A 57,147-nucleotide genomic window follows, 5' to 3' on the forward strand; every position below is an offset into this window, starting at 1 on the left:
TCAAGATGGCGATGCTGGCGATCCTGTGCCTGCCGCTGGCGATGCTGATCTTCACGGCCATTGCGGTGGTCCTGCCGAGCGCCGTGGCATCGATCGCCAATGGCGGTCCGCACGGCTTCTCCGAGATACTCTACGCCTATACGTCGGCGGCGGCGAACAACGGCTCAGCCTTCGGCGGCCTCACCGGCAACACGCCTTGGTACAACATCACGCTGGGCCTCGGCATGCTCATGGGCCGCTTCCTGGTCATCATCCCGGCGCTCGCCATCGCCGGCTCGCTGGCGGTGAAGAAGACCGTGCCCGCCTCGGCTGGCACGTTCCCGACCGACGGCCCGCTGTTCGTCGGACTGCTGGTCGGCGTCATCGTCATCGTCGGCGGCCTGACCTTCTTCCCGGCACTCGCCGTCGGACCGATCGTCGAGCATCTGGCCGCCATCCACTGGCAGACATTCTGAGACGGAAGTGTCGTGGCTGAAACGGAAATGTCCTGGTTCAATAACAGGCATCGCAACGATCGCCATCCCGCCCACAACGGAAAGGAGGAACGGCCTCCTCCTTTCCCCACCATGTCGACATTCCTCGGCATCGCCGCCGTCATGATCGTTCTGTGGTTGCTGGCCTACGGGCTTCTGCATCTTGTTTCGGCCTCCGACCGTTCGGTGCCGTCCAACAACACCGAAGCTGGAGCTTCAAAATGAGCCAGTCGAAATCAGCGAGCATCATGGATGCCCGCATCCTGTGGCCCGCCATCGGCGGAGCCTTTAGAAAGCTGAACCCACGCACATTGGCCAGGAACCCGGTAATGTTCGTCGTTGCCGTCGTCTCGGCGCTGACATCAGTGCTTTTCGTCAAGGACCTCGTCAGCGGCGGCGGCAATCTCGGCTTCACCATCCAGATCATCATCTGGCTGTGGTTCACCGTGCTGTTCGCCAACTTCGCCGAAGCCGTCGCCGAAGGCCGCGGCAAGGCGCAGGCCGATTCGCTGCGCAAGGCGCGCACCGAGACCCAGGCCAAGCTCCTCGCCGGCGAGGACCGGACGAAATTCAAGCTGGTGCCCGGCACCAGCCTGAAAGTGGGCGACGCGGTGCTGGTCGAGGCCGGCGACATCATCCCCTCCGACGGCGAGGTGATCGAAGGCGTGGCTTCGGTCAACGAGGCGGCGATCACGGGCGAATCGGCGCCTGTCATTCGCGAATCCGGCGGCGACCGCTCCGCGGTCACCGGCGGCACGCAGGTGCTCTCGGACTGGATCCGCGTGCGCATCACCGCCGCCGCCGGCCACACCTTTCTCGACCGCATGATCTCGCTGGTCGAGGGCGCCGAGCGCCAGAAGACGCCGAACGAGATCGCGCTCAACATTCTGCTCGTCGGCATGACGCTGATCTTCGTGCTGGCCACCGCTACCATCCCGAGCTTCGCTTCCTATTCGGGCGGCTATATCCCGGTCACGGTGCTCGTCGCTTTGTTCGTGACCTTGATCCCGACCACTATCGGCGCGCTTTTGTCGGCCATCGGCATCGCCGGCATGGACCGTCTGGTGCGCTTCAATGTGCTCGCCATGTCCGGCCGCGCCGTCGAAGCGGCCGGCGACGTCGACACACTTTTACTCGACAAGACCGGCACGATCACGCTCGGCAACCGCCAGGCGACCGAATTCCGGCCGGTGAAGGGTGTCACCGAGCAGGAACTGGCCGACGCAGCGCAGCTTGCCTCGCTCGCCGACGAAACGCCGGAGGGCCGCTCGATCGTCGTGCTGGCCAAGGAGAAATACGCCCTTCGCGCCCGCGACATGGCGACACTGCACGCCACCTTCGTGCCTTTCACCGCGCAAACCCGCATGAGCGGCGTCGATTTAGACGGCTCCTCGGTACGCAAGGGCGCGGTCGATTCAGTGCTCGCCCATGTCAACCAGTCGACTGTCGCCAGCCACGCGACGCGCCCGAACAGCGATACGATCAGGGATCTCCAGGCGATCGCCGACGAGGTCGCCAAATCGGGCGGCACGCCGCTTACGGTCGAGCGCGACGGACGCCTGCTCGGCATCGTGCACCTCAAGGACATCGTCAAGGGCGGCATCCGCGAGCGCTTCGCCGAGCTGCGCAGCATGGGCATACGCACGGTGATGATCACAGGGGACAATCCGATGACGGCAGCGGCCATCGCGGCCGAAGCCGGCGTCGACGACTTCCTTGCCCAGGCGACGCCGGAGGACAAGCTGAAGCTGATCCGCGACGAGCAGGCCAAGGGCAAGCTGGTCGCCATGTGCGGCGACGGCACCAACGACGCACCGGCCCTAGCCCAGGCCGACGTCGGCGTCGCCATGAACACCGGCACGGTGGCCGCGCGGGAAGCAGGCAACATGGTGGACTTGGACTCCGATCCGACCAAGCTGATCGAGATCGTCGAGATCGGCAAGGCGCTGCTGATGACGCGCGGCTCGCTGACCACCTTCTCCATCGCCAACGATGTCGCCAAGTACTTCGCCATCATCCCGGCCATGTTCGCCGTGTTCTACGTCGCGCCCGGCCAGACCACAGGTCCGCTGCAGGCGCTCAACATCATGCATCTGGCGACGCCGCAGAGCGCCATCCTGTCGGCCATCATCTTCAATGCGCTGATCATCATCGCGCTGATCCCGCTGTCGCTGCGCGGCGTCAAATACCGGGCGATCGGCGCCGGGGCGCTGCTCAGCCGCAACCTGCTCGTCTACGGCCTCGGCGGCATCATCGTGCCGTTCGTCGGCATCAAGATAATCGACATGGCCGTCACGGTCCTCGGCCTTGCATAAGGGATCATTCCGATGCTCAAGCAAATCAGACCCGCGATCGTCATGGTCGTCTTCTTCACCGTGCTGACCGGGCTCATCTATCCCCTCGGCATGACCGGCATCGCCCAGGCGCTGTTCCCGAAGCAGGCCAATGGCAGCCTGATCGAGAGGGATGGCAAGGTGATCGGCTCGGAGCTGATCGGCCAGGCCTTCGCCAGCGACCGCTATTTCCACGGCCGGCCCTCGGCCGCCGGCAACGGCTATGACGCCGGTGCTTCCGGCGGCTCGAATCTCGGCCCGACCAACCCCAAGCTGATCGACCGCATCAAGGGAGACGCTGGGAAGCTGAAAGCCGAAAACCCCAATGCGCCGGTTCCGATAGGCCTCGTCACGACATCGGGCAGCGGGCTCGATCCCGACATCAGCCCCGACGATGGTTATTTCCAGATTCCACGTGTCGCCAAGGCAAGGGGCATCGATGAAGCCAAGGTCAAGGCGCTCGTCGACAGCCATGTCGAGGACCGGGAGCTCAGCGTCCTGGGCGAGCCGGTGGTCAATGTGCTGGCCCTTAACCTCGCATTGGACGACATAGCCAAGCAATGAAGAACAGCCCCGGGGATCGACACCGTCCCCTGCGCCGTTCAAACTGGATGCCGATGCCGGACGACAGAAGCAACGTCGAAAACAGACCTTCCCCCGACGCGCTGCTCGAGCATGCCGAGCGCGAGGGCCGCGGCCGTCTGCGCATCTTCCTGGGCGCGGCACCGGGCGTCGGCAAAACCTACGAAATGCTGATGTCGGGACGCGCCAGGCTGGCCGACGGCATCGACGTGGTGATCGGCGTCGTCGAGACGCACGGCCGCAAGGAAACGCTGGCCCTCGTAGAGGGCTACGAGGTCATTCCCCGCCGTCCGGTCGAATACAAGGGGCGTACCCTCGACGAGATGGACATAGACGCCATCCTGGCACGCCGCCCGGCTCTGGTCCTGGTCGACGAACTCGCCCACACAAACGCGCCCGGCAGCCGCCACCCCAAGCGCTATCTCGACGTGCAGGAAATCCTGGCGCGCGGCATCGACGTCTACACGACGCTCAACATCCAGCATGTCGAAAGCCTGAACGACGTCGTCGCCCAGATCACGCGGGTCAGGGTGCGCGAAACGGTTCCCGATTCCATCATCGACCAGGCCGACGACGTCGAGATCATCGATCTGACGCCCGACGACCTGATCAAACGGCTGGAGGAAGGCAAGGTCTATTTCCCCAATACCGCCCAACGCGCCATCGAGAACTATTTCTCGCCCGGCAATCTTACGGCGCTGCGCGAGCTGGCGCTGCGCCGCACCGCCCAGCGTGTCGATGAACAACTGCTCAACCACATGCAGTCCCATGCCATCCAGGGCCCATGGGCGGCGGGGGAAAGGGTGCTCGTTTGCCTGGACGCGCGTCCGGGCGGGGCGGCGCGCGTGCGCTATGCGCGCAGGCTGGCCGACCGGCTCCGCGCCCCATGGACGGCGCTTCATGTCGACACGCCCCGTTCGGCCGCCATGTCGGAGGAAGAGAAGGACCGGCTGGCGACCCATCTGCGCCTCGCCGAGCAACTCGGCGCCGAGGTGACGACCATTCCGGGCCAGAACGTCGCGCAAGACATCGTGCGCCATGCGACGGCGAACAATTTCACCCATATCGTGGTCGGAAGGCCGACCCGGTCGCGCTGGCGGGAATTGATCGAGGGCTCGCTCACCTATGATTTGATCCGCAATGCCGGCGACATCAGCGTCCATGTCATTTCGGGAACCGAGCGCGATACCGACGCAGCATCGAGAAAGGTCCGGACGGCGGCCGAGCAGCGGCCGTTCCAGATATGGCCATATCTGTTCGCCACGGCCTATGTCGCGGGCTCGCTGGCCGTCGGCACGGTTCTCGATCAGTTCCTCGACGTGCGCAATCTGGCGATCGTGCTCTTGCTGGCGGTGCTGACATCGGCGGTGACGTTCGGACTATGGCCTGCGCTGTACGCCTGTTTTCTGAGCGCCCTTGCCTTCAACTACTTCTTCCTCGAGCCGCGCTACACGCTGACGATCAGGGATCCCGAGAGCATCGTTGCGTTTGCCGTCTTCCTTGTCGTTGCCGTCATCGCCAGCAACCTGACGGCGCGCGTGCAGCGCCAGGCCGCCGCCGCCCGCTCACGGGCGCGGGCGACGGAGGACATCTATCTGTTCTCGAAAAAACTCGCCGGCGCCGGCACGCTCGACGACGTGCTGTGGGCCACCGCCTTCCAGATCGCCTCGATGCTGAAATTGCGCGTCGTGCTGCTTTTGCCCGAAAATGGCGCCATTACCGTCAAGGCCGGCTATCCGCCCGACGACACGCTGGCCGAGGCCGATATCGCCGCGGCGCGCTGGGCCTGGGAACACGACCGTGCCGCGGGCCGTGGCGCCGATACGCTGCCCGGCGCGAAGCGGCTCTATTTGCCGCTGCGCACCGGCCGCACGGCGGTGGGCGTGGTCGGCCTCGACAATGACAAGCAAGGTCCGCTGCTGACGCCGGAGCAGCAGCGCCTGCTCGACGCGCTGGCCGACCAGGCAGCGGTCGCCATCGAGCGCATCCAGCTCGTCGCCGACGTCGATCGTGCCAAGCTCGCGGCCGAAGCCGACAGGCTGCGCTCGGCGCTGCTGACCTCCATCTCCCATGATCTGAAGACGCCGCTCGCCGCCATCATGGGGGCGGCCGGGACGCTCAGGGAATTCGCGCCTGACCTGCCCGAGCAGGACCAGACGGAGCTGTTGTCGACGGTGGTCGACGAAGCCGAGCGGCTGAACCGCTTCATCGCCAATCTGCTCGACATGACCAAGATCGAATCCGGTGCGATGGAGCCGAACTATGCGCTGCATTATGTCGGCGACGTCGTCGGCACCGCGCTCGACCGCGCCCGCAAGATCACCAGCGAGCACAAGATCGAGGTCGACATTCCGCCCGACCTGCCGATGTTGAAGCTCGACCCAGTGCTGTTCGAGCAGGTCCTGTTCAACCTGCTCGACAATGCATCGAAATATTCGCCGCCCGGCTCGACGATCCGCCTGCAGGGCTGGACCGACATCGGCTCCGTCGTGCTTCAGATCATGGATGAGGGATTGGGCATCCCTCCGCAGGATCTTGAGCGCGTGTTCGACACTTTCTACCGGGTGCGCAAGGGCGACCAGGTGCGCGCCGGCACCGGGCTCGGCCTGTCGATCTGCCGCGGCTTCATCGAGGCAATGGGCGGCACGATCTCGGCCGCCAACCGGACCGACCGTTCGGGTGCTGCCTTCACCATCAGGATGCCGGTGGCGGCGGAACTGTCCGGCAATCGTATCGGCTCCAGCGCGGATCAGCCTCGATGACCAATTCGAGCGTCAGGATACTGGTCGTCGATGACGAGCCGCCGATCCGCAAGTTGCTCCGGGTCGGCCTCGCCAGCCAGGGCTACGCGGTCAGCGAGGCACCGAACGCCAAGGCGGCTATCGAGCTGATGGTGCAGGAAAAACCGGATCTCGTGCTGCTCGACCTTGGCCTGCCCGGCATGAGCGGCCATGAACTGCTGCGCAAATGGCGCGACGACGGCTTCGACATGCCGGTGGTCATTCTCTCCAGCCGCACCGACGAGGCCGGCATCGTCGGTGCGCTCGAACTCGGCGCCGACGACTACATCACCAAGCCGTTCGGAATGAACGAGCTGGTGGCGCGAATCCGCGTGGCACTGCGGCACAGATTCCAGCAGCAGGGCGAGAGGCCTGTATTCCAAACCGGTGATCTCAGCGTCGACCTGGTCAAGCGCATCGTCAAGGTCGGGGGCAAGGAGGTGAAGCTGTCGCCCAAGGAATACGACATTCTGCGCATTCTCGTGCAGTATGCGGGCAAGGTTCTCACGCACCAGTTCCTGCTGAAGCAGGTGTGGAACGATTCGACCGACGTGCAGTATCTCAGGGTTTATGTCCGGCAGTTGCGGCAGAAGATCGAGAAGACGCCGGACCAGCCGCGCTACATCACCACCGAGACCGGCGTCGGCTATCGCTTGCGCGAGGTCGAATGAGCGTTGCCTGGACTGATTAATGCATGTCGCCCAAAAGTGAATCTCGGTTTTGGGATAACGACATGCATAAACAAAGGGCTAAAGCGCGTCGCATGAGTTCGTTTCGACGCGACGCGCTTTAGCCGACAGCTTCCGGCAGCCGGTTCGCGGTCGTCGATGTGCGCAGGGCGGCGAGGCAGCCAATAATGCCGAGCGGCACGAAGGCGAGGAACAGCCAGGTCGCCACGTCAGCCGCCGCGTCCTGGTTCAGGCCTTGCGAAAAGCCGCTGGCATTGGCGACGATGCCGGCAAGGGCGGCACCCACCGCATAGCCGATACGCTGCATGGTCGGCACCGCGGCCGAGGCGATGGTCTGCTCATCTTCCGGCGCGGAGGCCACGATGACGCGCGTCAGGAACGGCCAGGCAACGCCGAAGCCGCCACCCTGCAAAAGGGCGCATACCAGGATCAGCGGGATCGAGCCTGCCGGGATGGTGTAGGCGAAACCAGCGAGGCCGGTTGCGATCATCAGGGCGCCGATGACGATGATCGATCTCTCACGCTCCTGTGGCGCGTTGGCGACAAGGATCGACAGGATCGACCAGGCGATGGATTCGGCGGCGATGATGTAGCCGGTGGTCAGGAGCGGAATGTGGTGCAGCGTGGTCAGAAGCAGCGGGCCGTAGATGGCAAAGGAACAGGTCGCCACCGAGAAGGCGGCGACCATGGTCATGCCGCTGCCGACCGGCGTGCGCCACGAGAACAGCTGCGAGGGGAAAAGCCGCGATTTCGGCTTCAGCGCATCGACACGGAAGAACAGCACAAGGCCGACCAGGCCGAGCACCATCAGCAGCGATGAGCGCAGAAGGGCGATGTCGACGCCCGCCGAGGCGATCAGCACGACGGCGACGGCGAGGCAGCCAAGCGCTATGAACGGGAAGGGTGGTGCCTTGCCCGCGCCGGCACTAGGCCTCGTCGCTTCCGGCGTGTCGAGCACGACGAAGCTCGCCAGCGCCATCGCAGCACCGCCGAACACGAAGATGCCGAAGGCCCAGCGCCATGACAGAAGCTCTGTCATGATCGCGCCAAGCATCGGCCCGCTGAAGGCGGCGACGCCCCAGATCGCCGACATGATACCGAAAAGCTGCGGCCAGATGGCCTGCGGGAACAGGCGCTCCACCGAGACGAAAGCCAGCGACACCAGCGCGCCGCCGCCCAGGCCCTCGATCAGGCGCCCGGCCAGGAACAATTGCATCGAGGGCGCGGTGGCGCAGATCAGCGCGCCGGCCGCGTAGAGCAGGGCCGCGACCATCATGTTGGTGCGCAGCGCCACATAGCTGACCAGCCGTCCGGCCGCGGCACCGGCGACGATGGCGCCCAGTTCATAGATCGCCAGCGACCAGCCGACGAGCTGCACGCCCGCCAGTTCGCCGATCATGGCGGGCATGACGGTCGCCACCATCGTCTCGTTGGTGGCGTGCAGCAGGATGCCGAGGCTGATGAAACAGAAGCGCGCGAGGTCGCCGCTCGCCCACAATGCGCGCCAGTCGACCCTGTTTGTGCTGATGTCGGTCACTTCGGTCCCTCGAATTTTCATATCCCGATGCAAACGCATGGCGCCAGGAGCCAGCTCGGGTGTCCGGCAGGACCACGGTCGGATGGGTTTGTAGAACCTCAACCAAGCTTGAGCTCAAGCGATTTTCTTGGACATGTTCGTGATGCCCGCATCCCTGGCCGCCATCGCCGGCCGATCAGTTCTCCGTGCTGCGCAGCTGGAACTGGCTGACACCGATGGCGAAATTGATGCCGGTCTGGGTCTGCAGGCTGAGCGGCTGCAAGTGAAGGACTGCGAGAAGCCGCCAACCAGCAGATTGGCACCGGCGCCGACGGTTGCCGTCACCTCGGCGCTGGCGCCGACATAGTCGCCGGCCAATGCGCCCGGCGCGTAGATGTTCTTCAGCGGCGTCAGCACCAGCCATCGCATCACCGCCTGCTTGGTCGTGCCGATGTCGAGTCCATATTTGTTGACCGCGCCGAAATAGGCTTCCGGCGCGAAAGTCTTGTCGGCAGGGGTGAAGGTGCAGCTCAGATCCTTGCTCGAGCCGAAGATGAAGCCGGTGCCGCCTGATATGGCGCATTCAAGCGTGCCGAGCTCGACGCCCCGGTCCTGCGCCTGAGCCACGGCGGGGCTGGCCATGCCAATGATGGCTGCAAGGATCATTTTGCGCGTCATGGGCCCTCGTACGGTTGCTGCAAGCATCATTGCGGCAAAACAGATGACACTGCTTCTCCGGCGAAGGGAAGATGGTGCCGGCACTGCGTGCCAGGTTAGTGCACGGGGTCCGGCCGGTGATCGTCGGACTTTGGCCGGCAACCGTCTATGGCGGGATGTATCGTCCACTGGTTTTGAGGCTCCTGCTGGGACGCGACGGTCAGTGGCGATCCTGCCGTCTCGACCGCTTCACACCAGCGGGCGGGACTGCCGTCGGGAACCGGGGATTCGTTCCAGCTGCCGTTCCAGGTGCCGATCTTCTGGCAGTGCTTGATCGGATGGATTTCGTTCCAGCCGTCATGTGCCGAATCGTAAACCCACGTTCCCTTGACGAACAGGATGTCCGCGCCGCGGCGCGTCGGATCGTTGACATGAAGATCGCCGAGATTCTCATCGAGGTCCGTCGGATTGGCTGTGTCGAGCAGGCCGACTATGCCGCCGACAATGACGATGGCCGCGGCGATGAGCGACAGGACCGCGCAGGCGATCCAGCCGAAGAAGGGAATGGCGCAAGCAACCGCCGCGGCCGTGGCGACGGGAATTGCGGCAAGGCAGGCTATCATGAGGTCGTAGACGCCGGCCCCTTCGAACTCGCAATGCAGCACCGCGGTCGGGTCATCATTGGCCCATTGCCGCGCTTCCAGCCCTTTCCAGTCGAGGCCCGCGCCCTGGATCGCAGGCGTGTTGGCGATCAGGCGTCCAAACGGCGCGATCTTTTCGGCCGTTGCCTGGTTGGTGAATTCGACCACATTGCCCGGGACCAGATTGAGACTGTAGTCTGTGTCGAAGCGATCCAGTCCCGACTTCTCCTCCGGCGGATCGATCTTGAGCAGCCAGCCGACCGCGCATTCGTCGCCACCGAGACAGATCAGCCGGTCGTAGAGCCACCAGCGGCAATAGGCCAGTATGGCCGCAAGCGCCACGAGCATGACGGCCGGTCCGGGGATGGCGCCCAACAGGATCAGTGGCAAAGCGACCACGGCCGCTGCGATGATCATCTGCCCGTATTGTTTGCCTTGGTGATTTCCGACCGATATGCATTTGGTGTAGTGCCGATAAGCCATGGCGATCCCCTATCGCTCCACATAGAGCGTCACGCCGCCGGCGAGACCGCGCGCCGAGAAAGCATGAACGTTGATTGCCTTGCGGCCGGTGAAAACGGCTGGCGGTTCGATGTCGACCGTCACGGAGATTTCTTCGCCCGGGGCGAGATCCGCTTGCGTTGGCTCGAACGTGACGAGCCAGCCCGCGGGTAGAGGATGCGATTGACGGCTGTGGCCGGCAGGCACCGCCGCGATCGTGCCGGGGAAGGTGCGCAAGGGCCGGCGACGCGGCCTCGGGCGAGGGCGCGGCTCACAGACCGGCAATTCAGGAAGGGAATAGGCGTCGGCCTCAAGGCGAAATCCCATCCGCTCTCGCTCGCCGTTGCGCAGACGAAACTCAAATCTTGCGGGCGAATGGGCGACACCGACGGTGGTGTTATCCTGGCCAAGGTTGTTGTTCGGGTTCACATCGTCGAGCCAGTCGAGCAGGACCTGGATGCAATAGTGACCAGGCACCGCCGGAGTTCGCCATTTGACCGACGCAAAAGCCGGGTGATTGGCTCCGCCCTTGACGCCGAGATCGGTCCTTGTCTCATCGATCCAATGCGACACCGTGCCGATGCCGAAACTCAGATAGGAGAATTTCACCGGCAGATCGACGACCGGGGCTTCGGTCGAGTTGTTCCAGATACGGGCGACGATTTCGTATTCGGTGTCGGGCGCCAGCATATGCGGCGCGACAGGATTGCCGCCGCTTCGGATCTCGATGTCAGGGTTGTCCCAGGTGACGGCGAGGCCCTGGGCCACCAAATAATACTGGGCATAGATCAGGGGATCCGGCCGCTTGTAAGCGGGGTCGCTGATCTTGACGCAGCGTTGCGGCCCGCTTCGGTCCAGCCGATCGGGGAGCTTCATTCTTTCGCAGAGCAGTTTGGCGAGGGCGCAGATCCGGGCAGCGATCTGGCGCAAGTTCGATGGCCAGTCGGTGAAGGCGTCGGCGAATGCGTTCAGGAAATCCAGTATTTTGGGGAGCGGGTTCATGGCCGGTCTGAGGCCACTTCGTCAACGTCGTTGTCGACGCATGAAAAACCAGACAGCGGCAATCAAGAATGGTGCGAGTATCAGAAGAAGTTCGAACGATCCCGACCCGCCATCGGGCGAAAATCCGAATAACTGCTCGATGAAATCCATCACGGCCTCCGGCAGCTGCAACAAAATTGCATTCGACGATGTCTTTACATCTGCCGGAGCTCGCGCGCGTTTTCACGCAGGGCCACCAACATTTCCGGTTGGTAGCACAAAAGGAACAAGTCTTCCATCTTCATAATCGCGAGTTGCTATCTTGGCATGGCGACAACAAATGCAAAGCGCGCGGCGAAAACCAAATCCGCCGCGCGCTACCTGATCACCGCGCGGTTGCTGTCCGCGCCGAGAAGATCGGCGTACCGTCACTTCAACGAGTGGATCAGCTCCAGCGAGGTGACGGCAACCGCCAGGTTCACGCCGGTCTGTGCCTGAACGCTGAGCGGCTCCAGCATGAAGGCACTGTCGAAGCCGCCGACCATCAGGTTGGCGCCGCCGCCGGTCACGACGCTCGCCTCGGCGTTGACGCCGTAGTAGCTGCCGGCAAGGTCGCCCGCGTCGCGGTCACGGGTCGCGGCAAACACGGCCCAGACCAGCTGGCCCTGGTGCGTCTGGCCGAGATCGACGCCGAGCTTGGAGATGACGCCGGTGTAGATCTCGGACGGTCCGTGATGATAGGGCCGGAAGACGCAGGACACGCCCTTGTTGGACGTCACGATATAGGCGGTGCCGCCATCGATGGTGCAGTCGAGCGTGCCGAGCTGCAATCTGCCGGCGCTTGCCGGTGCAACAGCGAACATGGTCGTGGCGAGCGCAGCGGCGCAGACGAGTTTCTTGATCATGGGAGGTCCTTTCGCAAAACGCTTCAAAGTAACGGCTGGGTGGCCAGAGCGTTCCGCTGAAACCTTGGCGCGAACAAGGCAGGCGATCACGGCTTGCAGCGAGGTTAACGCGCGGTTGCCGGATCGATGGCGATCTTCAGGGCCGCGTGTCCTTTCGGCCACGCAAACAACCCGTAATGGTTAGCCGGGTTTGCTGAAGCCGACGTCAGCTGGCGCTGGCGCCGACACGCGACAAGCCATCCTTGGCCGGCTGGTAGGTTGGGTCGAGGCGCACCGCTTCGCGGTAGGATTTCTGCGCCTTGGCCTTGTCGCCGCGCCGCTCGTAGATCAGCGCCTGGTTGGACCAGGCTTCGGCGTTCTTGCCGTCGAGCTTGATGGCCATGTTGAAATCGGAGAAGGCATTGTCCTCGTCATTGGTGGCGAGGTAGGAAAGGCCGCGGCCGTTGTATGGTTCGGCGGCGTCCGGGGCCAGCGAGATGGCGGTCGAGAAATCCTCGATGGCGAATTTGTGCTGGCCTTGGCTCTGATAGATCAGGCCCCGATTGTGATAGGCGCGGGCATCGGTCGTGTCGAGCTGGATCGCCTTCTGGAAATCGTTGAAGGCTTCCTGGGTGCGGCCGGCCTTGCGGTAGAGATTGCCGCGGCCGATATAGGCGGCATCGTAGTTGCCGTTGATCTGGATCGAGCGGTTGTAGTCCGCCAGCGCTGCTTCCTGATTGCCGAGGAAGCGCTGGATGAGCGCGCGGTTCGAATAGGCCTGGTAGAAATTCGGATTGAGCTGGATGGCCTGGTTGAAATCCTTGAGCGCCGCCTGGTACTGGCCGCCCCGGCCATAGGCCGAGCCGCGCACATTGTAGCCTTCAGGATCCTGCGGATTGCGCTGAATCACCGCCGAGAGCGAGGAGATATTCTCGCTCGACCCTTGCGCCTTGTCGATGTTGTTGAACTCGCCGGTCGGGCCTGAGGTCTGGCAGCCGGCAAGCATCAATCCGGAAAGCAGGGCTGTCGCCAGGGCAAAGCCACGAAATGTGGTTTTGCTCTCCACGCTGATTGCGTTCATGTCTGCCCTGTCCTCACTTGCCGCGTCATTCAGGTCCGGATCCCCCCTCCGGGCCGGGTCATATCAAAATAAAAAGGTGGCGGCGATTCCGCATCGCGCCACCTCTGGTATCCTTCGAAAAGGACGAAATATTGGCGCTGGTCAGCGCGGCGGACGCGCTGCACCGGCTGCACCGCCGGCAGCCACCGGACGCGGCGTCATCGGCAGCAGGCCTTCGCGCTGTGCGCGCTTGCGGGCCAGCTTGCGGGCGCGGCGTACGGCTTCGGCCTTTTCACGGGCGCGCTTCTCGGAAGGCTTCTCGTAGTGACCGCGCATCTTCATTTCGCGGAAGATGCCTTCGCGCTGCATCTTCTTCTTGAGAGCGCGAAGCGCCTGATCAACATTGTTGTCGCGGACGAGTACCTGCACGGGCAATCCTGTCTTTCGGGTTTGATATCAATAGGCAAGCGGCCATAGCCACTAGCCTCCGCGGCGATTTACACCACGAATTGTGGCGGCTGATAGCAGAATCACGCCCCGCTGTCCACAGCCGAAATGAAGGGAGGCGGCCAAATCGCCCAGCGGGCGCTCGCAAGACAGGCAGCCAATTACGCGGTGGCCAGATGCAACCGCTCAAAATCCTCGAAGAATTCGCCATAGTCGCAGGTTATCTCTTCGCCCGCCGCTATGTCGCGGGTCGCGGTTGCCCCGCCATATTGCGAAAAGTCTGTGTTCGGCGTCGCCGAATGGTTCATGAAGCGGCCATTGTCGACCTCATAGACCATGAAGCCGGGCCGGTCGGGACTGGGATAGGCGTAGCGGTCGAGCAATTCCCTGAGATGCGAGGGTGCCGCCTGGTATTTTTCCAGCGGGATCAGCCGGTCGAAATCCGGGTCGAGCCGCCAGATCGAGGCGCCTTTCCTAATCGGTTCGGCGGCGAACACGCCGACGCCCTCGATTGTGCTCTGGGCGACATAGGTTTTGATCAGCAACATGGTTCCGGCCCGTTTTCCAAGGAGAGAACGGAATCGTCAATTCGAGCCCAAATGCAAGCCCGGATTGCGACATCGTGGCCTGTTGATCCGGATGCCGGCGCCGAAACCATTCACGTCCGGTTGATCGACACGCCGCCGTCGGCGAACAGTGCGGTTCCGGTGATGAAGCTCGATGCGTCGGAGGCAAGATAAAGCGCCGAGCGGGCGATCTCCTCCGGCTCCGCGACACGCTTCAAGGCATGCAGGCTTTCCACGAAGGCCCGCGATTCCGGTGTCTTGAAGGTTGCCGCCGGTGTGTCGGTGCCGCCCGGCAGCAGCGCGTTGACCCGAACACCTTTCGAGCCGTATTCGGCGGCAAGCACCTGCGTCAGCCCGATCAGGCCCGCCTTGCTTGCGGCATAGCTGGTCATGCCGGGCATGCCGACCGTGTGGCCGACGAAGGTCGAGGTGAAGATCAGCGAGCCGCCGCCGCGCGCGACCATGGCCGGCACCTGGTATTTCGCGCCGAGAAACGCGCTGGTGAGATTGGTGTCGAGCGTCTCACGCCAGCCCTCCAGCGACAGCTCGGAAACCGGCCCCATCTGGCCGACGGCACCGACATTGTTTAAGGCGATGTCGAGGCCGCCGAATTTTTCGGCCGCAAGATCGACGAGGGCTTTTGCATAGGCTTCTTCCCTGACGTCGCCGGCAAGGGCGACTGCCGTGCCGTCGGCGTCCTCGATCTCGGCGACCAGCGCATCGAGCTCGGCTTGCCGGCGGGCGGCAACGACGAGCTTGGCACCCTGTCCCGCGAAGAGCGTCGCGGTGGCGCGGCCGATGCCGGAACTGGCGCCGGTGACGATGGCGATCTTGTTGGTGAGTGCGAACATGTCTTTGCGTCCTTCTTCATGCCGGCCTTGCCGGCGGTCGGATGCGTCGTCGCAAATGAGCATGGCCGCAGCCACCCGAAAGCTGCGAACCCACCGATTTTCCCTAGCCTCGCACGCCGCGGCCGGTTGCGGCGCAAAACGGCAAGAGCCGTCGCAAACAGCGCAAGGGTGGCAGCGCTGTTTCGCTAGTGATACACCTCGCGCGCCGGGGGAAATTGCTAGCCCGGCCGCAAATCCGCGAGACTTTGGCGCGAGGCTGGAACGTGAAGAAATACTCTGTATTCGCCATCGCGCGTGAGGCCATGCGCGGCCACAAGGGCTGGGAGGAGCAATGGTCCTCGCCGGAGCCGAAGAAGGAATACGACGTCGTCATCGTGGGCGCCGGCGGCCATGGCCTGGCCACCGCCTACTATCTCGCCACCGTGCACGGCATCACCAATGTCGCGGTGCTGGAGAAGGGCTGGCTCGGCGGCGGCAATACCGGCCGCAACACCACCATCATCCGCTCCAACTATCTCTATGACGAGAGCGCCGGTATCTACGACCATGCGCTGAAATTGTGGGACGGGCTCAGCCAGGAGCTCAATTACAACGTCATGTATTCGGCACGCGGCGTCATGATGCTGGCGCACAATGTGCACGACATCCAGGTGCTGAAACGCCATGTCCACGCCAACCGGCTGAACGGCATCGACAATGAATGGCTGACGCCGGAGCAGGCGAAGGAATTCTGCCCGCCGCTCAACATTTCCAGGGATGCGCGCTATCCGGTCGTCGGTGCCGCCCTGCAGCGGCGCGGCGGCACGGCGCGCCATGACGCGGTCGCCTGGGGGTATGCGCGCGGCGCCTCGGCGCGGGGCGTGCACATCATCCAGAACTGCGAGGTCACTGGCGTCAAGCGTGCGGCCAACGGCGCGGTGACCGGCGTCGAGACGACGCGCGGCTTCATCGGCGCCAAGAAGGTCGGCGTGGTCGCCGCCGGCCATTCCTCGGTCATCATGAACATGGCCGGCGTGCGCATGCCGCTGGAAAGTTACCCGCTGCAGGCGCTGGTATCGGAGCCGGTCAAGCCGGTGGTGCCCTGCGTGGTGATGTCGAACACGGTGCATGCCTATATCTCGCAGTCAGACAAGGGCGAACTGGTGATCGGCGCCGGCACCGACCAGTACGTCTCCTACTCGCAGACCGGCGGCCTGCACATATTGCAGCATACGCTCGACGCTATCTGCGAGATGTTCCCAATCTTCACGCGCATGAAGATGCTGCGCTCCTGGGGCGGCATCGTCGACGTAACGCCCGACCGCTCGCCGATCCTGGCCAAGACGCCGGTGCCCGGCCTCTACGTCAATTGCGGCTGGGGCACGGGCGGCTTCAAGGCGACACCCGGCTCCGGCCATGTCTTTGCCCACACCATCGCCAGGGACGATCCGCATCCGATCAACGCGCCCTTCACCATCGAGCGTTTCCGCACCGGCCGGCTCATCGACGAGGCGGCGGCGGCGGCGGTGGCGCACTGACGATGACTGAGCTGTAGGAACGAACAAGAATGCTTCTCATCCGCTGCCCCTATTGCGAGGAAGAGCGTCCGGAACTCGAGTTCCGCAACGCCGGCGAGGCGCATATCGCGCGCTCGGCCAACATGTCAGGCGAGAGCGACGACGATTTCGAAAAATTCTTCTTCATCCGCTCGAATCCCAAGGGCATCATCTACGAGCGCTGGCGGCACATGCATGGCTGTGCGCGCTTCTTCAACGCCGTGCGCGACACCGTCACCGACAAGTTCGTCATGACCTACAAGGCCGGCGAGCCGAAGCCTTCCAAGCTGCCCAAAAACTCCAGCGAAGTGGTTGCCAAATGAGCGGCGCGTTCCGCATACCGAGCGCCGGCCGCCTGAGCCAGGCCAAGACCGCCCGCTTCAGCTTCGACGGTCAGTCCTTCATCGGCATCGAAGGCGACACGCTGGCTTCGGCGCTGCTGGCCAACGGCGTGCACCTGGTCGGCCGTTCGTTCAAATATCACCGGCCGCGGGGCGTGCTGTCGGCCGGGGCGGAGGAGCCCAACGCGCTGGTGCAGATCGTGCGAGACGACGCGCGCAAGACGCCGAATGTGCGCGCGACCGTGCAGGAGCTCTATGACGGGCTCGCCGCCAACTCGCAGAACCGCTGGCCGTCGCTGTCCTTCGACGTCAGCGCGGTCAACGATCTGGCGTCGCCGCTGTTTTCGGCCGGCTTCTACTACAAGACCTTCATGTGGCCGAAGGCGGCCTGGAAGAGCCTCTACGAACCCAAGATCCGCGAAGCCGCCGGGCTTGGCGTGTCCCCCGACAGGCCGGACCCCGATCATTATTCGTCGCGTTACGCTCATTGCGACGTGCTGGTGCTGGGCGGCGGCGCGGCCGGCATCGCGGCGGCGCTGGCAGCGGCTGAAACCGGCGTGCGTGTCATTCTGGCCGATGAGCAGGCCGAATTCGGCGGCAGTCTGCGCTTCGAGAGCGGCGCGAAAATCGACGGTCAGGGCGGCTTTGCCTGGGCGCAGGCGGCGATCGCCAGGCTGAAAGGCATGGACAACGTCCGCGTGCTGTCGCGCACGACCGCGTTCGGCTATTACGCACAGAACTTCGTCGGCCTGGCCGAGCGGGTCAGCGACCATCTGCAAAATCCAGGCCACGACCTGCCGCGCGAGCGGCTGTGGCAGGTGCGCGCCAAGCGCGTGGTGCTGGCGTCCGGGGCCATCGAGCGCCACATGGTGTTCGCCAACAACGACCGGCCGGGCATCATGCTGGCCTCGGCCGCGCGCACCTATCTCAATCACTATGGGGTCGCGGTCGGAAAAAACGTCGGCATCTACACCGCCAATGATTCCGCTTACGCTGCGGCGATCGACCTGAAGAAGGCCGGCGTCAACATCGCGGCTATCGTCGATCTGCGCGACAATCCGACCGGGCCGGTGATCGATGAAGCAAGGACGCTCGGCATCGAGATCAATTTCGGCCGCGCGGTGATCCGCGTCGGCGGCAAGCTGCGCGTCTCGTCGATGACGGTGCAGCCGAAGAATGGTGGCGGCGAGCGCACTATCGCGGTCGATGCGATCCTGATGTCGGCCGGCTGGACGCCGTCGGTGCACCTGTTTTCGCAGTCGCGCGGCAAGGTCGCCTTCAACGACGAAACCAAGCGCTTCGTGCCCGGCACCTATGCGCAGGACTGCATCTCTGTCGGCGCCTGCAACGGCACGGACGGCCTGTCGGCGACCCTCGACGAGGCCTATGCGGCAGGGGCCAAGGCGGCAAAGGACGCCGGCGCAAAGACCGCCAAGGGTACAAAGCCAAAAGTAGACGCCTCGGAAAGCTGGTCGCGTGGCATGCTGGGCGCCGCCCCCGGCGCCGGTCCGGATACGACGGTGAAGGCCTTCGTCGATTTCCAGAACGACGTCACCGCCAAGGACATCCGCCAGGCGGTGCATGAGGGCATGCGCTCGATCGAGCATGTCAAGCGCTTCACCACCAACGGCATGGCGACCGACCAGGGCAAGACCTCGAACATGCACGGCCTGGCGATTGCCGCCGAGACGCTTGGCAAGCCAATCCCCGAGGTGGGCCTCACTACGTTCCGCGCCCCTTACACGCCGGTGACCTTCGGCGCCATCGTCAGCCATGCGCGCGGTCCGCTGTTCGATCCGACGCGCAAGACGGCGATCCATCCCTGGGCTGAAGCCCACGGCGCCGTGTTCGAAGATGTCGGGCAGTGGAAGCGCGCCTGGTATTTCCCCAGGGGTGGCGAGGACATGCATGCGGCGGTCGACCGCGAGTGCGTCGCCGTTCGAAACACGGCGGGCCTGTTCGACGCCTCGACGCTCGGCAAGATCGAAGTGGTCGGCCCCGATGCGGCCAAATTCATGGAACTGCTCTACACCAATCCCTGGGAAAAGCTGGAGCCCGGCCGTTGCCGTTACGGCATCATGCTGCGCGAGGACGGCTTCATCTATGATGACGGCGTCGTCGGCAGGCTGGCGCCAGACCGTTTCCATGTAACGACGACGACGGGCGGCGCGCCGCGCGTCATGAACCACATGGAGGACTATCTCCAGACCGAGTTCCCGCATCTCAATGTCTGGCTGACCTCGATCACCGAGCAATGGGCTGTCATCGCCGTACAGGGGCCGAAATCGCGCGACATCATCGCGCCGCTGGTCGAAGGCATCGACATGTCGGACGAGGCGCTGCCGCATATGTCGGTGCGCGAGGGCATGATATGCGGCGTGCCGACAAGGTTGTTCCGCATGTCGTTCACCGGCGAGCGCGGCTTCGAGGTCAATGTGCCGGCCGATTACGGTCAGGCCGTGTGGGAAGCGCTGTGGGCCGAGGGCCAGAAGCATGGCGCCACGGCCTACGGCACCGAGGCAATGCACGTGCTGCGCGCCGAGAAGGGCTACATCATCGTCGGCCAGGACACCGACGGCACGGTGACGCCCAACGATGCCGGCCTCGACTGGGCGGTCGGCAAGAAGAAGGCTGACTTCGTCGGCATTCGCGGCCTGACGCGGCCGGACCTGGTCGCCAAGGGGCGCAAGCAGTTGGTCGGCCTCAAGACCAAGGATCTCAAGGTGGTGCTGGAGGAAGGCGCGCAGATCGTCGAGGATCCCAGGCAGGCGATCCCGATGAAGATGATCGGTCATGTCACGTCGAGCTATTGGTCGCAGAATTGCGGCCGCTCGATCGCTCTGGCGCTGGTCGCCGGTGGCCGCGCACGCACGGGCGACACGCTCTACGTGCCGATGCCGAGCGGCACGATCGAAGTGGAGGTTTCCGGCATGGTGTTCTTCGACGAAACGGGAGGCCGCCTCAATGGCTAAGGCAGTCGCGAAAAAGACGGCTCCGGCCGCATCGCCGGCGGCCGAGCGCCGTCCGGCGCTGGCCGGGCGCGCTATTTCCGCCGCCGGCGCCAAGGTAGAGGTGCTGGCGCCTGCCGAGCGTATCTCACTGCGCGCGCCGGAGGCTTCGCTTGCCGCCTTGTCGAAGGCGCTCGGCGTGATCTTGCCGGAAAAGCCGAAGACGTCCGTGTCGAAAGGCGGGCGCACCGCGCTTTGGCTTGGACCGGATGAATGGATGATCATCGACGAGGCCGGCAAAGACCCGCTCGCCGATTGTGCAAAGATTTCCGCCTTGCATTCCGCTGTCGGCATCTCGCATCGCAACGTTGCGATATCGGTCGCCGGTCCGGCCGCGGCCGCGGCAATCAATTCGGGCTGCCCGCAGGATCTGTCGCTCGAAGCCTTCCCGGTGGGTGCCGCCTCGCGTACCATTCTCGGCAAGGCCGAGATCGTTCTGCTGCGCACGGCGCAAGACGCTTTCCGGGTCGAGTGCTGGCGTTCCTTCTCGGATTATGTCTTTACTTTCCTCTCCGAGGGAGCACGCGACGCGGCGGCCTGATCCCGGAACGTTTGCCGCCCGCGTCCGTTTGCGACAACAGGTCGAGGGAGAATGCCGATGCCATCGAAGTCCACGCCGAAGTCGCCCGGGAAAAGCTCGGCCGTGCGCTCCCTGGAGCATGAGCGGCATCACGGCGCCGACGCCGAAGAGGAACTCGAGGAAGGCCTCGAGGATACGTTCCCGGCCAGCGATCCTGTGTCGATCACGGGGACGGCTATCCCCGGCGCCCCCGCAAGGCCGGGCAAAGCCAAGACCGTTCCCGGACGCAAACCCCGCTGATTTCCCCAGTTTCGGTTGAGGAGCCATCTTCCCAAGACGGCGCCAAGTGAGATATTCAAAGCGCTTTGGGAGATCGTAAAATGCCGGTAAAAGCCGTCGTCTGGGGCGAGAATGTCCATGAGCAGACCAATGCCGCCGTGCGCGGCCTTTATCCCTTGGGCATGCATGGGTCCATCGCAGCCGCGCTCAACCAGGATAAGGGCATCGAGGCGACCACCGCCACCTTGCAGGAGCCGGAGCACGGCCTGAGCGAAAGCCGGCTGGCTGCCACCGATGTCCTGCTCTGGTGGGGCCATGCCGCCCATGGCGAGGTCAAGGACGAGATCGTTGAGCGCGTACAGAAACGGGTCTGGGAAGGCATGGGTCTGATCGTGCTCCATTCCGGACACTATTCGAAGATCTTCAAGCGGCTGATGGGCACGCCTTGTTCGCTGAAATGGCGCGAGGCGGGCGAGCGCGAGCGCGTCTGGGCCATCAACCGCGGCCATCCGATCGCGCAAGGCATCGGCGAGTGCCTGGAGATCGGCGAGACGGAGATGTATGGCGAGCCCTTCGCGGTGCCGGAGCCGCTGGAGACAGTGTTCGTCTCCTGGTACGAAGGCGGCGAAGTCTTCCGCTCGGGGCTGACCTATCAGCGCGGCGCCGGACGGATCTTCTATTTCTCGCCCGGCCACGAGACCTACCCGATCTACCACAATGAAGGCGTGCAACAGGTGCTGCGCAACGCCGTGCATTGGGCGCACAATCCCGCACCCGCATGGTCCGGCATCGTCAGTGCGCCGAACGTGCCGACAGACCAGGCCAAGGAGAAGATCGTCCAGAAGGGCCTGCGCCTGCATGCCGACGGCGACAAGGGCCTGAGTTAGGCGTGAGTTGAAGATGCACCGCCTCCTTCTGCTCGGCACCGGTGGCATTGCCGGACATCATGTCGAGGAGTTCGCCAGGATTCCAGGCTGCACAATCGTCGCCTGCGTCGACCAGGTGCCGGGCCGGGCGGCGACGTTCGCCGCCGCCAACAAGATCAGCCATTCTTTCGAGAGCCTGGAAGCGGCGATCGGCTGGAGCGCGTTCGATGCGGCCATCAACGCGACGCCGGACGGCGTGCATAAGGCCACGACGCTGGCGCTGCTTGCCCAGGGAAAACACGTTTTTTGCGAAAAGCCGCTGGCGCCGAACCATGCCGACGCGCTTGCGATGACGGAAGCGGCCGAGGCGGCCGGGGTCGTCAACATGGTCAACCTGACCTACCGCAACTCGCCGGCGATCCAGCAAGCGCGACGCATGGTGCAGGCCGGCGAGATCGGCGCATTGCGCCATGTCGAGGCGAGCTATAAACAGAGCTGGCTGGTCAGCAAGTCATGGGGTGACTGGCGGGTCGAGGACAAATGGCTGTGGCGCCTGTCCAACCGGCACGGCTCGACGGGCGTGCTCGGCGATGTCGGTATCCACATTCTGGATTTCGCGAGCTATGGCGCCGACCAGGACATCGCCACCCTGCACGCCGACCTGGTGACGTTTCCCAAGGCCGAAGGCGATCGGATCGGCGATTATGTGCTTGATGCCAACGACAGTGTCGCAATGACGGCGCGGTTCAAATCCGGAGCGCTCGCGACGATCGTCGCCAGCCGCTACATGACCGGCCACACCAACGACCTGTCGCTGGCCATGCATGGCACCAGGGGCGCCATCAAGGTCGAGACCGACGGCAAGGTTTCGCGCCTGTCGGCCTGCCTGGGCGAGGACATCGACCAGCAACGTTGGCGGACACTGGCGCTGCCGGATGCGAAGCGCAACGCGCTGCGTTTTGCCGAAGCGCTCGATACGGGAAGGAACGGCGATCCATCCTTCCGTCGCGCCGCCGACATGCAGAGGCTGATCGACGCGGCCTTCAAGAGTTCGTCGGCCAGGCTACCGGTCACGATCGCCTGAAATCACATCTGGCCGACTGCACCGGCCAAGCGTGTGTTGTCGCTATCAGAATGCGCTCGGCACGATCCAGGGATTGATGCTGATGCCGAGGCGCGGCCTCTTGCCTTCAGCGCTATTTTCCGTGACGCCCTTTTTCTCGAGCGAGCCGGTCGATCCGCAATCGAGCTTCACATTGGCCTTGGTGTCGACGCAGGTCGCGGCGGGCACGTGCTTGACCGGGTGGGTGGTGTTGGCGGCAAGGGCCGAGCCCGAAAGTGCCAGCACGGCGGCGAGGGTGAGGAGGGTCTTTTTCATTGTCGCTTTCCGGGGTTCGATGGGCGAATTTATTTCCGTACATGTACGGTATTCCGTACAAATACGCCCACCGATCGCGAAGTTCAAGCCAGAATCGTACGCGTACGGAAATTTTTTGTTAACCAAGAAATCCGCCCCGCTTGGCACGTAAAACGCGGAGCGGCGATGAAGCGTCGAAACGCCAGGAGATATCGTTCAGCAGTTGACCGGCGTCTCGGTCAGCGGGGGCACGTTCTGCGTGCTGAGCGTGGCAAGGGTGAAATCGCACATCCGTTTCACGAAAGCCTGCGGATCGCCGAAAGGATAGAAGGGAAAAGTGATCAGCAGTGAAATGGTGCCATGGCCGACCGCCCACAGCATGGTGGCGATGGCGCGCGGATCGCCGTGCAACTTGCCGGCGGCGACACAGGCCTCGACCCTGCTGATCAGCACCTTCATCGCCGGGTTGCCTTCCTCCATGTCCCCGTAGCTCCTGCCTTCCGGCAGCCTGGTCTTTTCGGTCATGAAGACAGTGCGATATTCGTTGGGATTGCCAAGCCCGAAGGCGGCGTATTCCGTCATTACCGCTTGCAGAGCCTCGATCGGATCATCGGAAGGATGCTCCTCGATGCGTCGGGCAAGCGTTTCGAACGCATCTTCGGCTAGCGCAAACAGTATGTCCTGCTTGTCGGCGAAGTATGAATAGACAGACATCGGCGCATAACCGACGCGTTTGGCCAGCTTGCGGATGGTCAGGCCTTCATAGCCTTCCTCCTGCACGAGCTTGTGCGCGGCCTCGACAAGTTCGGAACGCTGTTCGGCTTTTTGTTTCTCGCGGCGTGTCTGGGCGCTCACCGGCAATGTCGCCTGCCTCTGCTGGTTGGGGCTGAGCAAATTATATACGCTGTACGGCAACGGACAAGGAGTATCAGAGGTTCCACGGAAGTGGCCATGCCCGTTTGCGGCTATCTTGCGGTCGACTCATCACCGATCGATTACCTCTTGTCCAATCGCACAGCATCGGATCGTTACACACGAAAACTAATTAGCGGCTCTGCAAGGAATTTATTTTTGTGAGGCCGATATGGCAACGACCGAGCTTTCGTCCGCTCTGCCGGACGCGCATCCCCTTTCGAACGGTGCCAGGCTGGCGCTCAGGCGTGTCGTCCTCGTCGCATGGCTCGCGATCGCGCTCGGCTTTGCCATGGAGGCGCTCATCCTGACCGCCAGGTTCACAGCCGGTTCGCATCCAGCCACCACACAAGTTCTGATCGAACTGGCCCAAGGCGTCACATGGTCATTCTTCGTCTGTGCGGGTGTCAGCCTCGGCACGGCGATGGCCAAGGTGCAGGCCTTGCTCGGCGGCTTGATCGGAGCGATGTCAGCGCCATTGGCAATGGGCATCGCCAAGGGCACGCAAAAGGTGATGGTAAGCGCGCTCGATGTGGCCGCAAAGCCTGCGATCCTTTCGCTCACCACGCTGGGCGTGTTACGCGCGATCGAATACGGTTTGCTCGGCTGGATATTGGCTTGGCTGGCGGCGAAAGCAAAACCTCGCCCGTTCCATTTCATGCTGGCGGGAGCTTCGATTGGAGCCGTGTTTGGCGGCGGCATTACGGCGTTGACCATAGAAACTGCTGCCGCAAACGAGCTGGCGCTTGCTTTGCCCCAGGCAATCGCTGTCGGCCTCAACGAAATCGTGTTTCCGATCGGTTGCGCACTGGTTGTCTACGTCGCCCTGCAGGTCAGCCGGCACATGAAGTTTATCTCTGTCAAAGCTCGCTAGACTCTTTGTTTTACGCAATTCCGGACTTTCCCTGGAATTGCTCCAAGCGCGAGCGGAATTGCTCTAAACGGCGCCGATGCTCCGTCGAAGCGGTCCATCGATCACTCCTCGTCGATCAGTTTCGGTCGATCAGTTTCGCGGCGAGATGCGAAAGCAGTTTCACCGCCTCGCCATAGGTCCTTGCCTTTTCGGGATTCGAGGCATTGCCATCCAGGGCGCGCTTGTAGACGCCCTGGCAGATAGCGGCCAGCCGGAAGAAGGAGAAGGCCAGGAAGAAGGTCCAGTTGCCGATGCCGGCAAGCCCACGCCGCCGGCAATAGGTGGCGACATAGTCTTCTTCCAAGGGCAGTCCGAGCGCGGCGCGGTCGATCCCGCCCAGACCGCGAAAGCCCGAGCTATGCGGCAGGCGCCATTGCATGCACTGGTAGGCGATATCGGCAAATGGGTGGCCTGATGTTGAAAGTTCCCAGTCGAGCACCGCCATCACCTTCGGCCGGTCCGGCGCGAATATCAGGTTGTCCAGCCGGTAGTCGCCATGCACCAGCGAGACACGGCCGTCGTCGGCGGGCATGTGCGTTTCCAGCCAGTCGATCAGCCGGTCCATATCGGCAATGGCACCGGTCTCCGAGGCGCGGTACTGGCTGGTCCAGCGCGCCAGCTGGCGCTCGAAATAATTGCCTGGCCGGCCGAAGTCGCCGAGACCCACGGCCCCGATATCGACATCGTGCAGGGCGGCAAGCGTGGCGTTCATGGCATCGTAGATGGCAGCGCGCTCGCCATTGTCGCGCGCTTCCGGCAGTGCCGGATCCCAGAAGATGCGGCCGTCGATGAAATCCATGACGTAGAACATGCGGCCGATCGGCGAGTTCTCGGCCGAGAGATGCAGCATCCGCGGCACCGGCACGGCGGTGCCGGAAAGGGCGCTCATCACCCTGAATTCACGGTCGACCTGGTGTGCCGATTTCAGCAACTGTCCCGGCGGCTTGGCGCGCAGCACGTAGCGGCCGCTGGCCGCCGCCAACAAATAGGTCGGGTTGGATTGGCCGGATTTGAATTTTTTGATCGAGGAAAGCCCGGCAAAACCGGGGATCCGCGCCTCGAGATAGGGCGAAAGCGCTGCCTGGTCGAGCGCGTTCGGATCGTTCATGCGGTCTCGGGCTGGCGTTCGATCAGAGTCAGCGTCAGCCAGCGGGCGGTGAGCGCCGGTTTCTTCGAGCCTTCGATCTCGATCGTCACGTCATGCGCGGTCTGCACCCAGCCCGAGGGCCTGACCTTGACATCGGCCAGCACGAAACGGGTGCGGATGCGCGCGCCGGTCTTTACCGGCGCCAGGAAGCGCAGCGAATCGAAGCCGTGGTTGACGCCCATCTTGCCGTTTTCCAGCGGCGGCATGGTCTCGAACGTCATCGCGGAGAGCAGCGACAGCGACAAGAAGCCATGCGCGATGGTGCCGCCGAACGGCGTCTCGCGCTTGGCCCGCTCCGGATCGCAATGGATGAACTGGTGGTCGTCGGTGGCGTCTGCGAACTGGTCGATCATGCGCTGCGTGACCACCCGCCACGGCGAGACGCCCACCTCCTTGCCGACGCTGGCCAGAAGCACATCGAGACTGATCGGTTCCACGCGGATGTCCTCCAGTTTCATCCCCGGCTTCCCCGGCCGGAAATGTCATTCCTTGAACAGGGTCAGCCCATGCTGCACCGACTGTCCGCCGTCAATCGGCAGGATGGCGCCGGTGACATAGCTGCCTGCACGGCTGCACAAATAGAGCGTTGCGCCGGCAATGTCATCCGGGGCGCCGATACGGCCGATCGGAACGTGGCTGCCGACATGCCTGGCCTGTTCCTCCGTGGCGGTAGCAAACGCCGTCATCCGGCTCTGGAAAGGGCCAGGGGCAAAGGCGTTGACGGTGATGCGGCGGCCGGCGAATTCCAGCGCCAGGGTGCGCGTGAGGTGATGAACGGCCGCTTTGGAGACGGTGTAGGAGTAGGCGTCGTCGGCCAGCGGCTGCGTGCCCATCACCGAGCCCAGATTAATCACCCGGGCCGGATCCTCGTCGCTGGCCGCGGCTTCGAGCAGCGGCAGCAGTTCGCGGGTCAGGTGGAAGACCGCGGTGACGTTGACGCCGAACACCTTGGCCCAGGCATGATAGGGGAAGCTCTCCAGCGGCGCCCCCCAGGACACGCCGGCATTGTTGACCAGGATATGCAGCCGGTCGGCCCGCGCCTTGACCTCGCCGACCAAAGCGGCAATGCCGGCCTCGCTGGAAACGTCTCCGGCAAAGCCTTCCGCCCGGCCCGGCGCGCCAAACCCGTTCAATTCCTCGGCGACCTTGATGCAGTCCTCACCCTTGCGCGAGGCGATCATCACCGTTGCGCCGGCCTTGACGAGGCCCGTCGCCGCCATGCGGCCGATGCCGGTCGCCGCGCCCGTGACCAGCGCGGTCTTGCCGGCCACCGAAAAAAGATCGTCGAGATAGCCCATCGAACTCCTGCGCCTTTCATCGGCGGATCGGGGAAAGCGTTCGCGTTGACAAGGCTATCCGAAGTACGGTCATCCTTGCCACTGACAAAATGCCCGGCCTGAATGAAGGGTTAGCGACCGATGACGGAGATGAATCTCGGCATGACGGAGCGGCTGAAGCCGATCCACGCGCGCGTCGCGGCCATGGTGCGCGACGAGATCATGCCGCTCGACAAGGAATTCCTCGGTGAAGTCGGCAAGGCGGGCGACCGCTGGACATACACGCGGCGCCAGACCGAGATCCTCGAAGGGTTGAAGACGACCGCAAGAGAGCGCGGCCTTTGGAATTTCTGGCTGACCGGCTCGGAACGCGGCTATGGTCTTTCCACCGTCGAATACGCCTATCTGGCCGAGGAGATGGGCAAGGCGCATCTCGGCGCCGAGACCTTCAACTGCTCGGCGCCCGATACCGGCAACATGGAGGTGCTGGAGCGCTACGGCTCGACGGAGCACAAGAAGGCTTGGCTGGAGCCGCTTCTCGACGGAAAGATCCGCTCGGCCTATCTGATGACCGAGCCGGACGTCGCCTCGTCGGATGCCACCAACATTTCGATGCGCTGCGAACGGCGCGGCGACAGCTATGTGCTGAACGGCGAGAAATGGTGGGCCTCTGGTGCCGGCGATCCCCGCTGCGCCATCTATATCGTCATGGTGAAGACCTCCGATGGGGAGCCGAAGCACAGGCGGCATTCGATGATCCTTGTGCCGGCGGACACCAAGGGTGTCAGCAAGCTGCGCCCGATGCAGGTCTATGGCGACGACGACGCGCCGCATGGCCACATGCACCTTCGCTTCGACAATGTGCTGGTGCCGGCGTCGAACCTGATCCTCGGCGAGGGCAGGGGTTTCGAGATAGCGCAAGGCCGCCTCGGCCCCGGCCGCATCCATCACTGCATGCGGGCCATCGGCCAGGCCGAGATGGCACTGGAGCTGCTGTGCCAGCGTTCGGTCCGCCGCGAAGCGTTCGGCCAGTCATTGGCGAAACTCGGCGCCAATTTCGATATCATCGCCGAATGCCGGATGGAGATCGAGATGGCCCGCCTGCTCTGCCTCAAGGCGGCGTGGATGATCGACCAGGGCGACGCGCGCGCCGCCGCGCCCTGGATCAGCCAGATCAAGGTGGTCGCGCCACGCGTGGCGCTGAAGGTCACCGACGAAGCGGTGCAGATGTTCGGCGCGCAAGGCATCAGCCAGGACACGCCGCTGGCGCGCTCGTGGACGCATCTGAGAACCCTGCGCCTCGCCGACGGGCCGGATGCCGTGCATCGCCGCCAGGTGGCGCGGGCGGAGCTTAAGAAATACACGCAGGAGAAGGTCTGAGATGGCCCGGTCCGAGCGGGGAGACAGCCGATGAGCATCCCGTCCGAAATGAAGGCGCTGCTGCTGGTCAGCGACGGCTACACCAGGACGCCGAGCGGCAGCACGCTGGAGGCGATGGAGCCCTATATCCAGCCAGGCAGTATCGCAGTGCCGGCGCCTGGGCCGACGCAAGTGCTGATCAAGGTCAGCCTTGCGTCGATCAATCCGTCCGATGTCGCCTTCATCAAGGGCCAGTACGGCCAGCCGCGGGTCAAGGGCCGGCCGGCCGGCTTCGAGGGCGTCGGCGTGGTCGTTGCCGGCGGCGACGAGCCCTATCCCAAGAGCCTCGTCGGCAAGCGCGTTGCCTTCGCCACCGGGCTCTCCAATTGGGGCTCATGGGCTGACTATTCCGTTGCCGAAGCCGCCGCCTGCATTCCCCTCCTCGACACCGTGCGCGACGAGGACGGGGCTGCCATGATCGTCAATCCGCTCACCGCGCTCGCGATGTTCGACATCGTCAGCCGAGAAGGCGAAAAGGCCTTCATCATGACCGCGGGCGCCAGCCAGCTCTGCAAGCTGATCATCGGGCTGGCCAGTGAGGAAGGATTCCGGCCTATCGTCACCGTGCGCCGCGACGAGCAGATCGCGCTGCTGAAGGAAATCGGCGCCGCCCATGTACTCAACGAGAAGTCGCCCGATTTCGAAGCCTCGCTGCGCGAGGTGATAAAGGCCGAACAGCCGCGCATCTTCCTCGATGCGGTGACCGGGCCACTGGCCTCGGCCATCTTCAACGCCATGCCGAAGCGCTCGCGCTGGATCATCTATGGCCGGCTCGATCCCGAGGCCACGATCATCCGCGAACCCGGCCAGCTGATTTTCCAGCACAAGCACATAGAGGGCTTCTGGCTGAGCGAATGGATGCGGCAGCATAAGGATCGCCGCGGTCCTGCGATCCTCGAGGCGCAGAAGCGCTTTTCCGACGGGCGCTGGACGACCGACGTGACGGCTGTGGTGCCGCTGGCCGAGGCGATGGCGCGCGTGCCGGCGGAACTGGCCAGCCCCAATGGCAAGGTGTTCATTCGGCCATAAAGCAGGGGGTGTGCGGTTGAGCTGCATTCCGGTCCATCCAGCATAGCTGCGATAGCCTTCGAGGGCCGGAAAGGGGGTGGTTTGTTGGCTGCGATCGTTCAATGTCATCGGCGGCCACACCGTTCGATCCCCCTATGCCACCCCGCTTTGTCCGTGATATGCCGCCGCCAATGAACGCTGGGACAGTGCTGGACCGGGCCTGTTCCGGATTGGTGTGGGGTGCTTGATGAGGATTTCCAAGCCGGTTTTCGACCGTCTGGGGCTTAGCCTGTGGATCGGAGCATTCGCGGTCGTGCTTGGCCTGGTCCTGTGGTCGCCCGACGCGCGCACCGTGTTGCACGCCTACAGATATGGCAGCGTGGAGTTTCTGGCCGGCCGGCCGCTCTACGACCTCGAGTCCGAGATGGGATACCTTTACACGCCCGCCTTCGCCGCGCTCTATATTCCGTTCTTGACTCTGGGGCCGCATCTTGGCGGGCTGGCCTGGCATGCCCTCGGTTTCGCCGTTCTCACCCTTGCCGCGGCGCGGCAGGTGCGCAAGCTGGGCGGACAGGAGCAGACCTGGCTGCTTTCCTTCGGCCTCTTCCTCGCTTTGCCGATGACGCTGGGCGCCATCCGCAACGGGCAGGCGACAATCCTGCTGACCGGCGCCTGCTGGCTCTTGACCCTCTCGGCACTGGAAGGACGGCGTGCGGAGACCTTTCTCTGGGCCTCGCTTGCCATCACGGCCAAGCCGACCGCGATCATCATGCTGCTGTTGGCGGGGGCGTTGCGCCCGCGGCTGATACCGGCCCTTGTGCTGGCGGTGCTGTTCGTGCTCGCCATACCCTACGCTTTCGCTCCCGCCGGCTACCTGAACGAGCAGTATGGCGATTTCGCCCGCATGCTGACGTCGATGGCCGTCGACAAGACCAGCCATTTTGTTCCTACCGATTTCACTGCGCCCTTTATCGAGATGGGGCTGCCCGTTCCGGACTCGGTTGCCACGGCGGTGCGCGTCGTGATCGGCCTGCTGACGCTCTCGATCGTGCTCTGGTTCGACCGCAAGCTCGAACAAGGGCCGGCCGGACTCGCCATCTTCCTGACGGCGGCCTTCTACATGTGCGTCTTCAACCCGCGCGTCGAGCCCAACACCTATGCCATGATTGCGGTGCCCGCCGGCCTTGCCATTGCGCTGTTGTGGCGCGAAGAAAAAGGTGGCGTCCTGGCCTGCGTGCTGTCCATGACTTTATTCCTGACAGGTTTGACCGGTGTCGAGCGCCACATGCATGACTTTCTCTATCCCTGGTTTCGGCCGATCACGGTCACTTTCATCGCCTGCTTCCTAATACGGTGGTTCTGGGCCAAGGCGCGACAAAAATTGGTGAATGCGGAGCCTGTCGCCCATGGCTGAGATGCGCCCGACACTCGATATCGTGGCGCCGTTCTTCAACGAGGCGCAATCGGCAACGGCTTTCGCGGCATTGCTCGACGCGCTCGAGGCGGCGGTGTCGAGCCGCTTCGGCATGCAGGTCCACAAGATCCTGGTCGACGACGGCAGCCGGGACGATAGCGCCGGCCGGTTTTCGCATGCGCTTTCGGGATCATGGGAAATCGTGCGCCTCAGCCGCAATTTCGGCAAGGAGGTCGCCGTGCTCGCCGGCCTCGACCACTCGCGGGGCGACATGGTGCTTGTCATGGACGCGGATCTGCAACACTCCCTGGAGACCAGCCTGAAGATGATCGTCGAGCTGGCTGAGAATCCGGACGTCGATGTCGTCTACGCGCAGAACGACCGGCGCGGGGCAAGCTGGCGGCGCAGCCAGTTGGCGAAACTGTTCTACAGCCTGATCAACAGCAGCCAGCGGTTCGATATTCCCGAGAATGCAGGCGACTTTCGCGTCATGCGCGGCACCGTGGCGCGCGCATTGACCAGCCTGCGCGACAAAAGGCGCTTCAACAAGGGCCTGTTCGCCTGGGCCGGCTTCCGCCAGAAGGCCATATCCTATTCGCCGGAAAACCGCGCCGGCGGCAAGTCGAAATGGAGCCGGCTCAACCTGATCGCCTTTTCGCTAGAGGGGTTTACGTCCTTTTCGGTGATTCCGCTGCGCCTGATCAGCCTCAGCGGACTGCTTGCGGCGTTTGCCGGCGCGGTCTACGGCGCGAAAGTGCTCTTCGAGGTGCTGTTCTACGGCATTGCCGTTCCAGGCTATCCGAGCCTGCTGGTCGCCGTGGTGCTGCTCGGCGGCCTCAACCTGACACTTCTCGGGCTGATCGGCGAATATGTCTGGGTCACGCTCAGCGAAAGCAAGGACCGCCCGGTCTACATCGTGCGCGATATCGTGCGCAGCGATGTTCCCGCCAGGTCGGCGCCGGGCGTTCCCGGGGCATGATGCGCGGCATCCGCCTGATCGCCGACGATTACGGCCTGGCGCCCGGCGTCTCGGCGGCGATCCTCGACCTGCTCGATCGCGGGCGGCTTACGGGCACCGGTTGCATGACCGGTTTCGCGGAATGGCCGGGGGAGGCGGAACGCATCAAGCCGCTGTGCGGCCGGGTCGCCGTCGGCCTGCATCTGACCTTGACGGACCAGCCGGCCGTGACCGGCCCGTCGAGCCTGGCGCCGGAAGGCCGGCTGCCGCCGCTCCGCTCGCTGGCATTGCCGATCCTGCGCGGCGGCATCGAGACCTGCGACGTCCATGCAGAGCTCGACGCCCAATTTGGCCGCTTCGTCGAGGCGCTCGGGCGCCGGCCCGATTTCATCGACGGCCACCAGCATGTGCATTTCCTGCCTGTCGTGCGCAAATGGCTGCGGGGGCGTTTCGCCGGAGATGCCGGCGGACCGTGGCTGCGCGGGGCGCCGGCGCTGGCCGGCAGCGGAGCGGCGGCATCGAAAATTGCGGCGATCGCCGCCATGGCAACTGGTTTCAACCGATCCATGCGGCGCGCCGGCTTCACCGTGAGGGCGCCGCTCGCCGGCATCTATGACTGGCGGCAGCCGGAAAAGTTCGCGCCCGCCCTGCAAACCGCCGTTGAAAGCCTGCCGGAAGAGGGACTGTTCATGTGCCATCCCGGGCATGTCGACGAGACGTTGCGTGCACGCGACCCGATGCAAGATGTGCGCGAAGTCGAATTCGCGGTTCTCGCCTCCGATCATTTCGGCGCAAACCTGGCTCGCGCGCGTGTCGGCATCATGGACGGCATGGCATGAGTGCCGATCAGTCCCGGCGTTCGACCGGCAACAAGATTATCCGCTTCGCCATTGTCGGCCTGGTGAACACGGCCATCGACCTTGCCGGCTTCTTTCTGCTGCTCAAGCTGCACGTGCCGCCGCTGCCCGCCAACGTTGCGTCCTGGTTCATTGCCGTCACCTTCTCCTTCGCGGCCAACGGCTTCTGGTCGTTCGAGCGCGATCCGGCCATCCGGCTGCATCATGCCTTTCTTCGCTTCGCCTCGCTCGGCGCGCTGATTTCGCTCGGTGTCTCCAGCCTCGCGATCGCATTGTTCGCCGGCGTCGTCGGCGTGTGGCCGGCAAAGATCGGCGGGGTGGTTGTGGCGGCGGTGCTGAATTTCCTCGCCGCGCGCTGGTCGATCGAGGGCCGTCTTTTGAAATAGCAGGCTGTTTCCCCACGAAAATTCCGGACTCGCTACACGGCCTCCTGAAATTCCCTATTCAGCCGGCTCGACATCGGTGTAGGCGGCTTCCTCAAGTTCGCGCTTCAGCCGCGCCTCCTCGTGGGTCTTCGGCGTGACGAAGCGGCCGAGCAAGAGATAGGCGACGGGGGTCAGGAACAGCGTCGAGACGGTGGCCAGCCCCAGTCCGCCGACGATCACCCAGCCGAGCGCGATACGGGCCTCGGCGCCGGCGCCCGCCGCCAGCACCAGCGGCACGCCGCCGAGCACGGTGCAGATCATGGTCATCATCACCGGGCGCAAGCGAATGGTCGAAGCCTGTTCGATCGCCTCGCGCACGCCCAGTCCGCGATCGCGCAGCTGGTTTGCGAATTCGACGATCAGGATGCCGTTCTTGGCCATGACGCCGACCAGCAGCACCAGGCCTATCTGGCTGTAGGCGTTGAGGCTGGTGCCCGAGAGCAGAAGCGCGAAGATGGCGCAGGCGAGGCCGAGCGGCACTGTCGCCATAATGATGACAGCGCTGACGAAGCTCTCGAATTGCGCGGCAAGCACCAGCAGGATGATGACCAGGGCAAAACCGAAGATGGTGACCATGGCGCTGTTGGTCTCACCCAGCGTCGCCGCCTCGGCCAACGGCACGATGCGGCTGCCCGGCGGCAGAAGCGGCGTTGCGATCTCCTCGGCGCGCGTAAGGGCCGAGCCGAGCGCGAAATCGCCGCCGAGGTTGGACGTGATCGCCACCGACGGCTGCTGCTGCTCGCGCGACAGCGAGGGCGGCACGGCACGCTCGGCCAGCGTGGCGATGGTCGACATCGGCACGAAATGGCCGTCAGCCGTCTTCAGGAAGACGTTCTCCAGGTCGGTCGGATCGTTGATCGGGTTGGTGGTCGAAACCAGCTTCACCCCGTAGCTGCGGTCGGCGATGTAGACATCGACGACGTCGTTGCCGTCGAGCATGGCCTGCATGGTGTCGGCCAGCCCGGTGATGTCGATGCCGAGATCGGAGGCGCGCTCGCGGTCGATGGCGACGGAGAGCTGCGGCTGGGTCGGGTCGATGGAAAGACGGGGTGTCTGGAAACGCGGATCCTTCTGCATCTCGGCGATGATCTTGACGGCCGCGTCGCCGAGCGCCTTGCGGTCGTTGCCGACCAGCGCGAACTGGAGGCCGTTGCCGGCGCCACGGATGCCGAGGCTGTTGGGCTGCACCGGGAAGATGCGCACGCTGGGCACCTGGCGGGTGAGCTGGCTGATCTCGGCCATGATCTCCTGCTGGCTGCGGCTGCGCTCGTCCCAGGGCGCCAGCGTCATCACCATGAAGCCTGAATTATAGGCGCCGTTCTGGCCGGCGCTCTCGAAAGTGCTGACGATTTCGCCGGAATCACGCAGCGGCTGGATCAGCTTTTCGATCTTCTGCATCTGCTGCGTCGTGTAGTCGAGGCTGACGCCTTGCGGGGCGCTGATGCGAAGCAGCACGACCGCGCGATCCTCGGTCGGCGTCAATTCCTGGCGGATGGTGCCGAACAGTGCGAATGCGGTGCCGGCGAACAGCAGCGCCACCAGCACCACGATCCAGGGCGCGTCGAGGCAGACATGCAGGCTGCGCCGGTAGGCCGCGTTCAGCGCGCCGCCGATGCGTGCGCCGACGCCGTTGCCTCCCTCGTGGTGGTGGGCAGCAGTGGACAGCATGCGCGAGGCAAGCATGGGGCAAAGCGTCAGCGCGACCACGCAGGACAACAGCACCGACATGGCGAGCACGAAGCCGAATTCGCGGAACAGGCCGCCGGTCTGGCCCGGCAGGAAGGAGATCGGCACGAAGACGGCAACCAGCGTCAGGGTGGTGGCGATGACGGCGAAGAACACCTCCTGTGCGCCGAGCACTGCGGCGGCACGCGGCCCCATGCCTTGATTGCGCCGCCGCACGATGTTTTCCAAAACGACGATCGCATCATCGACGACAAGCCCCGTCGCCAGCACCAGGGCCAGCAGCGTCAGGATGTTGATCGAGAAACCAGCGAGATAGATCGCCGCAATGGTGCCGATCATGGCGACGGGCATCGACAGGCCCGGAATGAGCGTGGCGCGCCAGTCGAGAAGAAAGGCATAAATGACGACCAGAACGATGGAGACGGAAAGCGCGAGCGCGATCTCCACCTCGTGCACGGCGCCATTGACGAACACCGCGTCGTCGCTGGTGACCTTGATCGACATGCCTTCCGGCAGATTTGCCTGCAATTCCTCGACGGCGGCCTTGACGCCGGTGGAGATATCCAGCGTGTTCGATTCCGCCTGGCGGATGATGCCGATGCCGATGCCGGTCTTGCCGTCCGAACGCAACGTGGTCTGGCCGATGTCGGGGCCGAGCGTGACGGTGGCGACATCGCGGATGCGCGTCGTGCCGCCAATGATGATGTTCTCGAATTCTTCCGGCGTCGTCACATCGGCCGTGGTGCGAACGATCAGGTCTTGATCGGTCGTGGTGATCGAGCCGGCGGGTGAATCGAAGGCGACCGAGGCAAGGGCGGTCCTGAGGTCGGCGACGGTGAAGCCCAGGCTAGCGAGCTTGTTCTGGTCGACGTCGATGCGGAAGATCTTGTCGCGGTCGCCATAGACCTGGACGTCCGCGACGCCTGGAACGGCGGCCAGTTCATCCTCGATCTGGTCCTGGACCACGACGGTCATGTCCTGCACCGACATGGTGTCGGAGGTGACGGCCAGGCGCATCACGGGGTCGGAGTTGGCGTCGGCCTTGACGATGCGCGGCGGATCGGCCGTCTCCGGCATCTGGTTGGCGACGCGGCCGACGGCATCCCGCACATCCGAGGCCCCGACATTGAGGTCGACGCCGTCGTTGAATTCGATGGTGACGCGGCTCGAGCCGAAGGACGAGGTCGACGAGATCGACTTGACGCCGGAGACGCGGGCAACAGCTCCCTCGATCGTGTCGGTCAGTTCGCGATCGACCGTTTCGGCCGCCGCGCCTTCGAAAGTGGTGGAAACCGTGACGACGGCGCGGTCGACATCAGGCAGTTCGCGGATCTCGACGCCATAGAAGGCGGCAAGGCCGGCGACCGCGATGAGGACATTCAGCACCAAGGCCATGACCGGCCTGCGAATGAACAGGGCGGTAAAGCCGGTCTCGCTGGCGGCGTTGACGGCTCCGGTCATGAGCCTTCGGCCGCGTTCGCAGCGCGCTGCTCTCCACGGGCGATGCGGACTTCGCCGCCCTCGCTGACGCTCTGGGTGCCTTCGGTCACCACCATGTCGCCACTGTCCAGCTCCGCGTCGATCAACACGGTTTCGGTGTTGCGCTGGATGATGCGCACCGGCACCCGCTTGGCCTTGCCGTTCTCGACCGCCCAGACGTAAGCGCCGTCCGAGCCCCACAGGATCGCCAGCGGGCTGACGGCGGGATAGGTCTCGCCGGGGAATTTCATGGTGATGGCGAACGACATGCCGGCGCGCAGCGAATCGGCCGGGTTGGCGATCGTCGCCTTGACCAGAAGCGTACGGCTGTTCTCGTCGATGTGGTTGTCGATGGCCGAAACCGTGCCGGTATAGCTGTTGCCGGGGTTGGCGATCGGCGTCGCCGACAATTGCGCGCCGATCTTGACGGCGGCCGCGAAGCGTTCCGGCACCAGGAAATCGACAAGGATCGAGGAACGGTCGTCGAGCGTGGCGATCGCCGACTGGTTGGTCACGTAGTTGCCGGCGGAGATCGGCAGGATGCCGACCGTGCCGGAGATCGGGGCGAGAACAGACCGACGGTGCAGTGCGAGTTCCGCATCCTGTAGAGCCAGCTTGGCACCGGCCAGCACCACTTCGGCATCGGCGACGGCGACCGGTGTCGCCGCATTGGAGGCGCGCAGAGACCTGACCCGGTCGAGCTTGGCCTGGGCGTCCTGAAGCGCGAGCCGGGCACGGTCCTGGGCGATCACTTCGGTTTCGGAATCGAGGGTCGCGATGACCTGTCCCTTGTCGACATGGGTGCCGGACGAAACCAGCAATTCGGCGAGACGGCCGGAGGAGTAGGGATTGACCGTCACCGACGCATTGGCGCGGCCGGTGCCAATGGCCTGGAGCCGATCGTTTATGGTCGCGGAAATAGCGGGCACGACGACGACGTTGACCTGACGGGCTCGCTCGCCGCCAGCGGATTTCGTGCCGACGCCGGTTTTTTCAGCCGGAGACGTTGCCGCGTAGACCCAGTCTATTCCCCAGCGCGCCAGCACGTCCGGCGCGCCCGGAAAAAAGCGCAGCCAGGCGGCAGCCGCCACCACCAGCACCACAAGGGCGAAAAGTATCTGTTTCCAGGCGGCCATCGGCACTCCGGTTGGCAAAACAATCCTTCCGTCCACCGGTTTCCCGAAATAAGCAGACGCAGCGGGGCTATTGTAAGGCAAGAAGCAAGCCCCCGATATCGTGCCTTTATGACAATTCTTCAGTGTCCGCGCACATTAAATATGCGTAACGTTGCCGGTGTCCGTGCCGTTTTGATTTTTTAGTTCACTTCGAGCCGGACTTTCGAGATTACAACGCCGGTTATGCGGCCCCGGCGCCAGTTTCGGACCGAAATCGTTTCAGACTTGTCCCGGGGCTGCATCAACGCAGGCCTTCCATCTCGCGGATGCGCCGGGCGCCGTCGGCCTCGAGTTGCCTTGTGACGGCGCCGATCAGCGTTTCGGCGACGACGAAGAGCGCCGCCGAGGAGTCCCATGCTGAAGGCACGGCGGTTCGCCCGGCGATGACGTGGCGGGCGAAGCGGGCGATCGGCGACAGCCACTGGTCGGTGAACAGCACGATCTGCACGCCACGCTGATGCGCCTTCTCGGCGAAACGGATGAGGCTGTCCTGGTAGCGCCTGATGTCGAAAATGACCAGCACGTCGCGCTTGCCCATGTCGATCAGCCTGTCGCGCCACATGCTTTCCTGGCCGGCGAGGTGAATGACGTCAGGCTGGATGATGGCGAGGTGGGCGGCCATGTAGCGTGCCAGCGGGTCGGTGAAGCGGCCGCCGATCAGGAATGTCTTGCCGCGACGCTCGGCGAGGCGGGACGCGATGTCGGCAAGCTGCTTGTCGGACAGGTGCCGGAACGTCTCGCGCATGTTGTCGAGCGTTGCCTCCAGCATCGGCGACGCCGTGCCGCCGGGCAAGGGCGGATTGAGCGTGCGGGTCGCAGGGGACTGCAATTGCGCCGCCAGTTCGTCCTGCAGGCTCGACTGGAACTCCGGATAGTTCTGGAAGCCGAGCCTGGCGACGAAACGCAGGATCGTCGGCGAAGACACGCCGGCCGCGGACGAGAATTCGGCGACAGTCTTCAGACCGATCATCGGATAGCTCGCTATCAGCGCCTGGGCCGCGCGCCGCTCGCCGGTCGGCATCGTGCCGATGCGGTCGGCGATCAATTCAGCAATACTGGAAATCATCTTTTCCCACCCATGGCCCGGCCGACGGTGTTTTCCCCAAATCGCATTTGACAAAGCCGGACAAACTGTATGAAATCATCCATAGGGACGCAATGAGGCAAAATACGTAACATACGATACAGCGCTCCCCGGGGACCGCAGACTATGGAGAAAGCACGGCCCGCCAGCCTTGCATCGCCTGATGCCGTAAGGGTGACCAACCCGGGCGGATCGAGCCCCTTCGTGCTCACCTGCGACCACGCCTCCAATTTCCTGCCCCCCGAATTCGGCACGCTCGGTCTCACCGCGGAGGACCTGTCGCGCCACATCGCCTGGGACCCGGGCGCACTGCCGGTTGCGCTGCGCATGGCGCAGGCGCTCGATGCGACGCTGGTCGAAACCTGCATTTCGCGTCTCGTCATCGACTGCAACCGGCCGCTTGACGCGCCGGACCTGGTGCCGCCGGTCAGCGAAACCACGGCCATACCGGGCAACACCGGCCTGTCGGAAAAGCAGCGCGCAGCGCGGGTCGCCCTGTCATGGCAGCCGTTCCATAGCGCCATCGAGCATATTGTCGAAGACAGGCTGGCGCGCGGCCAGGAGACGCGGCTGGTATCGGTGCATTCCTTCACGCCGGTCTACAAAGGCCGCGACCGGCCCTGGCATATCGGCATCATTCACGATGACGACCGCCGGCTGGCAGCGCCGCTGATATCGGCGCTGCGGCGGCTTGCCGGCATCACCGTCGGCGTCAACGAGCCCTATTCGCCGGCCGACCGCGTCTATTTTACGCTGGAACGCCATGCGCGCCCGCGCGGGCTGCCCTGCGCGATGATCGAAATCCGCAACGATGAAATCTCCGGCGAGACCGGGCAGCGGAAATGGGCGGATTTGCTCACAGGCATCTTTTCGGATCTGGAGCCCGAGGAGACCAGGGGCGCCAGGGAACACGCAGTGGGAAAGTCAGTTCAATCGGCTAGCTGAGAACGCAAGGGGACTAAAAATGGCAGCACCTGGATATACCGAAGTTGACAAGGCGGAGGACGTCAAGGTCCTCCACAGCATGGGCTACGCCCAGGAACTGGAGCGGCGCCTCAGCCGCTTTTCGAATTTCGCCGTTTCCTTCTCCATCATCTGCATCCTGTCGGGCGGCATCAATTCGCTGGCGCAGGCAACGTCGGGCGCCGGCGGCATCGGCATCGGCATAGGCTGGCTGGTCGGCTGCTTCGTCTCGTTGACGTTCGCCGTCGCCATGTCGCAGATCAGCTCGGCCTATCCGACGGCCGGCGGGCTCTATCATTGGGGCTCGATCCTGGGCAACCGCGGCACCGGCTGGGTCACGGCCTGGCTCAACCTTCTCGGCCTGATCACCGTGCTCGGCGCCATCAATGTCGGCACCTGGACCTTCTTCATCGGCGCCTTCGGACCGGCGCTCGGCATCGAAGGCACGCTGACCAACCAGATGATCTTTCTGGTCATCATCACCGGCGCCCAGGCGCTGATCAACCATCTCGGCATCAAGCTGACGGCCAAGCTCACCGACTTCTCGGGCTACCTCATCTTCTTCGGCTCGATCCTGATCGCGGTGGTCTGCCTGCTCTCCGCCGAAACCTGGGATTTCAGCCGGCTGTTCACCTTCCATAACTACTCCGGCGATGCCGGAGGCGGCGTCTGGCCGTCGGTTTCGAACGCCTGGGTGTTCGCGCTCGGCCTCCTGCTGCCGATCTACACCATCACCGGCTACGACGCCTCGGCGCATACGTCCGAGGAGACCATCAAGGCGGCCAGCTCGGTGCCGCGCGCCATGGTCATGTCGGTGATCTGGTCGGCCGTATTCGGCTATCTGTTCCTGGCCGCCTTCGTGCTGATGATCCCGAATATGGACGATGCCGCCAAGCAAGGCTGGAACGTGTTCTTCTGGGCTTTCGACCAGCGCGTCAGCCCTGGCCTCAAGGAGTTCGTCTATCTCGTCGTGTTCATCGCTCAGCTGCTGTGCGGCCTCGCCACCGTCACCTCAGCCTCGCGCATGATCTTCGCCTTCTCGCGTGACGGCGGCCTGCCGGGTTCGTCGGCACTGGCCAAGGTCAGTCCGACCTACCGCACGCCGGTGGCGGCGATCTGGACGGCATCGATCCTGTCGGTGCTGTTCGTCTGGGGCTCGACACTGGTTTCGGTTGCCGGCACCTCGGCCTACACCATCGTGGTCTCCTGCACCGTCATCTTCCTGTTCCTGTCCTTCACCGTGCCGATCGTGCTCGGCATGCTGGCCTGGGGCACGCCCAAGTGGGACAAGATGGGACCCTGGAACATGGGGCGCGGCGTGTTCATGCTGTTTGCGGTCCTGTCGATCGTGTCGATGATCCTGATCTTCGTCATCGGCATCCAGCCGCCGAACGACTGGGCGCTCTACATCACCGTCGGCTTCTTCATCCTGACCGCGATCGTCTGGTTTGCCTTCGAGCGCAACCGCTTCCAGGGTCCACCGCTCGGCGACATCATCGCGGCGCGCCAGGCGGCGATCAAGGCGGCTGAGCAGGCCGTCGGCGAAACCGGCCACTGAGGCCAGCATCTCACAGCCATGGCCGGCGCATCGCCGGCCATGGCTTCGACCCTTCGAAATCGACAGCCCGAAATGACAAGCACTGGAGCGCCAAAGGAATGGCCGGAAATTTCACGTTCGATCAGTTGAGGAAAGCGGTTTCCGGCGGGGAGATCGACACGGTGCTGGCCTGCATCGTCGATATGCAGGGGCGGCTGGCGGGAAAACGGTTCCTGGCCCAGTACTTCGTCGATTCCGCGCATGACGAGACGCATGGCTGCAACTATCTCCTGGCCGCCGACATCGATATGGAGCCGGTGCCCGGCTACAAGGCGGCAAGCTGGTCGAAGGGCTATGGCGATTTCGTCATGAAGCCCGACCTCGCGACGCTGCGGCGCATTCCGTGGCTGGAAAAGACAGCGCTCGTGATCTGCGACGTGCTCGACCACCACACCCATGACGACCTGCCGCATTCCCCGCGCGCCATCCTGAAGAAGCAGGTCAAGCGGCTGACGGAGCGCGGCTATATCGGCTATTTCGCCTCCGAACTCGAATTCTACCTCTTCAGCGAGACCTACGAGTCGGCGCGCAAGAAGCACTGGCAGGGCCTCGACACCGCCTCGCCCTATATCGGCGATTATCAGATCGGCATCACCACCAAGGAAGAAGGCGTCATGCGACGGCTTCGCAACGAGATGGAAGCTGCAGGCATCCCGATCGAGAATTCGAAGGGCGAGTGGGGGCCGGGTCAGGAAGAGATCAATGTGCGCTATGCCGAGGCCCTCGACATGGCCGATCGCCACGTCATCCTGAAGAACGGCGCCAAGGAGATCGCCGAATCCGAAGGCAAGGCGATTTCCTTCATGGCCAAGTACAATTACGGGCTCGCCGGCAATTCCAGCCACATCCACAATTCGCTCTGGAGCGCCGACGGCAAGACGCCGCTTTTCTTCGACAGACAAGCCGACTGGACGCTGTCGAGCCTCGGCCAGCAGTGGGCGGCGGGCCAACTCAAATACGCCAAGGAGTTCACCTGGTTCCTGGCGCCCTACATCAATTCCTACAAGCGCTTCCAGGCCGGCACCTTCGCGCCGACCAAGATCATGTGGAGCGAGGACAACCGCACTGCCGGCTTCCGGCTGTGCGGCGAGGGCACCAAGGGCATCCGGATGGAATGCCGCATCGGCGGTGCCGACCTGAACCCCTATCTCGCCTTCGCTGCATTGATCGCGTCGGGCCTTGCCGGCATCGACGAGAAGCTGGAACTGCAGAAGCCGTTCGTCGGCGATGCCTACCAGGCCTCGCAGCTGCCGGAAATCCCGAAGACGCTGCGCGATGCGACCGAGACCATGGCGAAATCGGAGATGCTGAAGCAGTCGCTCGGCGAGGATGTGCTCGAACACTATGTCCACACCGCCAAGTGGGAGCAGTTCGAATACGACCGCCGCATTACGGATTGGGAACTGCATCGGGGGTTCGAGCGATACTAGAAAGATAGTAAGTTACTAGCCTTACCTTGATCGGAAACGCGGATTGAACTAGATTTATGCGATGACCGAAGGAACCAAATACCATCCGCTTTTCGAGCATCTTCTGTTCTCGGGCCAAGGCCGTATGTCCATGAGCTTCGCGGAGATCGAGCAAATAATAGGCGGCCGCTTGCCGCCGTCGGCGCGACAGCGGCAGGAATGGTGGGCTAACAGCCCGAACGGGCACAGCCAGGCACGCGCCTGGATGCGCGCAAACTATCGGGCGTCCCATGTCGACCTTGCGAACGAACGCGTGGATTTTAAACTGGAGGGATGGCCCGAGGGCTATCGAAAGCCGGACATGGCTACCATGGACAAGACTCCTCCGGGAATGGCGGAGCCAGCGCAGGCTAGCTACGAACTTCCACGGGAAAATATCGACCATCCGCTTTTCGGCATATGGACGGGCAAGGTTACGCTTTGCCCAGGGCATGATTACACTAGGCCGGCTTTTGAGCCTGATGTGCAGCCGTGACGCATAGGTTGCTGCTCGACACGTGCGCGATCATATGGATAGCGCTGAACGAGCCGATCAGGCCGGAAGCCAAGACTGCGATCAATACCGCCGCGGCTGTTGACGAGAAGATCCGGGTTTCCCCCATTTCGGCCTGGGAATTGGGCCTGCTGAGCGCCAAGGGCCGATTGGCGGCAGCAAAGTCGCCAACAAGCATTTTTGGGGAAGTGATCGCCACGCCAGGCATCAAGGTAGAGGCTCTTTCGCCGGGCTTATTGATTGAATCGTCCTTCTTGCCCGGATCGCTTCACGGCGATCCGGCAGATAGAATATTGATCGCGACGGCACGGGCGTTCGATCTGACGCTCGTGACGCGCGATCAGTCGATACTGGATTATGCGAGAGCGGGGCATGTTCGCGCCCTTGCCTGCTGACGCTTTGCCTTTCGATATGGAGACATCTTCTTGGAAATCGTGAAACTCAAATCCCCTATCGATGGTTCGGTCTATGCCGAGCGTCCGATCGCCACCGACCAGGCGGTCAATGCCGCTGTCGAGCGCGCCAAGGCAGCGCAGGAAAAGTGGGCGCAGACTCCGATCGTCGAGCGCGGCAAGTACATGCTGGCGATGCTCGAGGCGTTGGTCGCCATGACCGACGAAATCGTGCCGGAGATTGCCTGGCAGATGGGGCGTCCGGTGCGCTATGGCGGCGAGTTCGGCGGCGTCAAGGAACGCACCAGCTATATGGTCGAGATCGCCGAGGCGGCGCTGAAATCGGTCCCGGCTTCCAATCCGAAGGACGGGTTCCGCCGCTATGTGAAGAAGGATCCGCTCGGCGTGGTCATGGTGATCGCGCCCTGGAACTACCCTTACCTCACCGCGGTCAACACCATCGTGCCGGCGCTCATGGCCGGCAACACCGTCATCCTCAAACATGCCGCGCAGACGCTGCTGGTCGGCGAGCGTTTCCAGCAGGCTTTCGACACAGCAGGCCTACCCAAGGGCGTGTTCCAGAACATCGTGCTGAACCATGCCCAGGCAGAGAGATTGCTCGGCTCGGGCAAGATCGACCACGTCAATTTCACCGGCTCGGTCGCCGGCGGCCGCGCCATCGAAAAGGCGGCGGCGGGCACCTTCATGACGCTCGGGTTGGAGCTTGGCGGCAAGGATCCGGCCTATGTCTTGCCCGACGCCAAGATGGACCATGCGGTCGCCAATCTGGTCGATGGCGCCTTCTACAATTCCGGCCAGTGCTGCTGCGGCATCGAACGCGTCTATGTGCATGAAAGGGTCTATGACGAGTTCGTCGAAGCCTTCATCGCCGAGACGAAGAACTATGTCGTCGGCAACCCGCTCGAACAGGCGACGACGATGGGGCCGATGGCGCAGGCGCGTTTCGCCGACCTGATCCGTGAGCAGAAGGCCGAGGCGCTGCGCAAGGGCGCCAAGGCGCATATCAACATGAAGGTGGCTCAGGACAAGGCCGGCTCGCCCTATCTGGCGCCGGAGGTGCTGACCGGCGTCGACCACCAGATGAGCGTCATGCGCGAGGAAAGTTTTGGCCCGATCGTCGGCATCATGAAGGTGCGCAACGACGAGGAGGCGATCGCGCTGATGAACGACAGCCCCTACGGCCTGACCGCCTCGATCTGGACGCGCGACACCGAGCATGCGGTGGCGATCGGCGAGCGCGTCGAGACCGGTACCGTATTCATGAACCGCTGCGACTACCTCGACCCGGCCCTGGTTTGGACCGGCGTCAAGGACACCGGCAAGGGGGCCGGCTTGTCAGCCATCGGCTACGACAACCTGACCCGGCCGAAATCCTTCCACCTGCGCGAAGCCATCTGATTTTTTTGAAAGACAAACATGTCCAAGCTGATCTCCAAATGGAACTACCCCACCACCGTCCGCTTCGGCGCCGGGCGCATCAAGGAATTGCCCGAGGTGCTCGCCGCCACCGGCATCAAGCGGCCGCTATTCGTCACCGATCCGGGGCTGGCGAAACTGCCGGTCGTCGCTTCGACGCTGAAAATTCTCGATGACGCAAAAGTGCCCTACGGCGTTTTCTCCGAGGTGAAGCCGAATCCAGTCGATTCCAATCTCACCGCTGGCATCGCGGTGTTCAATAAGGGCAAGCATGACGGCGTCATTGCCTTCGGCGGCGGCTCGGCGCTCGACCTCGGCAAACTGATCGCCTTCCAGGCGGGACAGACGCGGCCGGTCTGGGATTTCGAGGATGTCGGCGACTGGTGGACACGCGCCAACTCGGATGCGATCGCGCCGATCATAGCGGTGCCGACCACGGCCGGCACCGGCTCCGAAGTCGGCCGCGCCGGCGTCATCACCAACGAGGCGACCCACACCAAGAAGGTCATCTTCCATCCGAAGCTGCTGCCGGCGATCGTCATTGCCGATCCGGAGCTGTCGATCGGCATGCCGGGCTTCATCACCGCGGGCACCGGCATGGACGCGCTGGCCCATTGCCTCGAGGCTTATTGCGCGCCTGGCTACCATCCGATGGCAGACGGCATCGCCGTGGAAGGCATCAGGCTTGTCTTCGAGAACCTGCCAAAGGCCTATGCCAACGGCAGGGATCTGGTCGCCCGAGCCAACATGATGAGCGCCGCGGCGATGGGCGCGGCAGCCTTCCAGAAAGGGCTGGGGGCGATCCATTCGCTGTCGCATCCCATCGGGGCGCTCTACGACACCCATCACGGCATGACCAATGCGGTGTTCATGCCCTATGTGCTCGCCTTCAACCGCGCGGCGATCGAGGACCGCATCGGGCGGCTCGCCGCCTATTGCGGCATAAGGGGCGGCTTCGATGGCTTCGCCAAGGCTGTCATAAAGCTTCGCAAGGAATTGAAGGTGCCGCATGCGCTGCCGGGCCTGATCAAGGGGCTCGACATGGACAAGAAGCGCAAGGCCTTGATCGCCGATATGGCGGTGGTCGATCCGACAGCCGGCGGCAACCCGGTCAAGCTGACCAAGAAAGCAGCGCTGACGCTGCTCGAAAATGCAATCGCCGGCACGGTGTGATACCGCTTTCAGGGTAAAATTGATCTGGAAAATCAGGGGCAACCAAGGGGAAAGGGTGAAGTGCGAAGCAAAAAGTAATTAGCCGGAAAATTAAGTGGGGGCTAATTGCTACCGTCGATTAAAAGGAGTTAACTTTCGTGCTGCCAGCGGTGGGGTTTCATAAAGCTTTCATCTGGCTGTCACACGAAAACGATACCGCATCGCAGGCGTCCAACGGCGTCAGTTCAACGGAGAGAACACATGTTCAAATTCACGGGGAAAGTGCTTTCCCTTTCGGCCGCGGCGCTGTTTGCGTCGACGGTGATTTCGTCCGCGGCTCCGCTGGACGATCTCGTCAAGGCCGCGAAGGCGGAAGGCCAGCTCACCACCATCGCGCTGCCGCATGACTGGTGCGGCTACGGCGACGTCATCGCCGGGTTCAAGGCGAAATATCCGGAAATCACCATCAACGAGCTCAATCCCGACGCCGGTTCGGGCGACGAGGTCGAGGCGATCAAGGCCAACAAGGACAATAAGGGCCCGCAGGCGCCCGACGTCATCGACGTCGGCCTGTCCTTCGGCCCGACCGCCAAGGCCGATGGCCTGCTGATGCCCTACAAGGTGTCGACCTGGGACTCGATCCCCGACAGCGCCAAGGATGCCGACGGCGCCTGGTACGGTGATTACTACGGCGTTCTGGCGATGATGGTGAACAAGGATCTGGTCAAGGAATCGCCTACTGACTGGGCCGATCTGCTGAAGCCGGAATTCGCCAATTCGGTGGCTCTGGCGGGTGATCCGCGCGCTTCGAACCAGGCCATCCAGGCGGTCTACGCCGCTGGCCTTTCGAGTGGCGCCGCGGCTGGCGAAGCCGCGGGTACCGCCGGCCTCGACTTCTTCAAGAAGCTCAATGCCGCCGGCAACTTCGTACCGGTCATCGGCAAGCCGGCGACACTCGCCCAGGGCCAGACCCCAATCCTGATCAACTGGGACTACAACGCGCTCGCCGGCCGTGACACGCTGAAGGGCAACCCGCCGGTCGACGTCGTCGTGCCGAAGACCGGCGTCGTCGCCGGCGTCTACGTCCAGGCGATCAGCGCCTATGCGCCGCATCCGAACGCAGCCAAGCTCTGGATGGAATACCTCTATTCCGACGAAGGCCAGATCGGCTGGCTCAAGGGCTATTGCCACCCGATCCGCTTCAACGATCTCGCCAAGAACGGCAAGATCCCGGCGGACGTCCTGGCCAAACTGCCGCCGGCGGAAGCCTATGCTTCGGCGGTGTTCCCGACGCTGGACGAGCAGGGCAAGGCCAAGGAAGCCGTCACCAAGAACTGGGACTCCGTTGTCGGTGCCAACGTCAAGTAACAGTTGAAATCCACCGGGCGGCCTCGCGCCGCCCGGTTTTCCCCTCGAAGAGGGTAGCCGGCGCATGACCGATCTCTCGCTTTCCAATCACGATGCCGCGGGCAAGACCGCGCCGCCGGCGGAGGCACGCGCGTTGCGGTTGCCGACGCAATGGCTCGGCGTCGCCCCGTTCTTCATCTTCGCCATCATGTTCCTGATTTTGCCCACGCTCTATCTGATGCTGGGCGCGTTCCAGAATGATGCCGGCGAATTCACGCTCGAAAACATCGTGGCTCTGGCGCAGCCGTCGATCGTTGCCGCTTACTGGATATCGATCAAGGTAAGCCTGGCCTCGGCGCTGATCGGCGCTTTCGCGGGCCTGGCCATCGCCATCGCCATCGTGCGCGGCGGGCTGCCGGACTGGATACGCTCGGCCACCCTGACCTTTTCCGGCGTTGCCTCCAATTTCGCCGGCGTGCCGCTGGCCTTCGCCTTCCTGGCGACCCTCGGTCGGCTCGGTCTTGCCACGGTGATCCTGAACACCGTGTTCGGCCTCAACATCTATGCCCACGGCTTCAACATCCTGTCCTTCTGGGGCCTGACGCTGACCTATGTCTATTTCCAGATACCGCTGATGGTGGTCATCATCACGCCGGCGATCGACGGTTTGAAGAAGGAATGGGGTGAAGCTGCCGCCACGCTTGGCGCGACCACCGCGCAATATTGGCGGATCGTGGTCATCCCGGTGATCTGGCCGAGCTTTCTCGGCACCGTGATCCTGCTTTTCGCCAACGCCTTCGGGGCGATCGCCACCGCCTATGCGCTGACCGGCTCGTCGCTCAACATCGTGCCGATCCTGCTCTACGCGCAAATCCGCGGCGACGTGCTGCACAATGCCCATCTCGGCTACGCGATCGCCTTCGGCATGATCGTCATCACCGGCCTGGCCAATGTCTTCTACATCTGGTTCCGGACCCGTTCCGAGAGGTGGCTGAAATGAAGTCGGGCAAATTCTGGGCCTGGGTGGTCTTCATCCTCGGCGCGGCCTATTTCTTCATCCCGCTGATCGCGACGGTGGAATTTTCGATGCGCATGCGGCGCGGCGCCTATTCCTTCGACGCCTACCGGATCGTGCTCGGCGACGCGCGTTTCCAGGCGACCTTCCTGTATTCGGTGGTCGCCGCCATCTTCACCATCATTCTGGGTGTGCTGATCGTGGTGCCGGCAGCCTATTGGATCCGATTGCGGCTGCCGCAGCTCAGGCCGATCGTCGAGTTCATCACGCTTTTGCCGTTGGTCATTCCGGCCATCGTCATCGTCTTCGGCTATATCAGGATGTATGGCTCGAATTCACCCTTGCCGTTCCTCGGGTCTGATATGGGAACCAATGCCTTGCTGGTCATCGGCTACGCGACGTTGGCGCTGCCCTATATGTATCGTGCCGTCGATACGGGGCTCAGAACCATCGACGTGCGGACGTTGACGGAAGCAGCCCAGATCCTCGGGGCCGGCTGGGGTACGATCATCACCCGCGTCATCCTTCCCAATGTGCTGATTGCGGTGTTGTCCGGCGCCTTCCTGACATTCGCCATCGTCATCGGTGAGTTCACGATGGCGAGCCTTCTGAACCGGCCGGCTTTCGGCCCGTATTTGCAGAATGTCGGGGCCAACCGCGCCTATGAGCCGGCGGCCCTTGCCATCATCGCCTTCGTCATCACCTGGGGCTGCATGTCGCTGATCCAGATCCTGTCGCGCTTCGCGCCGAAATCGGCTAATCGTCCGAACTGACCCGAAAGAAAAAGCCATGGCCGAGCCATTCCTCTCCATCCAGCATGTGCGAAAATCCTTCGGCGCCACCACCGTTGTCGAGGATTTCAATCTCGACGTCGAACCGGGTGAGTTCGTCTCGTTCCTCGGCCCGTCAGGCTGCGGCAAGACGACGGTGCTGCGCATGGTCGCCGGCTTCGAGGAGCCGTCGGCCGGCAAGATCGTCGTCGGCAGCAAGGACATCACCAGGCTGAAGCCGAACCAGCGCAATGTCGGCATGGTGTTCCAGGCCTATGCGCTGTTCCCGAACCTGACCGTGGCGCAGAACATCGGCTTCGGACTGAAAGTCGCCGGCATGTCCAGGGCGGATATCGACGCCCGTGTCGCCGAAATGCTCGGCATCATCAAGCTGCCGCAGATGGCCGACCGCTATCCTTATCAGCTCTCGGGCGGGCAGCAGCAGCGCATCGCGCTGGCCCGCGCCATCGCACCGAAGCCGAAGCTCTTGCTGCTCGACGAGCCGCTGTCGGCGCTTGATGCCAAGGTGCGCGTCTCGCTGCGCGAGGAAATCCGCTCGATCCAGAAGAAGCTCGGCATCACCACCATCTTCGTCACCCATGACCAGGAAGAGGCGCTGTCGATCTCCGACCGCATCGCGGTGATGTATGGCGGCAAGGCCGAGCAGGTCGGCACGCCCTTCGAGATCTACAACCGGCCGGCAACCAAGTTCGTCGCCAATTTCGTCGGCACGCTGAATGTGCTGGAAGGCACCGTCACCGACGCGGCGTCGGGCAAGGTTCGTGTCAACACCGAGGAAGTCTCGCTCAAAGGCAGGCTCAACGGCTCGAAGTCCGGCGATACGCTGTCATTGGCGCTGCGGCCGGAAGCCATCTCGCTCGGCCGCCAGCCCGGTCGCGATTCAAGCCTGTCCGGCGAGATCTCCGAAGTGCACTTTCTCGGCTCGGTGATCCGGGTCCGGGTCGGCATCGGCGGCAACACCGTCTCGCTCGACACGTTCAACAGTTCGACGACGCCACCGCCGGCCGTCGGTGAGAAGGCGGAGATTTCCTTCTCGTCGGGTGACCTGCTGGTGCTGCACTGACGCGGCCGGAGCGCCCTGCCGATCCGGTCACCGGTCCAGATGCCGGACGATGCACTCCTATTGGACAATCAACAGCATCTTGCCGCTTTGCCACTGCCAAGAGCTCTGCTTCGCCGCTACGATGAGCCATGGCGCTGTTTGAGCTCACCCTTATCCTCCTGCTGATCGCCGTCGCGCTGACGGCGCTGTCGCGGCGCCTGCAGGTTCCTTACCCCGCCTTGCTGGCGCTGGCGGGCGCCGGCCTTGGCTTCCTGCCCGGCGCGCCCACGATCGAGATCGATCCGGAACTGGCGCTTGCGCTGTTCATTGCGCCGGTGCTGCTCGACGCGGCCTTCGACACATCGCTGCGCGATCTTAACCGCTACAGGCTGCCGCTTGTGCTGCTGGCGCTTGGCGCGGTCGTTTTCACGACCGCCGTCGTGGCCCTGGTCGGCTGGAAAATGGCCGGCCTGCCGATCGCCGCCGCCATAGCCCTCGGCGCCATCGTGGCGCCGCCGGACGCGGTTGCCGCGAGCGCCGTGCTCGGGCAGTTCAAGGTGCCGCACCGCATCACGGCCATCCTTCAGGGCGAAAGCCTGCTCAATGACGCCACCGCGCTTTTGATCTACCGCATCGCGATCGCTGCCGCCGCCGGTCCCGTTCTTTTGGGCAGTGCCGTTCCGATGGTCCTGCTGTCGACCATCGGCAGCCTGGCCGCGGGCTATCTGCTCGGCCGTCTGTCCCAGGCGGTGCTTGGACGTATCGAAGATGCGGCGAGCGGCACCGTCGTGCAGTTCACCGGAACGTTCGGCGTCTGGATCCTGGCTGACAGGCTGGGGCTCTCGGCCATCATCACCATCGTGGTCTATGCCATGACCATCGCGCGCACCGCACCGCGGCGCATGTCGGCCAGAAAGCGCGTCAGCTCCTATTCCGTCTGGGAGACGGCGGTGTTCGTGCTCAACGTGCTGGCTTTCGTGCTGATGGGCCTGCAGGCGCGTCTGATCGTCGGTCGCCTGGCCGAGCAGGGACAGTCCGAGGCGTTCCTGTTTGCAGGGACTGTCCTGGCCGTCGTCATCCTTTCCCGCCTTGCCTGGGTGCTGGGCTGCGGCGCCCTGATCCGATGGCTTGCCCGCTTCGGCAATGCGGAGCAGCGGCAAGAGGTGCCGTCGTTTCGCAGCGGGGTGCTGATCGGCTGGTGCGGCATGCGCGGCCTGGTGACGCTGGCGGCTGCCTTCGCATTGCCGGCGGACTTTCCCGGCCGAGATCCGATCGTGCTCACCGCCTTTTGCGTCGTGCTGGGCACGCTTGTCCTGCAAGGCATGAGCCTGAAGCCGTTGCTGCGCCTGCTTCGTCTCGAACCGGACGAGACCATAGACCGTGAGGTCGCGCAGGCCCGTGTCGCCATCATGCAAGCGGCACTCGACATATTGAGCGGCAAGACCTCGACGGCGGCCGCGGCGGTGCGCGAGCAGTATGCCGCCCAGCGCAAGATCGCCAAGAACCCCGACGACGCGCAGGCAGCAACCGAGTACGACCGGCTGCGGCTCTATGCCATCAAGCGCCAGCGCGACGCGTTGGAAGAACTTCGCCGCAACGGGACGATCGGTGACGAGGCCTATCACCGCCTGGAAGAAGAAATCGACTGGTCGGAGCTGGCGGCTTCCCCGGCGGGACGGTTCCAGCCGCTGACGACGTAGGCGAGGGGATTTTGCGTCGTGGCCCAGCCGGGCCGCCGCGGCGGTCCATTGCAAGGTCGCCGTCGAAACGCTACTGCCGTCACCAAACTGAGCCGGATAAGCAATGAAGCTGGTCAGCTACAATATCCAATACGGGTTCGGCAGCGACGGCCTCTACGATCCGGCCCGCGCCGCGCGCATTGTTGCCGGCGCCGATATCATCGCCTTGCAGGAGGTCGAGCGGCACTGGCAGCGCAGCAATTTCGACGACCAGCCGGAGCTGATTTCGCGCCTGCTGCCGGACTATCATTGGGTCTACGGCCCGGCCTTCGACATGGATGCCAGCGAACAGCGTGACGGCCGCATCATCAACCGGCGCCGGCAGTTCGGCACCATGGTGCTGTCGAAGCTGCCGATCGTCTGGTCGCGACTGCATGCGCTGCCGATGCGCCGCACGCTGCGACCGCTCAACACCCGCAACGCGGCGCTCGAATGCATGATCCGCACGCCGGCGGGTCCGGTGCGGGTGCTTTCATTGCATCTCGCCCATATCGCGGCTGAAGAACGGCTGGAGCAGATCGACTACCTGCTCGCCGAGCATCGCCGGGCGCCCTCCGATGGCGGGCCATGGAGCGGGGCCGACGACGAGCCGGCGCGCAACTGGAGCAATGGCGGGCCCGAGCCGGAGAACCCGCTGGCGGCGATCTGGATGGGCGATTTCAACATGGAGCCGGGCAGCGCCGAATACCACCGCATCGTCGGCAGTACGCCCTATCATCGCGGTGCCGCCTATCTGGACGGGTTCGTCGATGCCGCTGCCGTGGCGATTGAACCGGCGGATGACTTCCACACGCACGAGAAGATCATCGACGGCAGGTTGGCAAAACGCCGGCTCGATCATTGCTTCGTCGGCGGCCTGTTTGCCGGGCGGGTGCGCTCCGTCAGCTCGGAAATTGGCGAAGTGGCTTCCGATCATTTTCCCGTCAGGATCGACATCGATCTCGAAACGCCCGCCGGCCCAGGAGGCGGATGAGCCCCAAATGACGCTTTTCGTCTTCTTCGCGGTGCTTGCCGCGGCCGCCATGCACGCGATCTGGAACGCGCTGGTGAAGGTCCATCTCGACCGCTTCCTGTCGATCACGCTTATGACGCTCGGTATGGGCGCCGCCGCACTGCTGGTGCTGCCCTTCGTCGAGGTGCCGAAGGCGCAAGTCTGGCCCTATATCATCGCCTCCGTCGTCTTCCACATGGGCTACCGGACCTTCCTGATCGGCGCCTACCAGGCCGGCGACTTCGCCCAGACCTATCCTCTGGCGCGCGGCACCGCGCCCTTGCTGGCGGCGCTTGGCGGTATGTTCGTGGTCGCCGAAGTGCCGGCGCCGCTCGCCATTCTGGGTATCCTTTTGCTGTCGGCCGGCACGCTGGTGATGTCGTTTCGCGGCGGCGCGCATCTGGAACGATTGAACCTGCGCGCGGTCGGCTTTGCGCTGGGGACCTCGATCTTCATCGCCAGCTACACGCTGTCCGACGGCAGCGGGGCGCGGCTGGCGACCACGGCGCAGAGCTATGCCGCCTGGCTGTTCGTGTGCGATGCGCTTGGAGCGCTGGTGCTGTGCCTGATCTTCCGTGGACCGCGGGCCTTGCCGGTGCTGGCGCGGGACTGGAAAGCGGGGCTGTTCACCGGCGTGCTGAGCGGCGCTGCCTACTGGATCGTCATGTGGGCGATGACCAAGGCGCCGATCGCCTCGGTGGCGTCGCTGCGCGAGACCTCCATCCTGTTCGCCATGGTGATCTCGGTGTTCGCGCTCGGCGAGAAGATGACGGGCTGGCGCGGCGCCGCCGCGCTCAGCATCGTCGCCGGCGTCGTGGCGCTCAGACTCGGCTGACGTCGTGGTCCAGCACGGTCATCACCTGGCCGCGCCGTTCCGGACTGAAGCGGATGACGATGATGATGCAGACGGCGACCACGCCGGCGAACAGCGCCAGCGCGTAGCCGTAGCTGCCTCCGGGAGCCTCAGCTATGCCCGCCTGATAGGGACCGCCATAGGAGGCCGCGAGATTGCCGGCCTGGTAGATGAAGCCGGGCAGGGTCGCGCGCACCGCGCCGGGCGAGAGCTCGTTGAGGTGCACCGGAATGACGCCCCAGGCCCCCTGGACGGCGACCTGCATGACGAAGGCGCCGATGGCCAGCATGAAGGGCGTCGAGCTGTAGGCCCATAGCGGGATGGACGGCAAGGCGATCAGGCAAGCGAGCGTGATCGCATTGACGCGGCCGATCTTCTCGGACAGCGCGCCGAACGCCAGGCCGCCGACGATGGCGCCAATGTTGGCGACGATGGTGATCCAGCTCACCGTGTGCGGGTCGAAGCCATGCTGCTTCTTGAGGAATGTCGGGTAGAGATCCTGCGTGCCGTGGCTGAAGAAGTTGAAGAACATCATCAGCACGACCGCATAGAGGGCGACGCCCCAGTGCTTTTGCAGCGTCTCCAGCATGCCGGGCCTCGCGGTCTTCCGCGCCTCGACGAAGGCCGGCGATTCCGGAACATGCGAGCGGATGAAAAGGACGATCAGGGCCGGGATGAAACTGAGCAGGAACATGGCGCGCCAGCCGATCGTGTAGCCGGCGATCGTCTGCTGGTAGAGCAGGCCATAGACGATCGCCGCCAGGAGATAGCCGGCCGGATAGCCGCATTGCAGGATGCCCGAGACCATGCCGCGGGCGCTGGGCGGAATGGATTCCATGGCAAGCGAGGAGCCAAGTCCCCATTCGCCGCCCATGGCGATGCCGAACAGGGCGCGCAGCGCCAGGAATATGCCGAGATTGGGCGAGAAGGCGGCCAAAGCGCCGATCACGGAATAGCTGACGATGTTGAGCATCAGGATGGGCTTGCGGCCGAATTTGTCTGCCAGCATGCCGAAGAAGAACGCGCCAATGAAGCGCGTCGCAAGCGTCAGGAAGAGCGCCTTTGACACCGCCGGGACGTCGGTCTGGAATTCAGACGCAATATCGGTGAGCAGGAATGTCAGAAGGAAGAAATCGAAAGCGTCGAGCGTCCAGCCCAGGAAAGAGGCAAGGACGGTTTTCTTCTGCTGCGAATTGAGCTTCACGGCGTTCCTCCTGATGTCGAGGAACGTTATCGCGTCCAGGCGAACAACCGTCAGTCACTTTTCAGAGAACCGGGTCACGTTTGCGTAGGGGATCACCGAGTCCACGGCTGCATTTCCGGATCATTGCACGGGCAAACAAAAAGCCCGCCGCCGGAGCCGACGGGCCGAAGTTTCATCAGCCCAGCAGGTGGTTTCCAGCTGACGCGAAGCACCTGGAAGCCGAGGTTGCGGGTCGAGACATCAGCGGCAATGCGGTCAGCAACCTTCCGTCGTCGTTTTCATCTGGCCAGGGGCCGCGGACTTGGCGCTCGTATCCTGCTGACCGGGAGCTGCCTCCTTGGCGCTGCCTGTCTGTTGGCCCGGTGCGCAATCCTTCGCGGAGTTGGAGTTGGTCGACTTGGTCGTGGTCGAGTCCGTGTTCTGATCCGTCGGCATCGTTGTCGTCGTGGAGGAGGATCCGCCCGACGTCGTATTGCTCGATTGCGCCAGGGCAAGGCCGCCGGAAAGAATCATTACGGCGGAAGCGAGAAGAAGTCGTTTCATCATTCATCTCCTGGTGAGTATCCCTTCCGCCGCATAACAAGGGAGTCGGCGAACGGTTCCGTGGAGTTTCTGGCGCTGTCGCCGTGGCATCAGCGTGCCGGTTGCGGTGCGTCGATGACGACACACGACGCGGTCCGGAACAAAGAAAAGCGCCGTTAGTTTCACCCACAGGGCACTCAAACAGAAGGACGAGCATGATGAAAATGGCTTCATTGGTAATCGCGCTTGCGGTGTCGTTTTCTGCGGGCTCTGCAATCGCGGCATGTCCGGACAAATCGGCTGCCAACACCGGCGCCGACACCCAACAGACCGCCGGTATTTCGAAAGATGGCACTCACGCGCCCTTGGAGACTCCGAAGGCCAAGGACAGTGCCGGCAAACCGGCCGCCAAGGATGGCAGCACAATGCCGTTGGCAGGGGCGGAAGGCGGCGGTGACAAGAATCTCGCAACATCGCAGCAGGATATCGAGGCGCAGCAGCATGGCGACAAGACCGCGGCGGCAAAGGCCGACGACAGCTGCAATGACTGACGACGGAACAGGGCCGGAGCGGTTGTCGGCTCCGGCCTTTTCACCCAGCGAGACGAAACCGCCTCCGGCAAGTTCGAAGAGCCGGCCGGCCGGAGCCAGCGGGGCCTTCGACGGACCGTGAGTGTTGCCTTCAGCAGGCAGAGCTATACCTTGGACGAGGCGGCCTCAGAGTTCCGCGTCGTTCGATGGCCGAAGGGGAAGAGGAAGCCAAACGAAGAGCACTCCTCCGCGGCCAGGGCTATGATCATCTCATCGATTCTCTCAACCGTCTCTCTGCTCACTTGATCATCCCCATGAAGGCACTGACGCGCGCGCTTCAGGTGTCGTCGTGCGGCCTCGAAATCGCTGCCCATCCGTTCCTCCCGCTTAGAGAGACTCCAGATTTGAACAGTTCACTCCTTTAAGAAAGTCACCCGAAAGAGCGATTCGGTCGGCAATTGGAGGTAGATGCCCAAAACGCAGAAAGCCCGCTTCGACGCGAGCGGAGACTATTGAGCCGACGGAGGGCGGAGGGAAGCGTGCCGCCTAACCTCTCACGGCGCTGGGTGTTCCGTTCGGCTTTCCTGACGCCCATCATATCGGGCGCAACACACAAGCTGTCACGGATCGGCCCCCATCGGAATACTGAAGGGCACTATTCAGGCGCTCAGTGGGCGTTTCGTGCCGTTTCTGTGCCAATCGGCACAAGAAGCTAAGTCTTTGAAAGGGTGGTGGGCGTGACAGGGATTGAACTTGTGACCCCTGCAATGTAGCCAGCGCGGTGTCATGCATCGGCGAGGGGAGGGCGTTGCTGAAACGAACAAGCGTCAACCGCCGGTGCGGCTTGGCAAGCGGATTAGGGCCCATCTGAGACGCTGGAAGCTCATCGACGACAATGCTCGGGATGAAGCCGCCAGGCAGGCCGGCGAACCTGTGGCGGTCTATCTGCATGTCGTCAGCTACATCGGTCGAGGCGTAGCCTCCGTGCG

The 57,147-nt window shown here is 63.7% G+C and carries 53 protein-coding genes and 1 pseudogene (1 of these 54 running past the window's edge); 35 read left to right on the forward strand and 19 right to left on the reverse strand.

Features of this window, described 5'->3' with window-relative positions:
• The 6 genes in view from kdpA to LB532_RS17810 are tightly spaced (at most 53 nt apart) and all read left to right on the forward strand, a layout consistent with a single transcriptional unit that may run on beyond the window.
• On the forward strand, nt 1–455 hold the 3' end of the coding sequence (kdpA, locus tag LB532_RS17785) for a potassium-transporting ATPase subunit KdpA (protein WP_140641743.1). It extends 1,246 nt beyond the left edge of the window; only the last 455 of its 1,701 coding nucleotides appear in the window; its start codon lies off the left edge, out of view; the stop codon is at nt 453–455.
• A gap of 12 nt (nt 456–467) precedes the next feature.
• Complete coding sequence (locus LB532_RS17790) at nt 468–698, forward strand: hypothetical protein (protein ID WP_224557016.1); 231 nt, start codon at nt 468–470, stop codon at nt 696–698.
• A complete protein-coding gene (gene kdpB / locus LB532_RS17795; protein WP_140641741.1) occupies nt 695–2,788 on the forward strand; it encodes a potassium-transporting ATPase subunit KdpB in 2,094 nt (697 codons plus the stop codon). The genes LB532_RS17790 and kdpB overlap by 4 nt, the downstream gene beginning before the upstream one ends.
• A gap of 12 nt (nt 2,789–2,800) precedes the next feature.
• On the forward strand, nt 2,801–3,370 hold the full coding sequence (gene kdpC / locus LB532_RS17800) for a potassium-transporting ATPase subunit KdpC (protein ID WP_140641739.1): 570 nt from the start codon (nt 2,801–2,803) through the stop codon (nt 3,368–3,370).
• Nucleotides 3,371–3,423: 53 nt separating this feature from the next.
• A complete protein-coding gene (locus LB532_RS17805) occupies nt 3,424–6,150 on the forward strand; it encodes a sensor histidine kinase (protein ID WP_140641737.1) in 2,727 nt (908 codons plus the stop codon).
• A complete protein-coding gene (locus LB532_RS17810; protein WP_140641735.1) occupies nt 6,147–6,839 on the forward strand; it encodes a response regulator transcription factor in 693 nt (230 codons plus the stop codon). The genes LB532_RS17805 and LB532_RS17810 overlap by 4 nt, the downstream gene beginning before the upstream one ends.
• 118 nt (nt 6,840–6,957) lie before the next feature.
• Here LB532_RS17810 and LB532_RS17815 read toward each other — a convergent pair whose 3' ends face one another.
• The 9 genes and pseudogenes from LB532_RS17815 to LB532_RS17855 all read right to left on the reverse strand — a co-directional run bounded on the left by LB532_RS17815 (nt 6,958) and on the right by LB532_RS17855 (nt 14,961).
• A complete protein-coding gene (locus LB532_RS17815; RefSeq protein WP_140641733.1) occupies nt 6,958–8,394 on the reverse strand; it encodes an MFS transporter in 1,437 nt (478 codons plus the stop codon).
• A gap of 175 nt (nt 8,395–8,569) precedes the next feature.
• A pseudogene (locus LB532_RS17820) lies at nt 8,570–9,051 on the reverse strand (DUF992 domain-containing protein).
• A gap of 95 nt (nt 9,052–9,146) precedes the next feature.
• A complete protein-coding gene (locus tag LB532_RS17825) occupies nt 9,147–10,154 on the reverse strand; it encodes a hypothetical protein (RefSeq protein ID WP_140641731.1) in 1,008 nt (335 codons plus the stop codon).
• 9 nt (nt 10,155–10,163) lie between these two features.
• Nucleotides 10,164–11,174 (reverse strand): hypothetical protein, encoded by a 1,011-nt coding sequence (locus LB532_RS17830; RefSeq protein ID WP_140641729.1) that lies wholly within the window; start codon nt 11,172–11,174, stop codon nt 10,164–10,166.
• Between the two features lie 407 nt (nt 11,175–11,581).
• Nucleotides 11,582–12,058, reverse strand: a complete 477-nt coding sequence (locus LB532_RS17835; protein WP_140641727.1) for a DUF992 domain-containing protein — start codon at nt 12,056–12,058, stop codon at nt 11,582–11,584.
• Nucleotides 12,059–12,263: 205 nt separating this feature from the next.
• Complete coding sequence (locus tag LB532_RS17840; RefSeq protein ID WP_140641725.1) at nt 12,264–13,118, reverse strand: tetratricopeptide repeat protein; 855 nt, start codon at nt 13,116–13,118, stop codon at nt 12,264–12,266.
• A gap of 141 nt (nt 13,119–13,259) precedes the next feature.
• Nucleotides 13,260–13,526, reverse strand: a complete 267-nt coding sequence (rpsU, locus tag LB532_RS17845) for a 30S ribosomal protein S21 (protein ID WP_010911429.1) — start codon at nt 13,524–13,526, stop codon at nt 13,260–13,262.
• Nucleotides 13,527–13,705: 179 nt separating this feature from the next.
• Nucleotides 13,706–14,092 carry an SET domain-containing protein gene (locus tag LB532_RS17850; protein WP_140641723.1) on the reverse strand — a complete coding sequence of 129 codons (387 nt, stop codon included), beginning with the start codon at nt 14,090–14,092 and terminating at the stop codon, nt 13,706–13,708.
• Nucleotides 14,093–14,202: 110 nt separating this feature from the next.
• Entirely contained in the window at nt 14,203–14,961 is a 759-nt protein-coding gene (locus LB532_RS17855; protein ID WP_224557019.1) for an SDR family oxidoreductase, read from the reverse strand.
• Nucleotides 14,962–15,224: 263 nt separating this feature from the next.
• Between LB532_RS17855 and LB532_RS17860 the strand changes: the two genes are divergently transcribed.
• The 7 genes from LB532_RS17860 to LB532_RS17890 all read left to right on the forward strand — a co-directional run bounded on the left by LB532_RS17860 (nt 15,225) and on the right by LB532_RS17890 (nt 22,594).
• Nucleotides 15,225–16,478: a sarcosine oxidase subunit beta gene (locus LB532_RS17860; RefSeq protein WP_140624375.1), complete on the forward strand. Its 1,254-nt coding sequence runs from the start codon at nt 15,225–15,227 to the stop codon at nt 16,476–16,478.
• A gap of 29 nt (nt 16,479–16,507) precedes the next feature.
• The gene (locus LB532_RS17865; protein ID WP_140641719.1) at nt 16,508–16,819 is read left to right on the forward strand and encodes a sarcosine oxidase subunit delta; all 312 of its coding nucleotides are present in this window, start codon (nt 16,508–16,510) and stop codon (nt 16,817–16,819) included.
• Complete coding sequence (locus LB532_RS17870) at nt 16,816–19,809, forward strand: sarcosine oxidase subunit alpha (protein WP_140641717.1); 2,994 nt, start codon at nt 16,816–16,818, stop codon at nt 19,807–19,809. The genes LB532_RS17865 and LB532_RS17870 overlap by 4 nt, the downstream gene beginning before the upstream one ends.
• The gene (locus LB532_RS17875; protein WP_140641715.1) at nt 19,802–20,386 is read left to right on the forward strand and encodes a sarcosine oxidase subunit gamma; all 585 of its coding nucleotides are present in this window, start codon (nt 19,802–19,804) and stop codon (nt 20,384–20,386) included. The genes LB532_RS17870 and LB532_RS17875 overlap by 8 nt, the downstream gene beginning before the upstream one ends.
• Nucleotides 20,387–20,443: 57 nt before the next feature.
• A complete protein-coding gene (locus tag LB532_RS17880) occupies nt 20,444–20,665 on the forward strand; it encodes a hypothetical protein (RefSeq protein WP_140496327.1) in 222 nt (73 codons plus the stop codon).
• Nucleotides 20,666–20,745: 80 nt separating this feature from the next.
• Nucleotides 20,746–21,531 carry a ThuA domain-containing protein gene (locus LB532_RS17885; protein WP_140641713.1) on the forward strand — a complete coding sequence of 262 codons (786 nt, stop codon included), beginning with the start codon at nt 20,746–20,748 and terminating at the stop codon, nt 21,529–21,531.
• 13 nt (nt 21,532–21,544) lie between these two features.
• Nucleotides 21,545–22,594 carry a Gfo/Idh/MocA family protein gene (locus LB532_RS17890; protein ID WP_140641711.1) on the forward strand — a complete coding sequence of 350 codons (1,050 nt, stop codon included), beginning with the start codon at nt 21,545–21,547 and terminating at the stop codon, nt 22,592–22,594.
• A 45-nt stretch (nt 22,595–22,639) separates the two neighbouring features.
• Here LB532_RS17890 and LB532_RS17895 read toward each other — a convergent pair whose 3' ends face one another.
• Both LB532_RS17895 and LB532_RS17900 read right to left on the reverse strand, forming a co-directional pair.
• Nucleotides 22,640–22,888, reverse strand: a complete 249-nt coding sequence (locus tag LB532_RS17895; RefSeq protein WP_140641709.1) for a DUF680 domain-containing protein — start codon at nt 22,886–22,888, stop codon at nt 22,640–22,642.
• A 195-nt stretch (nt 22,889–23,083) separates the two neighbouring features.
• A complete protein-coding gene (locus LB532_RS17900) occupies nt 23,084–23,728 on the reverse strand; it encodes a TetR/AcrR family transcriptional regulator (RefSeq protein ID WP_140641760.1) in 645 nt (214 codons plus the stop codon).
• 223 nt (nt 23,729–23,951) lie between these two features.
• Here LB532_RS17900 and LB532_RS17905 point away from each other — a divergent pair, with 223 nt between their 5' ends.
• Complete coding sequence (locus LB532_RS17905) at nt 23,952–24,653, forward strand: hypothetical protein (RefSeq protein ID WP_140641707.1); 702 nt, start codon at nt 23,952–23,954, stop codon at nt 24,651–24,653.
• Between the two features lie 115 nt (nt 24,654–24,768).
• Here LB532_RS17905 and LB532_RS17910 read toward each other — a convergent pair whose 3' ends face one another.
• The 3 genes from LB532_RS17910 to LB532_RS17920 are packed head-to-tail and all read right to left on the reverse strand — an operon-like array spanning nt 24,769 to nt 27,137.
• Nucleotides 24,769–25,800, reverse strand: a complete 1,032-nt coding sequence (locus LB532_RS17910) for a phosphotransferase family protein (protein WP_140641705.1) — start codon at nt 25,798–25,800, stop codon at nt 24,769–24,771.
• Nucleotides 25,797–26,297 (reverse strand): MaoC family dehydratase, encoded by a 501-nt coding sequence (locus tag LB532_RS17915; protein WP_263483366.1) that lies wholly within the window; start codon nt 26,295–26,297, stop codon nt 25,797–25,799. Before LB532_RS17915 ends, LB532_RS17910 begins: the two co-directional genes overlap by 4 nt.
• Nucleotides 26,298–26,321: 24 nt before the next feature.
• A complete protein-coding gene (locus tag LB532_RS17920) occupies nt 26,322–27,137 on the reverse strand; it encodes an SDR family oxidoreductase (protein WP_140641703.1) in 816 nt (271 codons plus the stop codon).
• Between the two features lie 120 nt (nt 27,138–27,257).
• Between LB532_RS17920 and LB532_RS17925 the strand changes: the two genes are divergently transcribed.
• The 6 genes from LB532_RS17925 (at nt 27,258) to LB532_RS17950 (ending at nt 33,158) form a co-directional block, all read left to right on the forward strand.
• Nucleotides 27,258–28,496 (forward strand): acyl-CoA dehydrogenase family protein, encoded by a 1,239-nt coding sequence (locus tag LB532_RS17925; protein WP_140641701.1) that lies wholly within the window; start codon nt 27,258–27,260, stop codon nt 28,494–28,496.
• Between the two features lie 30 nt (nt 28,497–28,526).
• A complete protein-coding gene (locus LB532_RS17930; protein WP_224557024.1) occupies nt 28,527–29,564 on the forward strand; it encodes a zinc-binding dehydrogenase in 1,038 nt (345 codons plus the stop codon).
• 226 nt (nt 29,565–29,790) lie between these two features.
• Nucleotides 29,791–30,957, forward strand: coding sequence for a glycosyltransferase family 87 protein (locus LB532_RS17935; RefSeq protein ID WP_140641697.1), 1,167 nt, complete (start codon nt 29,791–29,793; stop codon nt 30,955–30,957).
• A complete protein-coding gene (locus LB532_RS17940; protein WP_140641695.1) occupies nt 30,950–31,936 on the forward strand; it encodes a glycosyltransferase family 2 protein in 987 nt (328 codons plus the stop codon). Before LB532_RS17935 ends, LB532_RS17940 begins: the two co-directional genes overlap by 8 nt.
• Nucleotides 31,933–32,754 (forward strand): ChbG/HpnK family deacetylase, encoded by an 822-nt coding sequence (locus LB532_RS17945; protein WP_140641693.1) that lies wholly within the window; start codon nt 31,933–31,935, stop codon nt 32,752–32,754. The genes LB532_RS17940 and LB532_RS17945 overlap by 4 nt, the downstream gene beginning before the upstream one ends.
• Complete coding sequence (locus tag LB532_RS17950) at nt 32,751–33,158, forward strand: GtrA family protein (RefSeq protein ID WP_140496314.1); 408 nt, start codon at nt 32,751–32,753, stop codon at nt 33,156–33,158. Before LB532_RS17945 ends, LB532_RS17950 begins: the two co-directional genes overlap by 4 nt.
• A gap of 54 nt (nt 33,159–33,212) precedes the next feature.
• Here the strand turns inward: LB532_RS17950 and LB532_RS17955 are convergent, their stop codons facing one another.
• The 3 genes from LB532_RS17955 to LB532_RS17965 form a co-directional block, all read right to left on the reverse strand.
• Entirely contained in the window at nt 33,213–36,344 is a 3,132-nt protein-coding gene (locus tag LB532_RS17955; RefSeq protein WP_140641691.1) for an efflux RND transporter permease subunit, read from the reverse strand.
• Nucleotides 36,341–37,498 (reverse strand): efflux RND transporter periplasmic adaptor subunit, encoded by a 1,158-nt coding sequence (locus LB532_RS17960; protein ID WP_140641689.1) that lies wholly within the window; start codon nt 37,496–37,498, stop codon nt 36,341–36,343. The genes LB532_RS17955 and LB532_RS17960 overlap by 4 nt, the downstream gene beginning before the upstream one ends.
• 280 nt (nt 37,499–37,778) lie before the next feature.
• Nucleotides 37,779–38,603 carry a MurR/RpiR family transcriptional regulator gene (locus LB532_RS17965; protein ID WP_140641687.1) on the reverse strand — a complete coding sequence of 275 codons (825 nt, stop codon included), beginning with the start codon at nt 38,601–38,603 and terminating at the stop codon, nt 37,779–37,781.
• Nucleotides 38,604–38,747: 144 nt separating this feature from the next.
• On the opposite strand from LB532_RS17965, the gene LB532_RS17970 reads away from it, so the two are divergent.
• From LB532_RS17970 to LB532_RS18035, 14 genes are all read left to right on the forward strand, one after another.
• Nucleotides 38,748–39,566, forward strand: coding sequence for an N-formylglutamate amidohydrolase (locus tag LB532_RS17970; protein ID WP_140641684.1), 819 nt, complete (start codon nt 38,748–38,750; stop codon nt 39,564–39,566).
• A 19-nt stretch (nt 39,567–39,585) separates the two neighbouring features.
• A complete protein-coding gene (locus tag LB532_RS17975; RefSeq protein ID WP_140496309.1) occupies nt 39,586–41,142 on the forward strand; it encodes an amino acid permease in 1,557 nt (518 codons plus the stop codon).
• 98 nt (nt 41,143–41,240) lie between these two features.
• On the forward strand, nt 41,241–42,611 hold the full coding sequence (locus LB532_RS17980; protein WP_140641683.1) for a glutamine synthetase family protein: 1,371 nt from the start codon (nt 41,241–41,243) through the stop codon (nt 42,609–42,611).
• Nucleotides 42,612–42,672: 61 nt separating this feature from the next.
• Nucleotides 42,673–43,125: a hypothetical protein gene (locus tag LB532_RS17985; protein ID WP_140641681.1), complete on the forward strand. Its 453-nt coding sequence runs from the start codon at nt 42,673–42,675 to the stop codon at nt 43,123–43,125.
• An 8-nt stretch (nt 43,126–43,133) separates the two neighbouring features.
• Nucleotides 43,134–43,538, forward strand: coding sequence for a type II toxin-antitoxin system VapC family toxin (locus LB532_RS17990; protein WP_224518925.1), 405 nt, complete (start codon nt 43,134–43,136; stop codon nt 43,536–43,538).
• A gap of 30 nt (nt 43,539–43,568) precedes the next feature.
• A complete protein-coding gene (locus tag LB532_RS17995) occupies nt 43,569–44,954 on the forward strand; it encodes an aldehyde dehydrogenase family protein (protein WP_140641679.1) in 1,386 nt (461 codons plus the stop codon).
• 18 nt (nt 44,955–44,972) lie between these two features.
• Complete coding sequence (locus LB532_RS18000) at nt 44,973–46,145, forward strand: iron-containing alcohol dehydrogenase (protein ID WP_140641677.1); 1,173 nt, start codon at nt 44,973–44,975, stop codon at nt 46,143–46,145.
• A gap of 240 nt (nt 46,146–46,385) precedes the next feature.
• Nucleotides 46,386–47,492, forward strand: a complete 1,107-nt coding sequence (locus tag LB532_RS18005) for an ABC transporter substrate-binding protein (RefSeq protein WP_140641675.1) — start codon at nt 46,386–46,388, stop codon at nt 47,490–47,492.
• Nucleotides 47,493–47,556: 64 nt separating this feature from the next.
• Nucleotides 47,557–48,471: an ABC transporter permease gene (locus tag LB532_RS18010; RefSeq protein WP_140496302.1), complete on the forward strand. Its 915-nt coding sequence runs from the start codon at nt 47,557–47,559 to the stop codon at nt 48,469–48,471.
• A complete protein-coding gene (locus LB532_RS18015) occupies nt 48,468–49,259 on the forward strand; it encodes an ABC transporter permease (RefSeq protein ID WP_140496301.1) in 792 nt (263 codons plus the stop codon). The genes LB532_RS18010 and LB532_RS18015 overlap by 4 nt, the downstream gene beginning before the upstream one ends.
• Nucleotides 49,260–49,275: 16 nt before the next feature.
• Nucleotides 49,276–50,340, forward strand: a complete 1,065-nt coding sequence (locus LB532_RS18020; RefSeq protein ID WP_140496300.1) for an ABC transporter ATP-binding protein — start codon at nt 49,276–49,278, stop codon at nt 50,338–50,340.
• 128 nt (nt 50,341–50,468) lie between these two features.
• A complete protein-coding gene (locus LB532_RS18025) occupies nt 50,469–52,019 on the forward strand; it encodes a cation:proton antiporter (RefSeq protein ID WP_140641673.1) in 1,551 nt (516 codons plus the stop codon).
• A gap of 103 nt (nt 52,020–52,122) precedes the next feature.
• Nucleotides 52,123–53,031, forward strand: coding sequence for an endonuclease/exonuclease/phosphatase family protein (locus tag LB532_RS18030; RefSeq protein WP_140641672.1), 909 nt, complete (start codon nt 52,123–52,125; stop codon nt 53,029–53,031).
• A 7-nt stretch (nt 53,032–53,038) separates the two neighbouring features.
• Nucleotides 53,039–53,884, forward strand: a complete 846-nt coding sequence (locus LB532_RS18035; RefSeq protein WP_140641670.1) for an EamA family transporter — start codon at nt 53,039–53,041, stop codon at nt 53,882–53,884.
• On the opposite strand, the gene LB532_RS18040 is transcribed toward LB532_RS18035, so the two are convergent.
• Both LB532_RS18040 and LB532_RS18045 read right to left on the reverse strand, forming a co-directional pair.
• Complete coding sequence (locus LB532_RS18040; RefSeq protein WP_140641669.1) at nt 53,871–55,106, reverse strand: MFS transporter; 1,236 nt, start codon at nt 55,104–55,106, stop codon at nt 53,871–53,873. The two genes, LB532_RS18035 and LB532_RS18040, sit on opposite strands and share 14 nt — an antisense overlap.
• Before the next feature lie 255 nt (nt 55,107–55,361).
• Nucleotides 55,362–55,649, reverse strand: coding sequence for a hypothetical protein (locus LB532_RS18045; RefSeq protein ID WP_210239909.1), 288 nt, complete (start codon nt 55,647–55,649; stop codon nt 55,362–55,364).
• 203 nt (nt 55,650–55,852) lie between these two features.
• On the opposite strand from LB532_RS18045, the gene LB532_RS18050 reads away from it, so the two are divergent.
• Nucleotides 55,853–56,179 (forward strand): hypothetical protein, encoded by a 327-nt coding sequence (locus LB532_RS18050; RefSeq protein ID WP_224557028.1) that lies wholly within the window; start codon nt 55,853–55,855, stop codon nt 56,177–56,179.
• The last annotated feature ends 968 nt before the right edge of the window (nt 56,180–57,147 follow it).

It is taken from the genome of Mesorhizobium sp. ESP-6-2, from assembly GCF_020164675.1.
In the GTDB taxonomy this organism is placed as follows: Bacteria; Pseudomonadota; Alphaproteobacteria; order Rhizobiales; family Rhizobiaceae; genus Mesorhizobium.

Excerpts from the sequence above, each read along its gene's own strand:
- kdpB (WP_140641741.1), top strand. The coding sequence starts at position 695 with ATGAGCCAGTCGAAATCAGCGAGCATCATGGATGCCCGCATCCTGTGG.
- kdpC (WP_140641739.1), top strand. The coding sequence starts at position 2,801 with ATGCTCAAGCAAATCAGACCCGCGATCGTCATGGTCGTCTTCTTCACC.
- LB532_RS17805 (WP_140641737.1), top strand. The coding sequence starts at position 3,424 with ATGCCGGACGACAGAAGCAACGTCGAAAACAGACCTTCCCCCGACGCG.
- LB532_RS17810 (WP_140641735.1), top strand. The coding sequence starts at position 6,147 with ATGACCAATTCGAGCGTCAGGATACTGGTCGTCGATGACGAGCCGCCG.
- LB532_RS17825 (WP_140641731.1), bottom strand. The coding sequence starts at position 10,154 with ATGGCTTATCGGCACTACACCAAATGCATATCGGTCGGAAATCACCAA.
- LB532_RS17830 (WP_140641729.1), bottom strand. The coding sequence starts at position 11,174 with ATGAACCCGCTCCCCAAAATACTGGATTTCCTGAACGCATTCGCCGAC.
- LB532_RS17835 (WP_140641727.1), bottom strand. The coding sequence starts at position 12,058 with ATGATCAAGAAACTCGTCTGCGCCGCTGCGCTCGCCACGACCATGTTC.
- LB532_RS17840 (WP_140641725.1), bottom strand. The coding sequence starts at position 13,118 with ATGAACGCAATCAGCGTGGAGAGCAAAACCACATTTCGTGGCTTTGCC.
- LB532_RS17850 (WP_140641723.1), bottom strand. The coding sequence starts at position 14,092 with ATGTTGCTGATCAAAACCTATGTCGCCCAGAGCACAATCGAGGGCGTC.
- LB532_RS17855 (WP_224557019.1), bottom strand. The coding sequence starts at position 14,961 with ATGTTCGCACTCACCAACAAGATCGCCATCGTCACCGGCGCCAGTTCC.
- LB532_RS17865 (WP_140641719.1), top strand. The coding sequence starts at position 16,508 with ATGCTTCTCATCCGCTGCCCCTATTGCGAGGAAGAGCGTCCGGAACTC.
- LB532_RS17870 (WP_140641717.1), top strand. The coding sequence starts at position 16,816 with ATGAGCGGCGCGTTCCGCATACCGAGCGCCGGCCGCCTGAGCCAGGCC.
- LB532_RS17875 (WP_140641715.1), top strand. The coding sequence starts at position 19,802 with ATGGCTAAGGCAGTCGCGAAAAAGACGGCTCCGGCCGCATCGCCGGCG.
- LB532_RS17880 (WP_140496327.1), top strand. The coding sequence starts at position 20,444 with ATGCCATCGAAGTCCACGCCGAAGTCGCCCGGGAAAAGCTCGGCCGTG.
- LB532_RS17885 (WP_140641713.1), top strand. The coding sequence starts at position 20,746 with ATGCCGGTAAAAGCCGTCGTCTGGGGCGAGAATGTCCATGAGCAGACC.
- LB532_RS17890 (WP_140641711.1), top strand. The coding sequence starts at position 21,545 with ATGCACCGCCTCCTTCTGCTCGGCACCGGTGGCATTGCCGGACATCAT.
- LB532_RS17895 (WP_140641709.1), bottom strand. The coding sequence starts at position 22,888 with ATGAAAAAGACCCTCCTCACCCTCGCCGCCGTGCTGGCACTTTCGGGC.
- LB532_RS17905 (WP_140641707.1), top strand. The coding sequence starts at position 23,952 with ATGGCAACGACCGAGCTTTCGTCCGCTCTGCCGGACGCGCATCCCCTT.
- LB532_RS17910 (WP_140641705.1), bottom strand. The coding sequence starts at position 25,800 with ATGAACGATCCGAACGCGCTCGACCAGGCAGCGCTTTCGCCCTATCTC.
- LB532_RS17915 (WP_263483366.1), bottom strand. The coding sequence starts at position 26,297 with ATGAAACTGGAGGACATCCGCGTGGAACCGATCAGTCTCGATGTGCTT.
- LB532_RS17920 (WP_140641703.1), bottom strand. The coding sequence starts at position 27,137 with ATGGGCTATCTCGACGATCTTTTTTCGGTGGCCGGCAAGACCGCGCTG.
- LB532_RS17925 (WP_140641701.1), top strand. The coding sequence starts at position 27,258 with ATGACGGAGATGAATCTCGGCATGACGGAGCGGCTGAAGCCGATCCAC.
- LB532_RS17930 (WP_224557024.1), top strand. The coding sequence starts at position 28,527 with ATGAGCATCCCGTCCGAAATGAAGGCGCTGCTGCTGGTCAGCGACGGC.
- LB532_RS17935 (WP_140641697.1), top strand. The coding sequence starts at position 29,791 with ATGAGGATTTCCAAGCCGGTTTTCGACCGTCTGGGGCTTAGCCTGTGG.
- LB532_RS17940 (WP_140641695.1), top strand. The coding sequence starts at position 30,950 with ATGGCTGAGATGCGCCCGACACTCGATATCGTGGCGCCGTTCTTCAAC.
- LB532_RS17945 (WP_140641693.1), top strand. The coding sequence starts at position 31,933 with ATGATGCGCGGCATCCGCCTGATCGCCGACGATTACGGCCTGGCGCCC.
- LB532_RS17950 (WP_140496314.1), top strand. The coding sequence starts at position 32,751 with ATGAGTGCCGATCAGTCCCGGCGTTCGACCGGCAACAAGATTATCCGC.
- LB532_RS17955 (WP_140641691.1), bottom strand. The coding sequence starts at position 36,344 with ATGACCGGAGCCGTCAACGCCGCCAGCGAGACCGGCTTTACCGCCCTG.
- LB532_RS17960 (WP_140641689.1), bottom strand. The coding sequence starts at position 37,498 with ATGGCCGCCTGGAAACAGATACTTTTCGCCCTTGTGGTGCTGGTGGTG.
- LB532_RS17965 (WP_140641687.1), bottom strand. The coding sequence starts at position 38,603 with ATGATTTCCAGTATTGCTGAATTGATCGCCGACCGCATCGGCACGATG.
- LB532_RS17970 (WP_140641684.1), top strand. The coding sequence starts at position 38,748 with ATGGAGAAAGCACGGCCCGCCAGCCTTGCATCGCCTGATGCCGTAAGG.
- LB532_RS17975 (WP_140496309.1), top strand. The coding sequence starts at position 39,586 with ATGGCAGCACCTGGATATACCGAAGTTGACAAGGCGGAGGACGTCAAG.
- LB532_RS17980 (WP_140641683.1), top strand. The coding sequence starts at position 41,241 with ATGGCCGGAAATTTCACGTTCGATCAGTTGAGGAAAGCGGTTTCCGGC.
- LB532_RS17985 (WP_140641681.1), top strand. The coding sequence starts at position 42,673 with ATGACCGAAGGAACCAAATACCATCCGCTTTTCGAGCATCTTCTGTTC.
- LB532_RS18000 (WP_140641677.1), top strand. The coding sequence starts at position 44,973 with ATGTCCAAGCTGATCTCCAAATGGAACTACCCCACCACCGTCCGCTTC.
- LB532_RS18005 (WP_140641675.1), top strand. The coding sequence starts at position 46,386 with ATGTTCAAATTCACGGGGAAAGTGCTTTCCCTTTCGGCCGCGGCGCTG.
- LB532_RS18010 (WP_140496302.1), top strand. The coding sequence starts at position 47,557 with ATGACCGATCTCTCGCTTTCCAATCACGATGCCGCGGGCAAGACCGCG.
- LB532_RS18015 (WP_140496301.1), top strand. The coding sequence starts at position 48,468 with ATGAAGTCGGGCAAATTCTGGGCCTGGGTGGTCTTCATCCTCGGCGCG.
- LB532_RS18020 (WP_140496300.1), top strand. The coding sequence starts at position 49,276 with ATGGCCGAGCCATTCCTCTCCATCCAGCATGTGCGAAAATCCTTCGGC.
- LB532_RS18025 (WP_140641673.1), top strand. The coding sequence starts at position 50,469 with ATGGCGCTGTTTGAGCTCACCCTTATCCTCCTGCTGATCGCCGTCGCG.
- LB532_RS18030 (WP_140641672.1), top strand. The coding sequence starts at position 52,123 with ATGAAGCTGGTCAGCTACAATATCCAATACGGGTTCGGCAGCGACGGC.
- LB532_RS18035 (WP_140641670.1), top strand. The coding sequence starts at position 53,039 with ATGACGCTTTTCGTCTTCTTCGCGGTGCTTGCCGCGGCCGCCATGCAC.
- LB532_RS18045 (WP_210239909.1), bottom strand. The coding sequence starts at position 55,649 with ATGAAACGACTTCTTCTCGCTTCCGCCGTAATGATTCTTTCCGGCGGC.
- LB532_RS18050 (WP_224557028.1), top strand. The coding sequence starts at position 55,853 with ATGGCTTCATTGGTAATCGCGCTTGCGGTGTCGTTTTCTGCGGGCTCT.